General features: G+C 29.1%; 42 protein-coding genes and 1 other annotated feature. Of the genes, 31 read left to right on the top strand and 11 right to left on the bottom strand.

Annotation, left to right across the window (positions count from 1 at the left end; all coding sequences use genetic code 11):
- The first annotated feature begins 234 nt into the window (after positions 1–234).
- Positions 235–1,635, top strand: coding sequence for an asparagine--tRNA ligase (asnS, locus tag ACRDDE_RS06870; RefSeq protein ID WP_438626507.1), 1,401 nt, complete (start codon positions 235–237; stop codon positions 1,633–1,635).
- Between the two features lie 216 nt (positions 1,636–1,851).
- Positions 1,852–2,427: a DUF3867 domain-containing protein gene (locus ACRDDE_RS06865; protein ID WP_021432527.1), complete on the top strand. Its 576-nt coding sequence runs from the start codon at positions 1,852–1,854 to the stop codon at positions 2,425–2,427.
- Positions 2,428–2,458: 31 nt separating this feature from the next.
- On the opposite strand, the gene ACRDDE_RS06860 is transcribed toward ACRDDE_RS06865, so the two are convergent.
- Positions 2,459–4,606, bottom strand: coding sequence for a YhgE/Pip family protein (locus ACRDDE_RS06860; RefSeq protein ID WP_438626504.1), 2,148 nt, complete (start codon positions 4,604–4,606; stop codon positions 2,459–2,461).
- A gap of 233 nt (positions 4,607–4,839) precedes the next feature.
- On the bottom strand, positions 4,840–6,219 hold the full coding sequence (locus tag ACRDDE_RS06855; protein WP_438626502.1) for a YjiH family protein: 1,380 nt from the start codon (positions 6,217–6,219) through the stop codon (positions 4,840–4,842).
- Positions 6,220–6,301: 82 nt separating this feature from the next.
- Positions 6,302–6,518: a binding site (T-box leader), on the bottom strand.
- 175 nt (positions 6,519–6,693) lie between these two features.
- Here ACRDDE_RS06855 and ACRDDE_RS06850 point away from each other — a divergent pair.
- Entirely contained in the window at positions 6,694–7,293 is a 600-nt protein-coding gene (locus tag ACRDDE_RS06850) for a hypothetical protein (protein ID WP_438626500.1), read from the top strand.
- Positions 7,294–7,334: 41 nt separating this feature from the next.
- Here the strand turns inward: ACRDDE_RS06850 and ACRDDE_RS06845 are convergent, their stop codons facing one another.
- Entirely contained in the window at positions 7,335–9,248 is a 1,914-nt protein-coding gene (locus ACRDDE_RS06845; protein WP_438626498.1) for an ABC-F family ATP-binding cassette domain-containing protein, read from the bottom strand.
- Between the two features lie 267 nt (positions 9,249–9,515).
- Between ACRDDE_RS06845 and ACRDDE_RS06840 the strand changes: the two genes are divergently transcribed.
- A complete protein-coding gene (locus ACRDDE_RS06840) occupies positions 9,516–10,397 on the top strand; it encodes a YegS/Rv2252/BmrU family lipid kinase (RefSeq protein WP_438626496.1) in 882 nt (293 codons plus the stop codon).
- A gap of 80 nt (positions 10,398–10,477) precedes the next feature.
- Positions 10,478–11,680, top strand: coding sequence for an alanyl-tRNA editing protein (locus ACRDDE_RS06835; protein WP_438626494.1), 1,203 nt, complete (start codon positions 10,478–10,480; stop codon positions 11,678–11,680).
- Between the two features lie 14 nt (positions 11,681–11,694).
- Here the strand turns inward: ACRDDE_RS06835 and ACRDDE_RS06830 are convergent, their stop codons facing one another.
- Both ACRDDE_RS06830 and ACRDDE_RS06825 read right to left on the bottom strand, forming a co-directional pair.
- Positions 11,695–12,339 (bottom strand): Crp/Fnr family transcriptional regulator, encoded by a 645-nt coding sequence (locus tag ACRDDE_RS06830; RefSeq protein ID WP_021432533.1) that lies wholly within the window; start codon positions 12,337–12,339, stop codon positions 11,695–11,697.
- A gap of 76 nt (positions 12,340–12,415) precedes the next feature.
- A complete protein-coding gene (locus ACRDDE_RS06825) occupies positions 12,416–13,285 on the bottom strand; it encodes a LysR family transcriptional regulator (RefSeq protein WP_438626492.1) in 870 nt (289 codons plus the stop codon).
- A gap of 218 nt (positions 13,286–13,503) precedes the next feature.
- Between ACRDDE_RS06825 and ACRDDE_RS06820 the strand changes: the two genes are divergently transcribed.
- The 10 genes from ACRDDE_RS06820 to ACRDDE_RS06775 all read left to right on the top strand — a co-directional run bounded on the left by ACRDDE_RS06820 (position 13,504) and on the right by ACRDDE_RS06775 (position 23,805).
- Positions 13,504–14,877 carry a hypothetical protein gene (locus ACRDDE_RS06820; RefSeq protein WP_438626490.1) on the top strand — a complete coding sequence of 458 codons (1,374 nt, stop codon included), beginning with the start codon at positions 13,504–13,506 and terminating at the stop codon, positions 14,875–14,877.
- A gap of 40 nt (positions 14,878–14,917) precedes the next feature.
- Positions 14,918–16,411 (top strand): acetyl-CoA hydrolase/transferase family protein, encoded by a 1,494-nt coding sequence (locus ACRDDE_RS06815; RefSeq protein WP_438626488.1) that lies wholly within the window; start codon positions 14,918–14,920, stop codon positions 16,409–16,411.
- 335 nt (positions 16,412–16,746) lie between these two features.
- Positions 16,747–18,417 (top strand): acyl-CoA mutase large subunit family protein, encoded by a 1,671-nt coding sequence (locus ACRDDE_RS06810; protein ID WP_438626486.1) that lies wholly within the window; start codon positions 16,747–16,749, stop codon positions 18,415–18,417.
- A gap of 13 nt (positions 18,418–18,430) precedes the next feature.
- On the top strand, positions 18,431–18,832 hold the full coding sequence (locus ACRDDE_RS06805) for a cobalamin B12-binding domain-containing protein (RefSeq protein ID WP_021429170.1): 402 nt from the start codon (positions 18,431–18,433) through the stop codon (positions 18,830–18,832).
- Positions 18,833–18,845: 13 nt separating this feature from the next.
- The gene (gene meaB / locus ACRDDE_RS06800; RefSeq protein WP_021432538.1) at positions 18,846–19,781 is read left to right on the top strand and encodes a methylmalonyl Co-A mutase-associated GTPase MeaB; all 936 of its coding nucleotides are present in this window, start codon (positions 18,846–18,848) and stop codon (positions 19,779–19,781) included.
- 15 nt (positions 19,782–19,796) lie between these two features.
- Positions 19,797–20,207, top strand: coding sequence for a methylmalonyl-CoA epimerase (gene mce / locus ACRDDE_RS06795; RefSeq protein ID WP_438626484.1), 411 nt, complete (start codon positions 19,797–19,799; stop codon positions 20,205–20,207).
- 27 nt (positions 20,208–20,234) lie between these two features.
- On the top strand, positions 20,235–21,782 hold the full coding sequence (mmdA, locus tag ACRDDE_RS06790; protein ID WP_438626482.1) for a methylmalonyl-CoA decarboxylase subunit alpha: 1,548 nt from the start codon (positions 20,235–20,237) through the stop codon (positions 21,780–21,782).
- Positions 21,783–21,796: 14 nt separating this feature from the next.
- The gene (locus ACRDDE_RS06785) at positions 21,797–22,183 is read left to right on the top strand and encodes an OadG family transporter subunit (RefSeq protein WP_438626480.1); all 387 of its coding nucleotides are present in this window, start codon (positions 21,797–21,799) and stop codon (positions 22,181–22,183) included.
- Positions 22,184–22,200: 17 nt separating this feature from the next.
- Positions 22,201–22,584 carry a biotin/lipoyl-containing protein gene (locus ACRDDE_RS06780; RefSeq protein ID WP_438626478.1) on the top strand — a complete coding sequence of 128 codons (384 nt, stop codon included), beginning with the start codon at positions 22,201–22,203 and terminating at the stop codon, positions 22,582–22,584.
- Positions 22,585–22,617: 33 nt separating this feature from the next.
- Complete coding sequence (locus tag ACRDDE_RS06775; protein ID WP_438626477.1) at positions 22,618–23,805, top strand: sodium ion-translocating decarboxylase subunit beta; 1,188 nt, start codon at positions 22,618–22,620, stop codon at positions 23,803–23,805.
- A 99-nt stretch (positions 23,806–23,904) separates the two neighbouring features.
- Here ACRDDE_RS06775 and ACRDDE_RS06770 read toward each other — a convergent pair whose 3' ends face one another.
- Together ACRDDE_RS06770 and ACRDDE_RS06765 are read right to left on the bottom strand one after the other, a co-directional pair.
- Positions 23,905–24,162 (bottom strand): DUF1294 domain-containing protein, encoded by a 258-nt coding sequence (locus ACRDDE_RS06770; RefSeq protein ID WP_438626475.1) that lies wholly within the window; start codon positions 24,160–24,162, stop codon positions 23,905–23,907.
- 107 nt (positions 24,163–24,269) lie between these two features.
- Positions 24,270–24,458: a hypothetical protein gene (locus ACRDDE_RS06765; protein WP_438626474.1), complete on the bottom strand. Its 189-nt coding sequence runs from the start codon at positions 24,456–24,458 to the stop codon at positions 24,270–24,272.
- A 177-nt stretch (positions 24,459–24,635) separates the two neighbouring features.
- On the opposite strand from ACRDDE_RS06765, the gene ACRDDE_RS06760 reads away from it, so the two are divergent.
- Genes ACRDDE_RS06760 through ACRDDE_RS06745 form a run of 4 tightly spaced genes read left to right on the top strand, consistent with a single transcriptional unit; the run spans position 24,636 to position 28,636 of the window.
- The gene (locus ACRDDE_RS06760; protein WP_438626472.1) at positions 24,636–25,829 is read left to right on the top strand and encodes an SIS domain-containing protein; all 1,194 of its coding nucleotides are present in this window, start codon (positions 24,636–24,638) and stop codon (positions 25,827–25,829) included.
- Between the two features lie 17 nt (positions 25,830–25,846).
- The gene (locus tag ACRDDE_RS06755; RefSeq protein WP_438626471.1) at positions 25,847–26,722 is read left to right on the top strand and encodes a tagatose bisphosphate family class II aldolase; all 876 of its coding nucleotides are present in this window, start codon (positions 25,847–25,849) and stop codon (positions 26,720–26,722) included.
- Positions 26,700–27,638, top strand: coding sequence for a 1-phosphofructokinase (gene pfkB, locus ACRDDE_RS06750; protein ID WP_438626470.1), 939 nt, complete (start codon positions 26,700–26,702; stop codon positions 27,636–27,638). Before ACRDDE_RS06755 ends, pfkB begins: the two co-directional genes overlap by 23 nt.
- A gap of 23 nt (positions 27,639–27,661) precedes the next feature.
- On the top strand, positions 27,662–28,636 hold the full coding sequence (locus ACRDDE_RS06745; protein WP_438626468.1) for an N-acetylglucosamine kinase: 975 nt from the start codon (positions 27,662–27,664) through the stop codon (positions 28,634–28,636).
- A 26-nt stretch (positions 28,637–28,662) separates the two neighbouring features.
- Here the strand turns inward: ACRDDE_RS06745 and ACRDDE_RS06740 are convergent, their stop codons facing one another.
- Positions 28,663–29,811, bottom strand: coding sequence for an AraC family transcriptional regulator (locus ACRDDE_RS06740; RefSeq protein ID WP_438626467.1), 1,149 nt, complete (start codon positions 29,809–29,811; stop codon positions 28,663–28,665).
- 191 nt (positions 29,812–30,002) lie between these two features.
- Between ACRDDE_RS06740 and ACRDDE_RS06735 the strand changes: the two genes are divergently transcribed.
- The 3 genes from ACRDDE_RS06735 to ACRDDE_RS06725 are packed head-to-tail and all read left to right on the top strand — an operon-like array spanning position 30,003 to position 32,613.
- Positions 30,003–31,235 carry a competence/damage-inducible protein A gene (locus ACRDDE_RS06735; protein ID WP_438626465.1) on the top strand — a complete coding sequence of 411 codons (1,233 nt, stop codon included), beginning with the start codon at positions 30,003–30,005 and terminating at the stop codon, positions 31,233–31,235.
- 13 nt (positions 31,236–31,248) lie between these two features.
- The gene (locus tag ACRDDE_RS06730) at positions 31,249–32,037 is read left to right on the top strand and encodes an HAD family hydrolase (protein ID WP_438626464.1); all 789 of its coding nucleotides are present in this window, start codon (positions 31,249–31,251) and stop codon (positions 32,035–32,037) included.
- 9 nt (positions 32,038–32,046) lie between these two features.
- Entirely contained in the window at positions 32,047–32,613 is a 567-nt protein-coding gene (locus ACRDDE_RS06725; protein WP_438626463.1) for a DJ-1 family glyoxalase III, read from the top strand.
- A 72-nt stretch (positions 32,614–32,685) separates the two neighbouring features.
- Here the strand turns inward: ACRDDE_RS06725 and ACRDDE_RS06720 are convergent, their stop codons facing one another.
- Positions 32,686–34,026 (bottom strand): sigma-54 interaction domain-containing protein, encoded by a 1,341-nt coding sequence (locus ACRDDE_RS06720; protein WP_438626461.1) that lies wholly within the window; start codon positions 34,024–34,026, stop codon positions 32,686–32,688.
- A gap of 291 nt (positions 34,027–34,317) precedes the next feature.
- Between ACRDDE_RS06720 and ACRDDE_RS06715 the strand changes: the two genes are divergently transcribed.
- A complete protein-coding gene (locus ACRDDE_RS06715) occupies positions 34,318–35,268 on the top strand; it encodes a DMT family transporter (protein WP_438626460.1) in 951 nt (316 codons plus the stop codon).
- Between the two features lie 34 nt (positions 35,269–35,302).
- Here ACRDDE_RS06715 and ACRDDE_RS06710 read toward each other — a convergent pair whose 3' ends face one another.
- Positions 35,303–36,247, bottom strand: a complete 945-nt coding sequence (locus ACRDDE_RS06710) for a TIGR01212 family radical SAM protein (protein ID WP_438626458.1) — start codon at positions 36,245–36,247, stop codon at positions 35,303–35,305.
- Positions 36,248–36,372: 125 nt separating this feature from the next.
- Positions 36,373–36,915 carry a DUF308 domain-containing protein gene (locus tag ACRDDE_RS06705; RefSeq protein ID WP_438626457.1) on the bottom strand — a complete coding sequence of 181 codons (543 nt, stop codon included), beginning with the start codon at positions 36,913–36,915 and terminating at the stop codon, positions 36,373–36,375.
- A 139-nt stretch (positions 36,916–37,054) separates the two neighbouring features.
- Between ACRDDE_RS06705 and ACRDDE_RS06700 the strand changes: the two genes are divergently transcribed.
- The 8 genes from ACRDDE_RS06700 to ACRDDE_RS06665 form a co-directional block, all read left to right on the top strand.
- Positions 37,055–37,483 (top strand): DMT family transporter, encoded by a 429-nt coding sequence (locus ACRDDE_RS06700; RefSeq protein ID WP_438626455.1) that lies wholly within the window; start codon positions 37,055–37,057, stop codon positions 37,481–37,483.
- A 237-nt stretch (positions 37,484–37,720) separates the two neighbouring features.
- A complete protein-coding gene (locus ACRDDE_RS06695) occupies positions 37,721–38,632 on the top strand; it encodes a LysR family transcriptional regulator (RefSeq protein ID WP_052951954.1) in 912 nt (303 codons plus the stop codon).
- Between the two features lie 228 nt (positions 38,633–38,860).
- Positions 38,861–40,069: an acetyl-CoA C-acetyltransferase gene (locus tag ACRDDE_RS06690; protein ID WP_438626454.1), complete on the top strand. Its 1,209-nt coding sequence runs from the start codon at positions 38,861–38,863 to the stop codon at positions 40,067–40,069.
- Positions 40,070–40,179: 110 nt separating this feature from the next.
- On the top strand, positions 40,180–41,304 hold the full coding sequence (locus tag ACRDDE_RS06685) for an acyl-CoA dehydrogenase (RefSeq protein WP_438626452.1): 1,125 nt from the start codon (positions 40,180–40,182) through the stop codon (positions 41,302–41,304).
- Positions 41,305–41,332: 28 nt separating this feature from the next.
- On the top strand, positions 41,333–42,130 hold the full coding sequence (locus tag ACRDDE_RS06680; protein WP_438626450.1) for an electron transfer flavoprotein subunit beta/FixA family protein: 798 nt from the start codon (positions 41,333–41,335) through the stop codon (positions 42,128–42,130).
- Between the two features lie 54 nt (positions 42,131–42,184).
- On the top strand, positions 42,185–43,159 hold the full coding sequence (locus tag ACRDDE_RS06675) for an electron transfer flavoprotein subunit alpha/FixB family protein (protein WP_438626448.1): 975 nt from the start codon (positions 42,185–42,187) through the stop codon (positions 43,157–43,159).
- A 78-nt stretch (positions 43,160–43,237) separates the two neighbouring features.
- A complete protein-coding gene (locus tag ACRDDE_RS06670) occupies positions 43,238–43,618 on the top strand; it encodes a hotdog domain-containing protein (protein ID WP_438626446.1) in 381 nt (126 codons plus the stop codon).
- 22 nt (positions 43,619–43,640) lie between these two features.
- The coding region (locus ACRDDE_RS06665) for a 3-keto-5-aminohexanoate cleavage protein (protein ID WP_438626444.1) at positions 43,641–44,373 on the top strand (733 nt) is incomplete at its 3' end.

Raw genomic sequence — 44,373 nt, 5'->3', positions numbered from 1 at the left:
GGTGAAAGCTCAATACGAAGTTTATATTGAAGAACATCTCGGAGTCTCTAACCGAAATTTAAGAGAGTAGGCTTAGACGGAAGGTCCCGTTATAGACCGTAAGCAATGCTTAGCTAAGAGGCCATTTTTTTATGGCAATTAGGGTGGTACCGCGAGAACAATAGTCTTTCGTCCCTTTATTTGGGATGAAGGGCTTTTTTTAATATTTAAATTTAATTTTTAGGAGGACATAAAATGCAAAGAGATTTTATAGAAATTAAAGATCTTTACAGAAACAAAGAAGAATATATCGGTAAAAGTGTAAAAGTAGCTGGATGGATAAGAACATCTAGAGCGTCTAAAAATTTCGGATTTATAGAATTAAATGACGGAAGTTTCTTTAAAAACATGCAAGTAGTAGTATCAGATGAGAAATTAGAAAACTTTAAAGAAATAACTAAGCTTCCAATAAGTTCATCAATACTAGTTGAAGGTGAGCTTGTATCAACAGAAGGGGCAAAACAACCCGTAGAAATACATGCAACTAAAATTGAACTAGAAGGAGAATCAGATAGTTCATATCCATTACAAAAGAAGAGACATACTCTAGAGTATTTAAGAACTATAGCTCATTTAAGACCTAGAAGTAATACTTTTTCAGCAGTGTTCAGAGTAAGAAGTTTAGCAGCTTATGCTATACACAAGTTTTTCCAAGATAGAAACTTCGTATATGCACATTCACCAATTATAACAGGAAGTGACTGTGAAGGTGCTGGAGAAATGTTTAGAATAACAACTATGGATTTAAACAGTATACCTAAAACTGAAGAAGGTGCAATAGATTACTCTAACGACTTCTTTGGAAAAGAAGCTAACCTGACAGTTAGTGGACAATTAAATGCTGAAATAATGGCACTTGCATTTAGAAATGTTTATACATTTGGACCAACATTTAGAGCAGAAAATTCATTCACACAAAGACATGCATCAGAGTTTTGGATGATAGAGCCTGAAATAGCATTTGCTGACTTAGAAGATAACATGGAACTTGCAGAAGATATGATCAAATACGTTATAAGCTATGTTATGGAACATGCTCCAGAAGAAATGGAATTCTTCAATAGTTTCATAGATAAAGGATTAATAGAAAGATTAAACAATGTAGTAAACTCTGAATTTACTAGAATAACATATACTAAAGCTGTAGAAATGTTACAAGAATCAGGTCATGAGTTTGAATATCCAGTTCAGTGGGGAGACGACCTTCAAACAGAGCATGAAAGATATTTAACAGAACAAGTATTTAAAGCTCCAGTATTTGTTACAGATTATCCAAAAGACATAAAAGCATTCTACATGAGAATGAATGAAGATGGAAAAACTGTTAGAGCTATGGACCTTTTAGTTCCTGGTGTAGGAGAAATAGTTGGGGGATCTCAAAGAGAAGAGAGACATGATGTATTATTAGATAGAATAAAAGAAATGAATTTAAATGAAGAAGATTACTGGTGGTATTTAGAATTAAGAAAATATGGAACAGCTACTCACTCAGGATTTGGATTAGGATTTGAGAGAATAATAATGTATATGACTGGTATGGCAAACATAAGAGACGTAATACCATTCCCTAGAACTCCAAAAAATGCAGAATTCTAATTTTATGTAATATAACAAAATTTTATTATATAAACAAAAGCCCTTAGATATTATCTAAGGGATTTTAATATTAAAATAAAAATATATGATAATATAGTAGTTTAATAGAAAATATAAATTAAATATAAGCTAAATTTCAATATGTAGACATTAAAACTTTATTAGAATATAATAGTAATAAGGTTAAAAGATAAAGGTTAATCAGGAGGTAAAGATATGTCAGACGATAGAATAATTGATTTCAATGAACTAAAAAATAAAGTAAAAGATTCTGATGTAGATAAGTTTGAACAATATATATATACTCTTTATAACTCAGTAATGAGTGGGAGTATGAGTATGGTCGAGTTTTCTAAAAAAATAATGGAATATATGAATGAAAATAACATATCTCAAGAAAAATTTATAAATATCCAAAAGAAATTTATGGAGAGATATGGAATGGATTCTTCTGAAATTGATGAACAATTAAAAAACCTTGGTATAGATCCTAAAAATATAGACTTAAGCAATATGGAGAATGTCAATTTTGAAGAAATAAAAAAAAGTATAGGGTTTTATGAAAAATATAATTATAAGATAAAACCAAAAGCTTCTGTAGAAACATATATAAAAAATGATCATAATGATATAAGAATTATATTTGACCAAGAACAAGTTACTTTAATAAGTCAAGGAAAGATAAATCTTGTTGATGCAGAGCTTAATGAACTTTTACTATCATATAAAAATTCATTAGACAAAACTATAAATATAACTATGTGTGAAAACATAACGGAATATGATTATTAAAAAAGAGATAGGAATTATCCTATCTCTTTTTTTAATGTTCAGAAAGACCACTCTCACTGAACTTTTCATTAAATTTATGATAAATTTTGTTTATAGGTTTTTTTAGTGGTAATGCAATTATAAGAGAAATTGCTATATAGAATGTTAGAATAGCTAAATCTCTATATAATACAGGAGTATAAACCCCACCAACAGATTCTCTTAACATAGAAATTGAATAAGTAAATGGTAGATATGGATTTACCATTTGGAAAAACTTAGGTGTAACTTCTATTGGGAATGTACCACCTGAACCAGCTACTTGTATAACTAAAAGTATAATTCCCATAGCTTTACCCATATTACCGAATACAGAAAGTAGAGAATAAACAATAGCTGTAAATACTATACTTGTAAATACAGAACCTAATACTAGTATAACTGGATCTACAGGTTTTACACCAAGCACATAAATGTCTCCTAAACTTACTATTAATGCTTGGGTTATTGCAATTGCTACAAATGTAAGCCCTCTACCAAAATAAACTTCATAAGATTTATAACTTCCATGAACTTCAGCAGATAAAAGTGAAGATAATAAAAGTAATCCAACCCATAGTGATAATACTGTATAGAATGGAGTCATAGCTGATCCATAATTTTCTATAGGATATAACTTATTTTCTTTAACAGTAACAGGTTCTTTCAAGAAATTCTTTTTAGATACTATATCATTTTTAAGTAACTTAACTAAATCATTAAGATTCTCTTCATCATTTACCTTTTTAACTGCATCAGTAAGTTCATTAACCATACTTTCAACTTTAGGTAATTTTTCTTTAGCATAGTTAATTCCTTCAAGACCTTTATCTGATAACTTAAGCGTAGTATTTAATATATCTTCAGCCTGAGGAAGCTTATCTTCAGCTTCTTGAAGTGTTTTTATAACATCATCGCTAACAGAATATCCTTTTTCAAATATATCATTTATAGGTCCTGAAACTTTAGCATCAAAATTATTATATAATGAAGATGTAATTGACTGTATGTCAGATCCTATTTTTAAGACATTACCTAAAACATCATCTGAAGGTGTCTGTCCACTTTGAATTTGACTCTTTATTGAACTTAAAGAATTCATACCTTGAGTTAATTTTGAATCTAAATCTTTTAATCTATTTATAGTATCTGTTAAAGGATGGTTTTGAGTAAGATTATTTAATTTAGTTAAAAACTCTAAAACAGAATTATTTATAGTTGCTAAATTATGTAACTTACTTGATAGATTATCTATTAACATTATAGCATCGTCTGAACCATTCTTTATTGCATTGTTAAGTGCATTTGCAGTATCCATAATTGAGTTAGATATATCATTCATTAAGCCTATATCATTCTTTATTATAGGAGAAACTTTGTTTATACTATCTTGGGAGCTCTTTAAAAACTTTTGAACATCAGCTGATAATCCCTGAGCTTGATTTATAGTATTTTTTATTAAAGGTAAATCTTTTTGAATATCTTTAACTAAATCTGTAGCTTTAACAACACCACTAGATGCAAGATTTATTGTTTCGTTTAAATCTCCAAATTTACCTTGTACTTCAACTAAAGAGTTTTCAACATCATTTAGTTTTGGAATTTGACCTTCAAGTTCTATTCCTAATTCATTAGATACTTCAAATAAAACTTGACTTACTGTTTCAACTACAGTTTGATTTATTTGTAATTGTATAGTAGAGGCTCCTTTATCTGTAATCTTTGGAGCGATAGCATTTATCTTCTCATTTACAGTATAAATTAATTCACCTTTTTTTACATCAGATGATATAAGAGAAGTTAAATCTTTTGAGAAATTTGCAGGTATTTCAATAGATGCATAATATTTACCATCTTTAACACCTTTTAAAGCATTGTCTTTATTAACAAATTTCCAACCTAAATCAGAGTTATCTCTTAGGTTTTTTACAAGTTCATCACCGATATTTATTTCTTTGTCTCTTACAGTAGTACCTTTATCGTTGTTTACAATAGCTACGGATATGTTACTAGTGCTACCATATGGATCCCAAGATGCCTTTATATTAAACCATGCATATAAAGAAGGTAAAATACAAAGTGCGATTACAACTATAAGCATAGCATAATTTGTAAATATGTCTTTTAAATCTTTTTTGAATATATTAAGGATGTTTCTCAATATAATATTCACCTCCGAAAGTAAGAATTCTAACAAATTTAAATTATAATGTTTTTAGTCCAAATAGTCAATATTAAAATTAAAATATATTAAAAATTATACTTATATAGTAATTATAACCAAAGTAATCAAGTATATGACAAATAAAAAAAATACTTTGCTTATGTCGACATAATTTTAATTACAATTGAAATTAAAAAAGATGGTCTATTTGACCATCTAAGATTTTACTATTACTTTAATATTAACTTAGCTAATATCGTTATAATTGGTAAAGCTATTAAAGTTCTTGTCAAAAATATAATAAATAAATCTTTTAAATTTAATGGAATATCTGATTTTAATATAACAGCACCTGTTTCTGTTAAGTATAGAAGTTGAGTTATAGATAGAGCTCCTATTATAAATTTCGTTAATATATCAAAGTGAGCACCTGATACCATTATAGAAGGTAAAAACATATCAGCAAATCCAACTAATACAGCTGGTGCAGCTTCTACAGCATTAGGTATTTGAAGTAGCTTAAGTAAAAATACTACAGGGAATGATATCCAAGTAAATATAGGTGTAAATTCAGCTATTATAAGTGCAATTGTTCCCCAGGCCATTACAAGAGGAAGTAAAGCTAAGTACATATCTACAACAGTTTTAAATCCATTTTTTATGATTAGATTTAACGAAGGTGCGTTTTCAGCTCTATATAATGACTTAGACAAAGCAAATGAAAATACATTCTCATCTTCTGGAATAAGTTCTTCCTTTAAATGGTCTACATTGTTATAAGTTTTATCTTTAATATGAGCTAAAGGGTATATACGAGGCATTATAATCGCACAGGCTAAAGAAGCAACACAAACACAACCGTAAAAAGGAACAAATAAACTCATTAATCCTAACTGATCAGCTATAACTGTTGAGAAAGGTAAAGATACCAATGAAAAACAAACAGATATTATGCAAGCTTCTTTTGCAGTATAAAATCCTTGCTTATACTGAGTGTTTGTTATCATAATACCAAGAGTACCATCACCTAACCATGAAGATATTGCATCTACAGCAGAACGCCCAGGAACTTTAAATATATTATACATAAATTTAGAAATTAAAGTTCCTACAAAATCCATAAGACCAAAGTCTACAACTAAAGGTAATAAAAATCCAGAAACTAAGAAAATTGCTAAAAGACTAGGTAAAATTCCTAAAATTGTCTGTCCAGTAACTTCAGACTTAACGAATTCAGGACCAAACCCTAAAACTGTCATAGATACAAATATAGCACCTAATACTCTAAAAGATAACCAAAATAAAGGAACATCTAGTATACTTTTAAGAAAATCATTTTTAATGTTTACAAATTTACTTAATATAGATAAAAGTGCTGACAAAACAATTACTATAAGTGCTATATAATCTAAATAATTAGAAAATGATATTTTTATTAATTCAGCTAAAAATCCAATTCCTATGTTTATTGAAGAAATTCCTTCAATTTGTACCATATTTCCATATGGAAGAGGTATTACAAATAATATTAATCCTAATAATGATGGGATTAAAAACTTAATGAAACTATTCGATTTAGGTTTGTTATAAAAGCTAATGTTGTTCTCCATAATAATATCTCCTTTGAATTTTATATTAAAACGTCTTTATAAATGCATTTATTTTTAAATTAAAAAAGTCCCTTGGCAAAAGCCAAGAGACGAAAATTTCCGCGGTACCACTCTGGTTGATAGAAATAAAAAATTATCCTATCCACTTAATCTCTTAAGGCGAGAAAACCTATAGTCATACTTAGTTTCAAACTATATTCTCAAAAGCTCTCTTCACAATAAACTTCATTACTAGGCTCACACCAACCCTAGTTCGCTGAAAATCCATTTAGAGTTACTCTCTTTTTCACAGAATTTTTAATATTTATTTTATAACTATCGTAATAAAAAAATTGAATGTTGTCAATAAAAAAAATGAATTATTTAAAAATTTCCAAAATAGCAATAATACAATGATAGAATTTTAACAAGGATGAAAGCATAATATATATTAAAATATTATTAAGAAATAAAAAATAGTTTGGGGGGATGTTCTTGTATAATAATTATGAAAAAGCAATAGACTTTTTAGAAAATGATGAATCTACAGAGGCTAAAAAATATTTTTTAAGAGCCTATGAAGAAGGGTTTAAAAAATCTTTATATTACTTGAGAAAAATTAGGAAAGAAGAGCATGAATACAAAAAAATAATAAAAAATTTAACATATGATAAAATAAAAAGTAAATTGGGATATGCAGTAGAAATACCAACTAATTTTACAAAGTTAAATACCATAGATGATAAATGTTTTGACACTATATCTATGGAAAAAGATGAAAATTTTGATTTTTATAATATAAAAACACATGGATTTTTAATAGAAATTCCAGATGGGTGTATTGACTTAGTTTCTGTTGATTCTGTTATAAAAAACATGTCAAATATAGATGAAGTTAGAAATTATAAAAATGAAAAAATAAGTGGAAAAATAATAGTAAGTAAGTCTATTCAAGGTACTATAAACTACACATTAATTACTTCTGGAAATAAGGGAATATATGAGTTTAAAATAGATGTGGATGAATTTTTAGTTGATGAATATAAGGATATAATAGATTATATTTTTGATAGTTTTTATATAATTGAAGATTAAAATATAAACAAAAAAAGTGACCTTTTAAAAAGGTCACTTTTTTAATTTATATTTTTATTGCTTTCTATTTCTTCAGCTAAATTATTTAAATATTCCCATCTCTCATATTTAAACTCAAGCTCTTTTTCTAATTTTGATTTTTCATCAATCATTTCTTGTAATTTAGTAAAGTCAGTTGAATATTTATCTAAATTTTCATCAATAGACTGAATTTTATCTTCAAGAGAAGAAATATCATCGTCTATATTATCAAATTCTCGCTGTTCATTAAATGTGAACTTTAACTTTTTATTATTTTTAGGTTTTTCTTTTTTTACTTCATTTTTAGGTTTTTCTTTAACAATTTCAGCTTCATCAGGCTGGCTTTCTTTAAATATTAAATAATCACTATAGTTACCAGTATAAATGTCTATTTCACCATTTCTGCTATATGCAAATATTTTGTTACATATTCTATCTAGGAAATATCTATCATGAGAAACACATATAACTACACCTGGAAACTCATCTAAATAATCTTCAAGTCTATTTAATGTTTCTATATCTAAGTCATTTGTAGGCTCATCTAAAAGAAGTACATTAGGTGCAGACATTAAGGTTCTTAAAAGATGAAGTCTACGTCTTTCTCCACCTGAAAGTTTTTTAATAAGTGTATATTGCATAGTTCCATCAAATAAAAATCTTTCGCACAGTTGAGATGCAGTTATCTTTTGACCATCAGAGGTTTCTATGTAATCACTTACTTCTTTAACATAGTCTATAGCACGCATTTCTAAGTTCATATGAGCATCATCTTGAGAGAAACAACCTATTTTTACTGTTTCACCAATTTCTATATGACCAGAGTCTGGGTTTAACTTACCATTTAATATATTTATTAAAGTTGACTTACCTATACCGTTTTTACCGATTATTCCAATCCTATCAGTTCTAGAAATTGCATACTCTAAATCATTAATTACTTTTTTTTGTCCAAATGATTTAGATATGTTATGAATTTCTATAATTTTTTTACCAAGTCTACTTGATGCAGTAGTTATTTCAAGGTTTTCATTTCCAGATAATACCTCAGTATTGACAAGGTCACCAAATCGTTGAAGTCTAGCTTTCTGTTTAGTTGTACGAGCACGAGCTCCTCGTCTAACCCAAGCAAGTTCAGTTCTTATTAAACTTTGTCTTTTTTGTTCCATACTAGATTCTAGGGCTAATCTTTCCATTTTTTTCTCAAGAAATGCAGAATAATTTCCGTCATAGCTAAAAAGTCTACCCTTATCAAGTTCAATTATTCTATTTGTTACCCTATCTAAAAAATATCTATCATGAGTTATCATAAGTAATGATAAATTTTTATTATTTAAATATTCTTCTAGCCAATCTATAGTATCATTGTCTAAATGGTTTGTAGGCTCATCTAAAATTAATAGCTCACAAGGTGTTATAAGTGCTGATGCAAGTGATATTCTTTTTCTTTGACCTCCAGATAATTCAGCAATTTTTTGATTGAAATTACTGATACCAAGCTTTGTTAAAACTGATTTTGCTTCACTCTCAAGGTCCCAAAGATTAAGAGCATCAATTTTTTCTTGTAATTTTATTAAATCATTGTTTAAATTCTCATTAAAGTTTTCGTTTAAATTGTCTAATATACTTTGATAATCACGAAGAAGTTTCATTTCATTAGATGTTCCTTTAAAAACTTGCTCAAGAACTGTAGCATTTTCATCATAATATGGATTTTGAGGAAGGTATTCTATTCTGACTTTATTAGGTTTAGTTACAGTACCACCATCAGGTTCTTCTGCGCCTGATATTATTTTAAGTAAAGTAGATTTACCAGTACCATTAACACCTATAAGGCCTATTTTTTCTCCATCATTTATTCCTAATGATATATTGTTAACTAGTACTTTTTCAGAGTAACTCTTTGTTATATTTTCTAATGTAATTAAGTTCATTTTATCACCCTTATAGTTATTTTAATTTACTAAACTATTATAACAGTTTTTGTATTATATAGGAATTATTAAAAAGAAAGATACAGTTTTTACTTACTAGTACCTTTCTTTTTAATAATTCTTTTCTTTTTTCTATGGATATATTATAAAAATGGAACAAAAAATTTAATATAAATATATTTTTATAATATAATTGCTTATAAGTAAACATAATATTAAAATAGATATAGAACTTATTATATACATAATTGAAAAGTGGTGATGTAGATGAAAAAAATTAAGTTTATATACAATCCAAACTCTGGTGATAAAAAAATAGTGTACAAGCTAGATAATATAATATCTAAATTTCAGGATAACGGATATACAGTTGTGCCATATAGAGTATCTAAAAACAATACTATGGAAAAAGGCTTAGAAGATATTAATGATAACTATGAGTATATTTTAGTTGCTGGAGGAGATGGAAGTATAGACAGACTTGTAAACTTCATGAAAAAAAATAATATAGATTTGCCAATTGCAATACTTCCTACTGGAACTGCGAATGATTTTGCAAATGTACTTAAGATACCATTAGACATAAATTTAGCAATAGATAAGATAATTAATTCAAAACCTACAAATATAGATTTAGGAATTATTAATGAAGATTACTTTGTAAATATTGCAAGCTCAGGTATGTTTACAGATGTTTCACAAAGAGTAGATGAAAATCTAAAAAATTCTATAGGAAGGGTATCATATATAATAAAAGGAATAGAAGATGCACTTCACTTAAGAAAATTTAGAGTACATGTTAGATCAAAAGAGTTAGAGTACGAAGGTGATATGTACTTGATTTTAATTTTAAATGGAAGAACTGCAGGAAATATAAATTTAGCACATTATGCTATGTTAGATGATGGATATTTAGATGTAATAATTTTTAAGGCAATGCCAATACCTAAAACTATTCCACTTCTTTTAGATATTATAAAAGGAGCACCTATAGATAAATATAATGAAATTATATATTTCAAAACAGATGATTTGTATATAGATTGTAAAGAAAATATAGTTACAGATATAGATGGAGAAAGAGGTCCTGATTTTCCTCTTCATATAAAATGTGATAAAGAAGGTATTAAGATATTAGGAATTGAATAAGGTAAATTTAAAAAATCCACATTGATAGAAATGTGGATTTTAGTTTATACTTGTATATATCAAATAAAAAGGAGTACAAAATGGAAAAATTATATTATAAAGATCAATATATAAAAGAATTCACAGCAGAAATTATTGATATAAAAGAAAAAGATTCTAATTTTCATATTCAATTAGATAAAACTGCATTTTTCCCTGGAGGAGGAGGTCAGTTTTGTGATACTGGTAAAATTGATAATCACGAAGTAATAGATGTATATGAGGAAGATGGTTTAGTATTTCATGTAACAAAAACTAAGCCTATAAAAGTGCATAAAGTAAAATGTAGTATAGATTGGGAAAAAAGAGAAGATGGCATGAATCAACATTTTGGGCAACATGTCCTATCTGGATGTTTTTTCGAGTTATTTAATGCAAATACAGTAGGGTTTCACTTAGGACAAGATATTAGCACTGTAGATATACAAGGGTTTTTAACTGAAGAACAAATTAAGGAAGCTGAAAACTTTGCAAATGAAATTATAAATAGCGATATATATGCAGAGTTTTTAACTCCAGACAAAAAAGAATTAAAAAAGATGGGATTAAGAAGAGATTTGCCTAAAACTAATGAACAAATAAGAGTTGTAAAAATAGGAGATTTAGATATAAATGCATGTTGCGGTGTACATCCAAGATCAACACTATCTCTTAGAATGATAAAAATAAAAAGATTTGAAAAATGTAGAAATGCTACTAGAATAGAGTATTTAGCGGGTAAAAGAGCAATAGAGTATAGCATGGATAGGGATAATTGTTTAAGTGATATATGTAGATATTTAAAGTGTGGAGATAAAGACGCTATTAATGGAATTAAGAACTTACATAAAAACTTAGAAGATACATTACAGTACAATAAAAAAATAGAAAGTGAAATAGCCAGATATCAAGTTAAAGAAATGATAGATTTAGGAGATAAAATAGGGGATATATCTTTAATTAAAAAAATATATGAAAATGAAAGTATAAAATATGTATCCAAAATTGTTTCGAAGTTAGTTGAAAATGAAAACACAATAGCTTTAATGGCAGTTAAAAATGAAGATAAAGTTAACTTTATATTTGCTACATCAAAGGGAACAGAAAAACTTGACATGAATGAATTATTAAAGGATTGTATAAAGTTAGTAGATGGAAAAGGGGGCGGAAGTAAAGTTTTAGCCCAAGGAGCAGGAAAAAATAATGGAAATATAGATTCAATGTTTGATTATGCATCTATGAAAATATCAAATTTATTAAAATAACAGAGTAGGATTACCTACTCTGTTATTATATTCCTAAGTTTTTCTATATCAAGAAGCTTCACATAATCATTAGTATAATCAATTAGATTATCATTTTTCATATTTATGAATTCTCTAGATAAAGAAGGTCTAGGCACTCCTAAAGTTTCTGCTAATTTAGTTTTAGTTTTAGGCATTTTTATAAAATTACTATTTTGTAAGTTATACTCATCTAATAAGAAACTTACAATTTTTTGCCTGATGCTTACAAAAGAAATAGTTTTAACTGTTTTATTAAGTTCTACAATTTTATTTGTAATATCATTTAAAAACGATATTAATATGTTTTTGTGATTAGAACAAAAGTCTATAAAGTCATATTTATCAATAAACATTACTTCAGTTTTTGAATTAGATACAACTGTAGCTGGATATATATTTATATCTGAAAAAGTTATGACCTCACCAAATAAATTTCCTTTTGAAAAAGATGACATTAAAATAATTTTATCACCAGGTAAAAATCTTTTAATATCAACACCCCCGTCTAAAATCAAACCTATAGAATTACAAGGATGACCTTCAAGGGCTATTATATCTTCTTTATTATAGTTTTTTATTGTGTATTTAGAATCTTTAAACAAATCGAGTATTTCTTTTTTAGTTAAATTTTTAAACATGATTTCACCTTATAAAATAGATTATTTTTAGCCTAATTTAATTAAATCTAAAAAATATAAAATAGGCTTTAATAAATTATAACATAGAGTAATATTCAACTGCAAAGTCTCTAAATTCTTTTGTATGTCGGCTCATATAATTATCAGGATGCCAAGAAATATTTATGTATCTTTTACAAATCGGGTCTATAACTTTAAGGAGTTTTAGAGAATCATCTGCATGAATATTCCAAGATATTTCAGGGATGAAACTTATACCTAGACCAGCAATAATTAATTGTTTAACGATTGAAGGCACATCACTTTCAAAGACTATATTAGGGTTAAAACCTGCATATTTGCAAAGGGAATGAGAAATAGTTCTAAAAGGTTTATTAGATTGAAAACTTATAAAATTTTCATTTGCAATTTCTTGTAAAAATATAGCGTTTTTAGTAGCAAGAGGATGGTTATTAGGTACACCTATAAATAATTCTTCTTCTAATAAAGTTATAGAAAATGGATCGTGTACCTCATCTAATGTAGATGATATACAAAAATCAAAGTCTTTATAATCGACTTCACCATCAGTATGCTGGAGTAGTTTAAATGTGGTATCAGGATAAATTTTTTTGAAGTTTAAAATTAAATTAGGCAAAGTATTAGATCCAGCTAGAACTAAAAGTTTTATTTCAGGTTTCGATTGGTTATTAGTATCTAGAAGTTCCTTAACTCCATTTTCTAAAATTGAAAGAGATTCATTAACAGTTTTTAAAAACATTACTCCATTTGAATTTAAAATTATTTTTTTTCCATTTCTATCAAATAAATCAATACCTATTTCCTTTTCTAATGAGTTAATAATCCTGCTTAAAGCAGGTTGAACAATGTGTAATTTTTTAGCGGCATTAGTCATATGTTGAGTTTTTGCAACTGTTTGAAAATATTTAAGATGAAGGAGCTCCATTTAAAAAAATCACCATCCTAGACTATATAATGAATTTGTTATTAGTATATAACAAACTATGTATTATACATTTATTAAATAGTTATATAGAATATTCTTAAAGGCAACACATTTTCTATCTGATAACAAATTTTTAGACAAATCAAATCAGACCATATAACATCATATCTATTTAACTTTCAGGGATTTAAAATAAAAATTTAATAGGGGGAGTGCATATGAGTTTTAGTTTTGCAGATGTATTTTTAAGCCAGTTTATGCTTATGTTTTTAGCTATTGTCATAGGTCTTATATTTGGAAAACTTAAATTTGGAAAGTTTAGGTTTGGTATATCAGGAGCATTATTTACAGGACTTATAATTGGATGGGGGGCTTTTAAATACGCAGCAAATGTACCTGAAGGTTCTCAAGCATTTAAGTCTGCACAAGAATTATTATCAGTAGGAGTAGTATCCAGTGATTTTTTTGATATATTCTTAATCTTATTTGTTTGTGCAGTAGGACTATTAGCAGCAAAGGATATGGGGATAGTATTAAAAAAATATGGACTGAAATTTGTAATACTTGGGATGATAATAACATTTACGAGTGCTGCAGCAACTTATGGAGCTACATTATTTAGTGATGACTCTAATCCATATGAAGTATCAGGAGTATACACTGGAGCCCTTACAAGTTCACCAGGTTTAGCAGCAGCAATAGAAACAGCTAGAGGTCACGCAACTCAAAGAGTATCAGAGTTTAACGGTATGAGCCTAGTAGAAAAAGAAAAATTTCTTAAAATGGCAGGACTAAAAGAGATACCAAAAGATTTAAATGCCTTTCAATTAACAGATGATATAAAGCAACAGTATATAGTAAATGCAGAAGCTAGTATTGGAGCAGGTCATGCAATAGGATACCCTTTCGGAGTGCTAATAGTTATATTAGCTGTAAACTTCTTCCCAACAATATTTAAGATAGATATAGAAAAAGAAAAATTACAATATAAAAAAGAATTAGAAGATGCGAAGAAATCAAGTAACTCATCAAAAGAAATAAAAGAAAGTAAGTTTGATATTTTAGGATTTGTAATGGCATGTACATTTGGATATATAATTGGAAACATAAATATATATTTGCCATTTATAGGCTATTTTAGCTTAGGCTCAACAGGTGGGGTTTTGATAGGATCATTGATACTAGGATATATAGGTAAGATTGGAAGTATAAGTTTTAGAATGGATTCAAAGGTTCTAGGCGTTATAAGAGATGTTGCATTAGCATTTTTTCTAGCAATTGTAGGATTAAGATATGGATATAAAGCTGTAGATGCATTAGTAGGTGCTGGAGCATATTTAGGAATTGTCTCTGTAGTAGTTGGAACAGTAGGGATGATGGTTGGATTTTTCTTAGGTAAATATGTACTAAAAATCAATTGGCCGATGTTATCGGGTGCTATATGTGGAGGTATGACATCAACACCTGGACTAGGAGCAGCTGTTGAGGCTTTAGGAAGTGATGAACCAGCTGCAGGATATGGGGCAACGTACCCATTTGCACTTTTAGGAATGGTTATTTTCACTATAATACTTCATAAATTACCGATGTAGTTATCTAGATTTTAAATAAATTATGCTAGGAGGGAAACTTATGGATAAAAGATTAAGATGTGACGAATTAAAAAGTAGAGTAATGAGTGCCAAAGAAGCCGCTAAATTATTTGAGGATAATATGGTTGTAGGAACAAGTGGATTTACGCCTGCAGGATATCCCAAAGCAGTACCACTAGCTTTAGCTGATAGAGTGAAAAATGGAGAAGATATAGGTATTACACTTATAACTGGAGCATCTGTAGGACCTGAACTAGATGGGGCTTTAAGTGAACTAGGAATTATAAAAAGAAGATATCCTTATCAAACAAATTCAACTTGCAGAAATTCTATAAATAATTCAGATATAAATTATGCAGATATGCATTTAAGTCATACTCCACAATGGGTCAAATATGGATTTTTTGGGAAAATTGATATAGCTTTAGTAGAAGCAGTTGCAATAACAGAAGAAGGATATATAATTCCTTCAACATCAATAGGAAATTCAAATGTATTTATAGAGTGTGCAGAGAAAGTCATAATAGAAATAAATACATCTCAACCAATGGATTTAGAGGGAATACATGATGTTTATAATTTAGAAGCTCCTCCAAATAGAAAGCCAATCCCATTAGTCAAACCTGATGATAAAATAGGAACTCCATATATTATTTGTAATAAAGATAAAATAGCAGCAATAGTATATACAGATATAAAAGATAAAACAAGACCTGTTGCACCTATTGATTCAGTATCAGAAAAAATGGCTAAAAATCTTATAGATTTTTTAGAAAAAGAAGTAGAAGCTAAGAGACTTCCAAAAAATTTATTACCTCTTCAGTCTGGAGTTGGAAGTGTAGCAAATGCAATTCTTGGAGGCTTAGTTGAATCTAAATTTGAAGATCTAGTAGTATATTCAGAGGTAATACAAGATAGTGTTATCGATTTAATAGAACGTGGTAAGGTTAAATTTGCATCAGGAACATCGATAACTATATCTCCAGAAAGACTAGATAATTTTTATGATAATTTTAGTAAATATAAAGATAAATTAATTCTTAGACCTCAAGAGATAAGTAATAGTCCTGAAGTTGCTAGAAGATTAGGAGTAATAGCTATAAATACTGCAATAGAAGTAGATATATATGGAAATGTTAATTCAACTAATATAATGGGTAGCAGAATGATGAATGGAATTGGAGGATCAGGTGATTTTTCTAGAAATGGTTATTTAACTATTTTTACAACAGAATCAATAGCTAAGGATGGAAAAATATCTAGTATAGTTCCTATGGTATCACACCATGATCATACAGAACATGATGTAATGGTAATTGTAACAGAACAAGGTGTAGCAGATTTAAGGGGGCTATCTCCAAAGGAAAGAGCAGAAGAAATAATAAAAAATTGTGCACATCCTGACTATAAAGATGCTTTATATGATTACTTCAATAGAGCTTGCGAGGGTAAGTATAAACATACACCACATATTTTAGAAGAATCTTTATCGTGGCATAAAAAATTTCTGGATGATGGAAGTATGATTAAATAAAAATTAAAATTTTTTATTATAATAATGAAGAAAAATAAGTAATAGTTGCATTGTAAGTAGATAAATTCAATCAAAACCTATATGAATTGATTGAATTTATCTATATTTTCAAAATTAAAGTTTGACAGTATGAAAGATTAAATTTTGAAAATTTCAAATTTTAAAGTGTAATTCAATGATGAAATAAAACTTGCATAAAAACGATTGCAATCTTAGGTGAAGGTATGTAATAATTTTAGTGAAGGGGTATTTATTAAAAATTTATATTAAAACTTAATATATATAATCTCTAAAAAATCATAATTGCTTAGAGATAAAGAATAGGGGGAGTTCATATGACGAAAAACAAGGAACAAATTCAAGAGAGCTTTAATAAATGGGAGGAAGGAAAAGTTAATAAGTCTATAGCTAGATTCCCAGAAAGAAAAGAAAAATTCGAGTTTGACACAGGTCAAGAGATGAAAAGACTATATACACCATTAGATGCAGAAGTTGATTATGAAAATGATCTAGGATATCCAGGACAGTATCCATATACAAGGGGTGTTCAACCTACAATGTATAGAGGAAAATTCTGGACTATGAGAATGTATGCTGGATTTGCAACAGCAGAAGAATCAAATCAAAGATATAAATATCTAATAGATCAAGGATCTATGGGTCTTTCAGTAGCATTTGACCTTCCGACTCAAATGGGTTATGACTCAGATGATGCAATATCAGAGGGAGAAGTTGGAAAGGTTGGAGTTTGTATAGATTCATTAGCGGATATGGAAATACTATTTGATGGCATACCTTTAGATAAGGTATCAACATCAATGACTATAAATGCACCAGCATCAGTACTTTTAGCAATGTACATAGCAGTTGCTGAAAAGCAAGGAGTTTCAGCTGACAAATTAAGAGGTACGATACAAAATGATATATTAAAAGAATATGTAGCAAGAGGTACTTATATATTCCCAGTAAAACCATCGATGAGATTAATAACTGATATATTTGAATATTGTTCAAAAGAAGTTCCTAAATGGAACACGATAAGTATATCAGGGTATCATATAAGAGAAGCAGGGTCAAATGCAGTTCAAGAAGTAGCCTTTACATTAGCTGATGGTATAGCTTATGTAAACTCAGCTATAGCAGCGGGCTTAAATGTAGATGACTTCGCTCCAAGACTATCATTCTTCTTTAATGCACATAACAATTTATTAGAAGAGGTTGCAAAATTTAGAGCAGCAAGAAGAATATGGGCAAAAGTTATGAAAGAAAGATTCAAAGCGACTAATCCAAAATCATGGGCACTTAAATTCCACACTCAAACAGCAGGTTGTACACTTACAGCACAACAACCTGAAAACAACATAGTCAGAGTTGCAATTCAAACATTAGCAGCAGTACTTGGAGGTACTCAATCATTACACACAAATTCAAAAGACGAAGCACTAGCACTTCCAACAGAAGATTCAGTAAGAGTAGCACTTAGAACACAACAAATCGTAGCACACGAAAGTGGAGTAGCAGATAGTATAGATCCACTAGCGGGTTCTTATTATATAGAAAGTCTAACTAACCAAATAGAAGAAGAAGCATTAAGATTAATAGAAAAAATAGATGAATTAGGTGGAGCACCACAAGCTATAGAAAAAGGATTTATACAACAAGAAATAATGGATAGTGCATATAGATATCAAAAAGAAATTGAAAACAATGATAGAATAATCGTTGGAGTTAATAAATTCCAAATAGAAGAAAAATCACCAAAAGGATTATTAAAAGTTGATCCAATGGTTGGAGAAAGACAAAAAGAAAAGATAAAAGAACTTAAAGAAAGAAGAAATGGTGAAAAAGTTAAACAAGCTCTAGAAGCACTTAGAAAAGCTTGTAACTCTGATGAAAATGTAATGCCATATATATTAGAAGCAGTTAGAGAATATGCTACATTAGGAGAAGTTTGTGGCGTTATGAGAGAAGAGTTTGGTGAATATAAACAAACGGTTATGATATAGGGGGTATATTGATATGAGACCAATAAGAGTATTAGTTGCAAAACCAGGATTAGATGGACATGATAGAGGAGCTAAAGTAATAGCAAGAGCATTAAGAGATGCTGGTATGGAGGTTATATATACAGGGCTTAGACAAACTCCAGAACAAATTGTAGCAGCAGCTATACAAGAAGACGTTGATGTTGTTGCAATGAGTATATTATCAGGAGCTCATAACCACTTACTACCGAAAGTTGTAGAATTGTTAAATGAAGAAGAAGCTGATGATATATTAGTAATAGGTGGAGGAGTAATTCCTGAAGATGATATTCCATACTTAAAAGAAAAAGGAATTGCAGAAATATTTACTCCAGGAACTCCAACTTCAATGACTATAGACTTTATTAGAGAGAATCTTAAAAGAGCATTAGCTTAAAAAGGAGATAAATATGAAAGATATAGTGAATAGGGTACTAGAAGGCAAAAAAAGAGATTGTGCTAGACTTATCACTATTGTAGAAAATGAGCAGCCTGGATATGAAGATGCTTTAAAAGACATATATAAACACACTGGAAGGGCCTATGTTATAGGGATAACAGGTCCTCCTGGTGCTGGAAAATCTACTTTAACTGATAAGTTAGTTAAACTGATAAGAAAAGAGGGTAAAAAAGTAGGAATTATAGCAATAGATCCAACAAGTCCTTTTACAAAAGGAGCTATACTTGGGGATAGAATCAGAATGAATGACTTAAATACAGATAAAGATGTATTTATAAGATCTATGGGAACTAGAGGGAGTCTAGGGGGCCTGTCTAATGCAACTCAAGCTGCTATAAAAGTTTTAGATGCTTATGGATGTGAGTATATATTTATAGAAACTGTAGGGGTTGGCCAATCAGAAATAGATATAGTTAAAACTGCAGATACAACTCTTATTGTCATGGTACCAGGTTTAGGTGATGATATACAGGCAATAAAAGCTGGAGTTATGGAAATTGCGGATGTATTTGCAGTAAATAAGGCAGATAAAGATGGGGCAAAGAGAACATCATTAGAGATAGAAATGATGTTAGACTTTAAGAAAGATTGGGAATTTAGGCCACCTGTAAGTTTAGCTATTGCTGAAACTGGTGATGGAATAGATAAAGTTTATGAAAATATATTGAAACATAGGAAGTTTTTAGAAGAAAGCAATAAATTAAATGAAAAAAGATTAGAAAGAAATAGAATTGAAGTTAAGGAACTAGTCCAAAAGAAAGTATCTAGCTTAGTTAAAAATTTAGAGTATACAAAAGAGGTTGATGATTTATTATTAAAAACTATAAGTAAAGAAATTGACCCATACTCTATAAGTAATATGTTATTTGAAAAAGTTACAAAATAACAAGGGGGAGTAGTTATGGATATATTAAGAGTTGATCATGTAGGAATAGCAGTTAATAACTTAGAGGAAACTTTAAAGTTCTATGAAGATGTATTGGGATTAAAATGCCAAGGAACTGAAATTGTTGAAGATCAAAAGGTAAAAGTAGCTTTTTTACCAGTTGGAGATACAGAACTTGAACTATTAGAATCTACAACAGAAGATGGACCAATAGCTAAATTTATAGCAAAAAATGGTGGACGTGGAGGAATACAACACGTTGCAGTTAGAGTTGACAATATAGAAAAAGCTATAGAAGAAGTTAAGGCTAAGGGATATAAAATGATAGATGAAAGACCAAGATATGGGGCTGGAAATGCTAAAATAGCATTTTGCCACCCAAAAGGAACAGATGGAGTTTTATTAGAACTAAGTGAAAGAAATTAAATATAACAAAAATTTGGGGGTGATTTTGTGTCACAAGAAAAGTTAAATTTACTTTATGAAAAAAGACATAAAATAGAACAAGGTGGGGGACAAAAAAGAATAGATAAACAACATTCATCAGGCAAATTAACTGCAAGAGAAAGATTAAATCAATTATTTGATGAAAATACATTCGTTGAATTAGATGCATTTGTAAAACATAGATGTACAAATTTTGGAATGGAAAATAAGGAAATACCAGGAGAAGGTGTAGTTACAGGATATGGTAAAGTGGAAGGAAGATTAGTTTGCGCATTTGCACAAGACTTTACTGTGCTTGGTGGGTCACTGGGGGAAATGCATGCGAAAAAAATTGGAAAAGTTATGGATACTGCATTAAAGCTAGGAGCACCAGTTGTTGGACTTAATGATTCAGGGGGAGCTAGAATTCAAGAGGCTGTTGATGCACTTGCAGGATATGGAGAAATATTTTATAAAAACACAATTGCATCAGGTGTAGTTCCTCAAATTTCTGCAATAATGGGGCCTTGTGCAGGAGGAGCTGTTTATTCTCCAGCATTAACAGACTTTGTATATATGGTAGATAAGACTAGCCAAATGTTTATAACAGGACCTCAAGTTATAAAAACTGTTACTGGAGAAGAAGTAACAGCTGAAGAATTAGGAGGAGCATCAACTCATAATACAACTTCTGGAGTTGCTCACTTTATGGCTTCAAATGATGAAGATTGTATAGCTCAAATAAGAAAATTATTATCGTTTCTACCTTCCAACAACTCTGAAAAAGCACCTATAGTAGAATGTCAAGATGATCCAAATAGAAAAAATGATGTTTTAAATAGTGTAATACCAGATGGTTCAAATAAACCGTATGATATGAAAGAAATTATATATGAAATAGTAGACGATGGTGATTTTTATGAAGTTCAACCATTCTTTGCTCAAAATATAATAACAGGTTTTGCAAGAGTAAATGGTGAAAGTATCGGAATAATTGCAAATCAACCAAAGATTATGGCTGGATCACTTGATATAAATGCATCAGATAAAGCATCAAGATTTATAAGAACTTGTGATGCATTTAATATACCTATACTTAGTTTAGTTGACGTACCAGGATTTTTACCAGGAACATCTCAAGAATATGGAGGTATAATCCGTCATGGTGCAAAAATGCTTTATGCATATAGTGAGGCTACAGTTCCTAAAATTACATTAATAACTAGAAAAGCTTATGGTGGTTCATACCTTGCAATGTGTTCTAAAGATTTAGGCGCTGATATGGTATTTGCTTGGCCAACAGCAGAAGTTGCAGTTATGGGGCCTAGTGGAGCTGCCAATATAATATTTAAAAATGATATTAAAAATGCTAAAGATCAAAAAGAAATGAGAGAAATAAAGATAAAAGAATATACAGATGAATTTGCAACTCCATATAAGGCGGCTGAAAGAGGATATATAGATGATGTAATAGAACCTTCATTATCTAGAATAAGAATAGCAGATGCTATTGATACATTAGCATCTAAGCGTGAAGAAAGACCTCCTAAAAAACATGGAAATATACCTTTATAGGAAGGTGGTAAATTATGAATATTAGCCAATTATTAGAAGCTTTAAAAGATCCTTCAGCTTCAATTTCAATAGGGGAAAAACTTTTAGCAGGAGTTTTTGTAGCAATTCTTTCAATGGTAGTAGTTTTTATCGTTTTAATTATAATATCTCTTATAATAAAAGTACTGCAAGTAGATAGAAGTGGAAAACAAAAAGTAGTAGCTAATTTAGAACCGCTTCAAGAAGTTTCGATTAACAATAAAAGTAGCAATGAAAATATAGAAGAGTTAGTTTCAGTTATAACTGCATCAATTGCAGCGGCTACAGGAAATAGTACAAATAATATAATAGTTAAAAAAATACAAAGAACTAATAATAATAGATCAAGTTGGGAAAGAATGCCTAAAAATATTACAAAGTAAAACAGGGGGAGTTTACGATGATAAAAAAATATAATATAACTGTAAATGGAAATACATACGAAGTAGAGGTGGAAGAGCTAGGCAGTCAGGCATCTGTGCAAAGACCACAAGCAGCAACTCAACAAGTTCAGCCACAAGCAGCACCAAAAGTACAACCTAAGCAAACTCAAAATGCACCATCTGCTGGAGGAGGAACTATATCAGCACCTATGCCAGGAACAATAAATGATGTACGTGTAAAAGTTGGAGATAGTGTTAAAAAAGGTCAAGTATTACTAATACTTGAAGCTATGAAGATGGAAAATGAAATAATGGCAAGTTCTGATGGTACAGTTAAGTCAGTTGATGTATCAAAAGGAGCATCTGTAAGTGCAGGGGATGCTTTAATAACTATAGGTTAAATAATTACAAATTTTTAAAAGGGGGACTTACCCGTGGGAGAAGTTATTAATAATTTTATTCAATCAATGGGTATTGTTAATATGGACTGGCGACAAATTGTAATGATATTAATCGCCTGTGTGTTATTATATTTAGCAATAGCAAAAGGATTTGAACCGTTATTATTAGTGCCTATAGCTTTTGGTATGTTACTTACAAATCTTCCATTAGCAGGTGCTATGAATACACCAATTTCATCTATAAATGATGTTTCACTTACACAAGAATCAATAAATGGATCAATTGTAACCAAGACTCCAGGAGGATTACTTTACTATCTATATCAAGGATGTAAACTGGGTATATTTCCTCCGTTAATATTCTTAGGAGTTGGGGCAATGACTGATTTTGGTCCAATGATATCCAATCCAAAGAGTATATTATTAGGTGCAGCAGCTCAGTTTGGAATATTTTTCACATTTATAGGAGCATTAGCTTTAGGATTTACAGGCCTAGAAGCATCTTCTATAGGGATCATAGGTGGGGCAGATGGGCCAACTGCAATTTACTTAACAACAAAGTTAGCACCTCACTTATTAGCACCTATAGCAGTTGCAGCATATTCATATATGGCTTTAGTTCCAATAATACAGCCACCTATAATGAAAGCTTTAACAACTAAAGAAGAAAGAAACATAATAATGACACAATCAAAGCCAGTATCAAAAAAAGTTAAAATTATATTCCCTATAGTAGTTACTATAGTAGTATCATTATTACTACCATCAGCAGCTACATTAATAGGTTTACTAATGTTTGGTAATTTACTTAAAGAGTGTACTGTTACTGATAGACTTTCAGATACGGCAACTAATGCTTTAATGAATATAATTACAATATTTTTAGGGCTATCTGTTGGAGCATCAGCAGAAGCTCAAGTTTTCTTAAGTGCACAAACTATAAAAATATTTGCGCTTGGAATAATTGCATTTAGTATAGGAACAGGATCGGGAGTACTTTGTGCTAAGTTTATGAATAGATTTACAAAGGATAAAGTGAATCCACTTATAGGAGCAGCTGGAGTATCTGCAGTACCTATGGCAGCAAGGGTTGCACATAAGGTAGCTCAGGAAGAAAATCCAGGAAACTTTATACTTATGTACGCTATGGGACCTAACGTTGCAGGAGTAATAGGATCTGCTGTAGCAGCAGGTATATTATTAAGTTTATTTGGAGGGTAAAATAAAAAGGATGTCTTAAAATATTTTAAGACATCCTTTTTATAATTAAGGAAATTATATTTACTTAAAAATGTGTATAACCTATGAAACTTAGCTATATCAAACTAAAAAATAATATAAAAATATATTAATTAGTATACAAATAGGAACTCCTATAGTGAATTTAGTGTGTTTTGTTTTATGCCTAAATGTATACATTCCAAGATATGTGCCTATTGCTCCTCCGATTAAAGATAAAGTCATAAGTGTAGATTCAGGAATTCTCCATTCATGTTTAATTGCTCTTTGTTTATCTATGTACATAAGTAAAAATGATATACAGGATATGATTAAAAAATATATGTTGAAAATTTTCATTATAACCTCCTCATAAATTTATTTAAACATTTAAATCATATCATAAAAACAAAAAAATCAAAATAAAAACTAGATTATAAAATATAATCTAGTTTTTATTTTTTGAACTAAAGAATAGTTTTCTTAACTTTATTATTATAGATTTCATTTTCTATATCTGAATCTAAAAAATTTGAATTTAAAACATTAGAATTTTGGCAATCTAAAATTAAATCAACCTTTTTAATTAATTCACATCCAACGGTATAAACATCATTGTTTCTTTCAGATTTGTTTGAAGTTAATAAATAAAACATAATTATCCTCCTAATAACTTGTACTAGAATGATTGACAATTGAATTAATAATTATTCAATAAATATAGAAATTAATAAAAACGTATAAAAGTACAAAACGTAAGTACGAAATTGCAAATACTTATTAAACTTAAATCAATACAATATTAATATAAAGAATAATAAGGAGGGGTACAATTGGAATCTGTATCTAAAAAAATATTGGGGATAGACATAGAAACACTAGAAGCTTGTAAGGGATTAAATACTGCAAAAGAAATATCACAACAATCTAGAGTATGGAGAGATGCTATAAAAAATTTATATGACAATAGAGATGATATAAAAGCGTTTATTGAAGATATTACTAGTAAAAAAAATTGCAGAATTATATTAACAGGCGCTGGAACATCTGCATTTGCAGGAGAAACTTGCGAACCTTACTTAACGAAATTATTAAACAAAAAAGTAGAAGCAATAGCTACAACAGATTTAGTTGCAAGTCCTAGTAATTACTTTATAAAAGATACACCAACTATTTTAATCTCATTTGCAAGATCAGGCAATTCACCAGAGAGTGTACACGCAGTAAAACTAGCAAATGAAATTATAGATGATTTATACCAAATCATAATAACTTGCAATGAAAATGGTAAATTAGCATTAAATACAAAAGATGATGAAAAAAGTTTATTACTTCTTATGCCACCAGAGACTAATGATTTAGGCTTTGCAATGACAAGTAGCTTTACAACTATGGTTTTAAGTTGTGTAGGAGTATTTAATATTGAACAAATTGAAATGTTTATAGAAGATACAAAAAATCTTTCAAAATCTGTAGAAAAATTTATAGAAACAAATTTAGAATCAATAGATAAACTAGCAAAAGAAAAATTTGAAAGAATAATATACTTAGGTTCTGGAACAAGTAAAGGTATAGCTAGGGAGAGTGCACTGAAAGTTTTAGAGCTAACAGCTGGTAAAGTAAATGCAAGTTATGATACGCCTTTAGGTTTTAGACATGGGCCTAAATCGGTTATAAACGATGAAAGTATAACTGTAATTTATATATCAAATGAAAATTACACTAGGCTTTATGATTTAGATTTGGCTAAAGAAATGTTAGTGCATAGAAAAAAAGATAAAGTTGTATTAATAGGTTCAAACATAAATCAAAATTTAAAAGATAAAGCTGATTATGTATTTAATATAGAAAATATTGATTACAACATAGAAAATGAAGCACTACTTCCATTACAGCAAATAATATTTGGGCAGATATTATCATTTTTTAAATCTAAAGAGTTAGGAATTACACCAGATAATCCATGTCCAACAGGAGAGGTAAACAGAGTAGTACAAGGGGTTATACTACATGATTTAAATAAATAAAAATAGGGGGGAATAATATGAGTTTGTTATCGACTAAAGAAATTTTGATTAAAGCTCAAAAAGAGGGATATGCAGTTCCGGCTTTTAATATACACAATTTAGAGACAATACAAGTTGTTTTAGATGCAGCTAGAAACTTGAAATCACCAGTTATTTTAGCTGCAACTCCATCAACTGTAAAGTATGCAGATGAGAACTATCTCTTAGCTATAATTGAAAAAGCAAGTGAACTAAACGATATACCATTAACATTTCATTTAGATCATCATGAAAATGTAGAAGACATAAAAAGAATAATAAAGCTTGGTTGCAAATCAGTTATGATAGATGCATCGAAGCACGAGTTTAGAAAGAATATAGAAATTGTAAAAGATGTAGTTGAGTTTGCTCATTTATATGGAGCTACTGTAGAAGCTGAACTAGGAAAGCTTGGTGGAGTAGAGGATGATTTAAATGTAGATGAAAAGGATGCATTTTTAACAGATCCAAAAGAAGCGTATGAATTTGTAAAAAGCACAGGAGTTGATTCACTAGCAGTTGCAATTGGAACAGCTCATGGACTTTATAAAAGTGAACCTAAATTAGACTTTAACAGATTAGAAAAAATTAAAAATATGGTTGAGGTACCATTAGTACTTCATGGTGCGTCTGGAGTACCTTATGAATCAGTTCAAAAATCAATTGAAAAAGGTATATGTAAAGTAAATATAGCAACAGAACTTAAAATACCTTTTTCAAATGCTATAAAACAATATTTTAATGAAAATCCTAATGCATCTGATCCAAGACAATATCTAGTGCCTGCAAAGAATGCTATGTATGATGTTGTAGTTGAAAAAATAAAGATGTGTAAGAGCGAGAATAAAGCACATGATATCAGTTATAACATTTAATCCATCTATAGATAGATTATATAAGTTAGATAAATTTGAAATTGGTTCTGTTCAAAGAGCTGATTTAGTTAATCCAACTGCAGGCGGAAAAGGGTTAAATGTAGCAAAAGTTTTAAGAAGTCTTGGGGAAGATGTTAAGTGTATAGGATTTTTAGGTGGATTTAATGGGGAGTATATAAAATCCAAATTAAAAGATATAGGAATAGAAAATAAATTTACAAATATACAAGAAGAGACTAGAATTTGTTTAAATATAATAGATTCAAACAATATAAGTACAGAAGTGCTAGAAAAAGGTCCAAATATAAGTGAAGAAGAAATTCATAGATTTGAGAAAGACTTAGAAGAAGTTTTAAAAGATACACATGTTTTAGTTGCTTCAGGTAGTTTAGCAAAGGGCTTGCCAACAGATTATTATTTTAAAATAGGGGAAATATGCAATCAAAGAAATATAAAATTTATTTTAGATAGTAGTGGGGATAGCCTTAGACTAGGTATGAATGCAAGTCCGTATCTTATAAAACCTAATATAGATGAATTAAAAGATTTAAGTGGTGTAGAAATAAAAAATATAGAGGATGTTATAAATGCAGCCGAAAGCATGCTTTCAAGTGGAGTAAAAAATATATGTGTATCAATGGGAAAAGATGGGATGGTATTTGTAAATAAAGATTATATATATAAAGTTGAAATACCTAAAATAGAAGTTATAAATCCTGTTGGAAGTGGAGATTCAAGTATAGCTGGTTTTGCTTTAGGAATATATAAAGGTTATGATTTAGAAAATACTTTAAAATTAGCAAATGCATGTGGAATATCAAATGCAATGAATATATCGACAGGATCTATAAATTTAGATGATATTAATAAATTTATAGATGAAATTAAAGTAAATGAATATGTTAAAAAAACTTAATCTACCAATATAGGAGGGCGTATATGTATTATATAGGGGTAGACGGTGGAGGTACAAAAACTACATTTACCATGATAAATAATATGGGGGAAAAAATTACACAATATACAACGAAAACGATTCATTATGAGCAAGTAGGATTTGATGGATTAGAAGATATATTGAATGAAGGATTAAGTAAAATTATAGAAAAATCAAATGTGGATATTAATAAAATAGATAGTGTTTTTCTTGGAATTCCTGGATATGGAGAAGTTAAAAGCGTTGTAGAAAAAATAAATTGTATATGTGAAAGAGTATTTAACAAAATTGATTTTAGAATTGGAAATGACGTAGAAGCTGGATTTGAAGGTTCCCTAGCAGGTAAACCTGGAATAAATATAGTTAGTGGAACAGGCTCAATTGCACTTGGAAAAGATTTATATGGAAATACAATAAGATGTGGCGGATGGGGAGATTATGTAGGCGATGAAGGATCTGCACATTGGATAGGAAAAAAAACTATTGAAGTATTTTCAAAAGAAGCTGATAAAAGACTAAACAGAGGTATGATTTATGAAAAAGTCAGAGAACACTTAGATATAGATGATGATTTTGAAATAATTGACTATGTTTTAAATAAAATAAATAAAGATAGAACTCAAATTGCACAGTTTTCTAAAATATGTTTTGAAAGTGCTAAATTAAATGATGAAAATGCATTAGATATATTTAATTTAGCTGGATATGAGCTTAGTTTATTAGCAAAGATGATAATAAGTGAATTGGAATTTGAAGATGAAATAACTATATCTTATTCAGGTGGAGTATTTAAAAGTGGAGACTTAATTATTAACCCGATAAAAAATAATTTAAGCGGATATAATGTAAAGCTTATAAAACCTATATTAGAACCAGATATGGGAGCGTGTTTACTAGCTTATAAAATAAAAAATAATCATGTAAGTAATGAAGTTTTAAATAATATGATTAATAAAACTGAATATAGTTTTTCATAAAATAAGGAAGGTAATTTTACCTTCCTTTACTTATATATAGATTTGGAATATTCAGTGGGGGATATTCCAAAATGAGATTTAAATTTACGGGAAAAATAATGAATGGAAGAAAAACCTAATAACTCAGAAATTTGACTAAATGTATAACTAGAACTTTTTATAAGTTCTTTACTTTTCTTTAGTTTTATATCGTTTATATAATTGTTAACTGTTTTATTTGTATTTTTTTTAAATAGAGAATGTAAGGTTGTACTACTTATACAAAATTCATTACATAATGTACTTATGTTTATTTTTTTATTAATGTTTTTATCAATATATTTTAAAATATTATTTAACTGATCGTCTTCATAAGATTGTTGCATATGTGTAGTTGGTTTGTGCTGGCCTTGTAAGTTTTTAAATCTTAAAGTATTTATAATAAGTTGCTTTAAGTAACAAAGTGATAGGTCGTCAGAATATATATCTTGATTTGATAACTCATTAATAAGGTTTTGAATAATATGATGTGAATCGCGGTTTAATGTAAATACTTTATTGCATAGAAACTCATAATCATTAAAATCCATATTAAAATTTATGGTTAGATATGAACACGTATTTTCTTCTATTGTATATTGATTATGAAATTGAAGAGGTGCATAAAATATCAAATCACCTTGATTTAGAGTATAAGAGTTTTTATCTATATCTGTATTTAATACTCCCTTATCTACATAAGTAAGTTCCCAATAAGGATGTGATTCTCCCTGGAAAATATAACTACAACCTTTTTCTTGATAAAATTTAGTATAAATTTCTTTTATATGTAATGAAGGCGATATAGATGAGTATACGTAATCGTGTGTTAAAGGTATTGAATTAAATTTACATGAAGGGTTTGATATATGTATTGAAGACTCATCTGATATCGATATAAAGTTGAAATAAAGTCCTTTTTTTAACTTAAGAGGTCTATTTACTATAAACGAGTTTAAGCTAGAAGAATCAAATGACACTAAAATCATAACAACGCCAGATAAAATTTTTATAAAAACCTCATCGTTTGTTAAAAATTTTAAATCACTAATACTCTTATTTGTAAAATTATGAAGATAAGAGTTATCAATTTCATTATAAGTATTTATTACTTCTCCAAAAAATTTAAACTTAGGAGATGTGATTTTATCAAACATAACAACCTCCAATTATAGGATATAATATATATTATATGAATGTTAAATACTAAATACAATAAATATAGGATTAAAATATTTTGTATATCTAAATTAGATATGAATGTGAATAAGCTAAAAAAGTAGAAAGCAATACTAATTTAAATATGGTAATATTAGGGTATAAATATATTAAGGAAAAAGGTGATAAAATGAGAGCTGAAATTATAACTGTAGGAACAGAAATTTTATTAGGAGATATCGTAAATACAAATTCTCAGTTTTTAGCAAAGGAATTAGCAAACATTGGGATAGATGTATATCATCAAGGTACAGTTGGAGATAATGAAACAAGACTGATGGAGTCTTTAAATGAAGGTTTAAAAAGAAGTGATATAATAATTACCACTGGAGGTCTGGGACCAACAAAAGATGATATGACTAAAGAAGTAGCTGCTAAGTGTTTTGGTCAAGAATTGGTTTTATATATGGATATTTGGGAAGATATTAAATCTTATTTTGATAAGTTAGGGTTTGAGTTAACTGAAAATAATAAAAAGCAAGCATATTTTCCAAAAGACTGCACTATATTAAATAATCCTAATGGAACGGCTCCAGGAGCAATATTAAAAAAAGATAATAAAATGATAATACTATTACCAGGACCGCCAAAAGAAATGATACCTATGTTCAATAATGAGTTAAAGAAACACTTATTATGTTCAACTGATTATAAACTTGTATCAAAAACATTAAGATTCTTTGGAATAGGTGAATCTTCATTAGAAGACAAGTTAATAGATATGATAAATAATCAAAAAAATCCTACGATTGCACCTTATGCTAAAGAGGGTGAAGTAACTATTAGAATAACTGCAAAAGCTGAAAATAATGAAAAAGCAAATGGCCTAATAAAAAATGTAGAAGATGAAATCAATAATAGGGTAGGAAATTACATATATGGTTATGAGGATACTACTTTAGAGGAAGAAGTAGCAAAATTATTGGTTGAAAAAAATATGACTATAGCTGTAAGTGAATCATGCACAGGAGGAATGGTTTCATCAAAACTAATAAACTATCCTGGGATTTCTCAAAGTTTCTTAGAAGGATGTGTTACTTATTCTAATGAAGCTAAAATGAAAAGGCTAGGGGTTAAAAAAGATACTTTAGATAAATTTGGAGCAGTAAGTGAAGAAACAGCTATTGAGATGGCTATGGGAGTTGCTAAGTCTTTAGGTGCTAATATTGGGGTATCTACAACTGGAATAGCAGGTCCTGGAGGCGGAACTGATGAAAAACCGGTTGGGTTAGTTTACATAGGGCTTTATATAAATGGAGAAATTAAAGTTAAAAAATGTAATTTAGCTGGAAGTAGAGAGAAAATAAGATCTAGAGCGACAAGCGAAGCACTAAACTTATTGAGAATAGAACTTATAAAGTAAAAGGAGTAAGCTAATGATAAAATATATATTTTGTGATTTAGATGGAACATTATATCATAATGGAATATCTAAAGAAGATGCAAATGCTATAAATAATATAGAAAAACAAGGAGTTACATTTAATATAGCTACTGGAAGAATTTTTTATCAAGCTGTAAAGATGACTCAAGATGATATTGATATGAATGGATATTATATATGTGAAAATGGATCATATATATATGATTGCAATAAAAATTTAGTTTTTAAAGGAACAATAGATGATAATATAGTAAAAAAAGTGATTGCTTTATATGAATCAGATAACGCAACCTTATACTTTAAGTACAATGGAAAGGTAGTACTACTAGAAGAAAATGATTGTTTTAAGATTTATTCAGATGAATATTTAGTAGATAAAGAATTTGCAAATAAAAATACCTACAATGACCTTGTAGGTAATATAGGTATAGTATCTAAAGATGTAGATGAACTATATAGATTAGAATCTTTTTTAATTGAAGAATTCAATGATGTTTTAGACATATATTTTTCATCTGAATATACTTTAAACTTAGTTCCTAAAGGTGTTTCAAAACATGCAGCTATAAAAAATGTATGCAAAGGTTTAGGAGTTAGTTTAGATGAAGTAGCAACTATAGGAGATTCTCCAAATGATATAAGTATGCTTAAAACTACTAAATATAGTTTTGCAATGAAAAATTCAAGAAAAGAAGTACAAGAAAGTGCAAATTATACTGCTAGTTCTGTAGAAGATGCAATTAGAAAAATAAAAGAAATTAATGAAGATTTAAATTCATAGGAGGAAGTTATGAAGAAGGTATTAGTTTTATTAGCAAATGGATTTGAAGAAATAGAGGCATTAAGTGTAGTTGATGTATTAAGAAGAGCGCAAGTAATTTGTCATATGGGAAGCCTTGACACTGAATATGTAAAAGGCACTCATAATATAGAAGTTAAATCAGATGTAAATATAAATGATATAGATATAAATGAGTATGATGGAATTGTATTACCAGGAGGACTTCCAGGAGCATATAATCTAAGAGATAGTGAAAAAGTTAGAGAAATAGTACAAAAACTTAATGACGATGGGAAAATTATAGCTGCTATATGTGCAGCTCCAGAAGCACTAGAAAGTTTTAATATATTAAATGGGAAAAAATGCACATCATATCCAGAATTTATACAAGATAAGAGCAATCTAAAATATATAGAAAATGAAATAGTTGTAGAGGATGGAAATATAATAACTAGTAGAGGACCAGCAACAGCTATAGAATTTTCATTAGCAATACTGAAGAAACTTGGATACAAAAAAGAATATGAAGAAATAAAAGAAGGTATGTTAGTAAACTTTTATAATAAATTTAAATAAAAATTATTAATTAAAAACCATTAAGTGATAAATATATAAGCTTAGCTTATATATTTATCACTTTTTTTATATTTATAAATATTTTCGTATAAGTCTACTTGCTTTAGATTGAGATATGTTTAATGCTTTAGCTAACTTATATGAACTTGGATTGTTTTTATAGTATTTACAAATTAAAAGCTTCTCATAGTTTTCCATTAAATTATCTAATGAATTATTTTCTTCATCTTTTACAAAATCTACGTGGGTAAGGACTGATTTTGGTAAGTGGTGTAACTCAATATAATCTGAGCTTGAAGTAACTAAAATATTTTGAATTATATTTTCAAGTTCTCTCATATTTCCAGGGTAATTGTAGTTCAAAAGTACGTTTATAACTTCTGTAGACATACTTTTATCTAGATTGAAAATATTTGAGTATTTTTTGAAAAAGTGAAAAATAAGCTCCAACAAATCTTCTTTACGATCTCGAAGAGGTGGGATTTTTAGTTCTACCACGTTTATTCTATAATATAAATCCTCTCTAAATTTTTTCTGATTTATAGAATTTATCAAATCAACATTAGTTGCAGAAATAAATCGTATGTCTACTTTTTTAGTTTTTACCCCTCCAACTGAAGTAAATGTTTTATCTTGAATAAGTTGTAAAAACTTAGATTGAAGTTCTTTGGGTATATCACCAATTTCATCAAGAAATAAAGTCCCTTCATTTGCTAACTCAACTAGTCCTATTTTACCTTTTGAATTAGCACCAGTGAATGCACCACCTTCGTAACCGAATAATTCAGATTCAAGAAGATTTGGAGAAATGGTTGAACAATTTATTGTTATAAATGGTTTGCCTGCTCTCTTACTATTTAAATGTATGTGTTTAGCAAGTGTAGTTTTACCACATCCCGATTCACCAAGCAATAAAACATTTACATTTGTTTTAGCAACATTTTTTGCTATTTCTAAAATCGATTTCATGCTCGAACCTTTTATAGTAGTATCATTATAAATTAATGACTGAGATTTATTAAATGAACTTATTGTATTTTCATATAATTTTATTTTTTCTTTTATACTATTTAACTCACTTATATCTCTAGAATTTTCTACTATAAATTCTATGTCTCCATTTTCATCAAAAACAGGTGTTGCAGTTATTATAAGTGTTTTTCCAGTTATAGTTTTTTGTTCCATAGAAACCTTTTTCTTGTGTTTAACAACAGCAGGAATAGGTGTTTGATTAGAGTACCCAGCTTCATTTAAGAACATTGCTGTTTTTCCTATCATATCCTCTCTATCTATACCATAGTTAGATTCAAATGCTTTATTACAATAAATCATATACCCATCTTTATCACATACAAAAATTTCATCATGAGAAGATTCTACTATTCTTTCGAAAAAATCTTTAGTGTATTGCATTAATATATCCCCCAAAAATAATAAATTATAAACTATGTATTTAAAACTCCTTAATTATAGTATATATATAAGTCAAAATCAACTCATTATAAACGAATACTTAATTGATTTTAACATTATAAGTCTATTTTGACTTGCATGAAAAGTAGAAATAAGTTTGATTTGACTTATATATGATAAGAAAATGTTTCCAAAGTAAGTGATTTCAATTAGAGAAAGCTTGGAATGATTTGGCATAGAAATTGCTAAAATAAATAATTGTAATAGTCGTATAGATAGGAGGGTTTTTTTATGGAACAAAGAAGTAAAGGGTATATATTTGTTGTAACAGCAGGAGTTTTATGGGCTACCATTGGATTATTTGCAAACTCATTATTAAACTTAGGTCTAACTCCAGAACAAGTTGCATTTTTAAGATTATTTTTGGGGTTTTTGATATTATTTATTTATAGTTGTGTAAAAATGCCAAATGCACTTAAGATAAACAGAAAAGGATTGATGTATTGTATTCTTGTAGGTATAATAAGCCAGGCTGGGTTTAATATATGCTATTTTAATGCTATAGATTCTATTGGAGTTTCGGCATCTGCAGTACTTTTATACACATCTCCATTATTTTTAGCAATGTTATCAATGGCAATTTTTAAAGAAAGACTTAATAAGTCTAAAGTCATGTCACTATGTATTTGTTTTTGTGGATCTATACTAGCAGTAACAGGAGGAAGTTTAGATTTAGGTCAACTTAGTACACAAGGTATTTTACTAGGTATAATGTCAGCTATAACATATGCATGTATGTCGATAATAAGTAAAGGGGCTTTAAAAGAATGTGAAGGAATAACATTGTTGATATATGGATTTTTAATAGGATCTATATTAATGATACCTTTAGCAAATCCTATACAAATTATTTCATATGCAAATAATATAGGTACTGTATTTATTATATTAGGTTTAGGGGTAATACCTGCAGCTGGTGCATATATATTTTATCTGAATGGAATTTCAACAGGTATTGATTTATCAATAGCTGGAATATTAGCATCTGCAGAGCTTATAGTATCTGTAATAATAGGGTGGACATTGCTTGGAGAAAACTTTTCTATAGTAAAAGCTATAGGGGTTTTATTTATGGTTATTTCTGCGATTATATCAATTAAAAAGCCTAATAATAAATTTGAAGAAGAAGATAATGATAATCTTAACTCAGGAAATAAAATAAAACTTCATACAGCAAATTAACTGTAATAAAAAATAAGCTATCTAATTATATAGCTTATTTTTTATTACAGTATTTAATTCCTTGATACGAATTTCTTTCTCTCATAGTATCATCTATAGCATTTAGAACTTCCCACTTTTTAAGACTCCACATAGGACCTACTATTTCATCTCTTTTACCGTCTCCAGTAAGTCTATGAACTACCATTTCAGGAGGAATAATTTCTAACTGGTCACACACTAAGTTTATATAATCATCTTTCTCCATTAAGTTAAACATACCTTTTTTTAGCATGTTTTCCATAGGTGTTTCTTTTAAAACATGAAGTAGGTGTATCTTTATTCCATGAACACCAAGATCAGCAACTGCTTTAGCTGTTTCCATCATCATATTATAGTCTTCTCCAGGTAAGCCATTTATGATATGAACAACTGTTTTTATATTATGCTTTTTTAACTTTTCAACACCTTCTAAAAATGTATTATAATCATGACCTCTATTTATAATTTTAGATGTTTCATCATGAATCGTTTGAAGTCCTAGTTCAACCCATAAATTTGTTTTTTTATTAAGCTCAGATAAATATTCTAAAACATCGTCTGGTAAACAATCCGGTCTAGTAGAAACTGAAAGTCCTATTACATCATCTAAATTTAATATAGTTTCATATTTTTCTTTTAATACACTTACTGGAGCATGAGTGTTAGTAAAAGCTTGGAAATATCCAATGTACTTTGCATTATGCCATTTTTTATGCATCATTTCTTTTATATCTTCAAATTGCTTTATTAAATTATCGTTAGGATTTCCTGCAAAATCTCCAGAACCTTGTTTACTACAGTAAGTACATCCACCATAAGCAACAGTTCCATCTATATTAGGGCAAGAAAAACCTGCATTTATAGATACCTTAAAAACTTTTTCTCCAAAATTGCTTCTAAGGTAATAATTCCATGTATGATACCTTTTATTATCAAAGGCATATTTAAAATTTGTCAAATTAATCACCTTTTCTTTATTTGTATTAAATTTACTTATACAATATTAACATAAAAAACAATCTTATACAAACTAAGGATTAATTTAACTATAAAAAATAGTACCTTAATTTAAGGTACTATTTTTTATAGTTTTTTTAACTTATTTCCAGTTGATAAAAGTTGGAACCCGATTAAAACGAAAATTAAAGATAAAAATGTAGCTATAAATCCTGATAAGAATAAAGGTGAAAAGATTAGTATTAATCCACATATTAATAAAAAACCATTAAAACCATTAAACTTTATATAAGGATTTTTTCTGCTATTAAAAAAAGCAATAATTTGTGTTACTAAAAGATATGCACCAAGTATAGATGAAAAGAATCCTTGTATTTGTTGAGGGAAAATAAAAAATAATAGCGCAACAACTATAAGAATAATTTGTCTGCTCTTATAAGGCTTTAGAGTTTCTTTAGACTCATATCTTTTAAGTTCGTTTATAGTTTTTAGATTTAAGTATGCTAAAAATAAACAAACTGCTCCTAATCCAAATGATAGTACTTTAATGCCTAAATTTTTAAATAAAAGGGAAAGAACACCAATGATTAAAAGTAAAATTCCCATCATTATAAAATTATTTGCATTTTCTTTTTGATTAAAATTATTAAAATTAAAATTTATATTCATTTATATCACCTCTTTAAATCATTAAAAAAATTATAACAAAAAAAAAGAAACTATAAAATACTTTCTTTTAAATTTCTATTTAAAGTAATTTTAAAAATGCTTGTATCATAAGATTTTATTATGTAAAGGAGTGAGTCAATTGATAAAATTAGTATCTATAATATTTGCAATACTAGCGGGAGGATCTACAGCTCTTGAGGCTTTTATAAATGGAGAGTTAGGGAAAAGTACATCAGCAGTTACAGCAACTTTTATAAGTTTAGTAGTAGGATCAGTATTTTTTTTAATAAACATGCTAATAACTGGGGAAATTAAAACTTTTTTAGCTACTGAAGGGATAAGTCCTAAACTATTACTTGGAGGTATATTTGGAGGATGTATAATCTATTTTACAGTTAAGGCAATGGATGGAATAGGGCTTTCAAGTACATTAACTATAATCGTAGTTTCACAAATTCTTATAGGTTTTTTTATAGATGTGGTTGTTCTTAAAGAGCAAACTATGTATTTATATAAATATGTAGGTGCAATTTTACTATTTATAGGAACCTTTTTTATAGTAAGTTGAGTTTATTTAATCATTATACATATTTAGATATCTGACTACAACTGTTCTAAAATACAATTGAAAATAAGGTCGATTAAGACAAAATTATACTTGTGATTTTATCAATTCCTGTGTTTTTTTCAGACTATAAGAGTTTTTGTGTTAGTATAATATCATAGACACATCTTATATAACCCTAGATATATATAATTAAATACTAATAAGTGTATAAAAAATAAAAAAAGGAGGTTGCAGAATATGAATATAAAAGAAATAATATATTTCTTAGAGGTAGTAAAAGAAAAAAACTTCACTAAAGCTGCAAATAATTTATATATATCACAACCTGCTCTTAGTAAAGCAATAAAAAACTTAGAAAAAGTAGTACAAACACAACTAATAGAAAGATATACAAAAAACTTTAAATTAACCTATGAAGGTGAAATATTTTATGAAAATTCAAAAAAATCAATTGATATTATAAATACAGAGCTATTCAAACTCCAAGATAGTATAACAAATTTTGGGAAAACGCTAACACTAGGTATACCACCAGTTATAGGCAGCGTGTACTTTACATCTGTCGTAGCTAAATTTAAACAAGAATACCCCGACATAGATATACATATAGTAGAAGAAGGCGCAAATAATATAAAATACAAAGTAGTAGATGAAAGTATAGAGCTTGGAGCAGTAATATTTCCAGTAGAAGAAGACAGTATAATAGCCTCAGAGATAGTAAGTGGGGATGTAGTGTTAGTTATAAGTAAAGATCATCCGTTATCTAATAGAAAAAGCATTGATGTTAAAGAACTAAAAGATGAAAGATTCATTGTATTTAATGAAAACTTTATGATGTACAATAAAACAATAAATGCCTGCAAAGCTTCAGGATTTGAACCTAATATAGTAATGAAAATCTCACAATGGGATTTTATTTTAGAGATGGTAGCTTTGAATGAGGGAATATCAATAATGCCAAAACTAATAGTTCAACGATACAAAATGAATGGAGTAAATATGATACCTATCTCTAAACCTGAAATAAAGTGGAATATTGGTTTTATAGTTAAAAAGAATAAATATATGTCTAAAACACTAAAGTTATTTGCAGAATACGCAACAGATCATATAAGAAAAGAGTATGGAAATCACAAAGAAGATAATTAATCACAAATAGGATAAAATATTGAATGCTTTTAATTAAATGATTAAAAGTATTTTTTTATAAAGGCAATAACTAGAGATTATAACTAAAAGTTATGAACACATAGTTTTTTGGAATTTTACAATAAAGCTTTACCTATATATACTTATCTTAAAGAGAAAACTTAAAAAAAGGATATAAAATTGGGATAAATACAAGTTTCAAAGATTTAAAAAATAGGGGGAAAAAGAATGTCTAAAGTATATATAGTAGATGCAAAAAGAAGTCCAATTGGTAAGTTTTTAGGGGGATTATCTACAGTAGCACCAGCACAACTTGCTGGTCAGGTAATTAAATCAGTAATAGAAACCAATAACGTAAATGCAAGTAACGTAGATGAAGTAATACTAGGGAATGTATTGCCAGCAGGTCAAGGGCAAGGTATAGCAAGGCAAGCCTCAATATATGCTAATATACCATATGAAGTTCCGGCTTATTCAGTAAATATAATATGTGGAAGTGGTATGAAAACAGTTATGACTGCATACTCACAAATAAAATCAGGAAGTGGAGACTTAATAGTAGCAGGTGGAGTAGAAGTGATGTCTCAAGTTCCATATGTAACGGAAACTATAATAAGAACGGGTAGCAAAATGGGTGGTATGAACCTTAAAGATAGTTTAGTAGCAGATGGTCTAACTGATGCATTTAACAATTACCACATGGGAATAACTGCTGAAAATATAGCTCAAAAGTATAGTATAACAAGGTGTATGCAAGATGAATTTGCTTTTAAATCTCAACAAAAAGCAATAAATGCAATAGATAACGGAAGATTTGTGGATGAAATAGTTCCAATAGAAGTAAAAACAAGAAAAGGTTCAGTAATAGTAGATACTGATGAATATCCAAATAGAAATACAAGCTTAGAAGCAATTTCAAAATTAAGGCCGGCATTTAAAAAAGACGGGACTGTGACAGCAGGAAATGCATCTGGTATAAATGATGGAGCTAGTATAGTGCTTGTAGCATCTGAAAAGGCAGTTAAGGAATATGGATTAAAACCAATAGCTGAGTTAGTATCAGTAGGTCAAGGTGGAGTAGATCCATCAGTTATGGGACTTGGACCTGTACCAGCAGTTAAAGATGCATTAGAAAGAGCTAATATGAAATTAGAAGAAATAGATTTAGTTGAATTAAATGAAGCTTTCGCAGCTCAATCTCTTGGAGTAATCGAAGAGTTAAAAGAAAACCATGGTGTGGATGATGATTGGTTTGAAGAGAGAACAAATGTTAATGGTGGAGCAATAGCAATAGGTCATCCATTAGGTGCATCTGGAGCTAGAATAATAACGACACTTTTACATGAAATGAAAAAGAGAAAATTAAAACATGGGTTAGCATCGCTTTGTATAGGAGGGGGAATGGGAACTTGTGTAATAGTTAAATTAATAATATAGGAAACACATACATCTTAAATGGATTGTTAAAATATTATTAAAGATGTATGCTAAGTAACTAGTTTAATTATAAAAAGCTAATCATTTTTAGAAAAGAGGGGATATTTTTAATGGAAAAGTATGAATTATTAAAACAAATGTATAGTGAGTTTACAGAAAATGAGGTAGCTCCTATAGCTCATGAAATAGATGAGGAAGAAAAGTTTCCATATAAAACTGTTGAAAAAATGGGTAAATATGGATTTTTAGGGATACCTTTCCCTAAAGAGTATGGTGGAGAAGGCGGAGACTATTTAGGTTACGCAATAGCTGTTGAAGAATTATCTAAAGCATGCGGAACTACAGGGGTAATAGTTTCAGCTCATACTTCATTATGTGGAAGTCCAATATTTGAGTTTGGTACAAAAGAGCAAAAAGAAAAATTCTTAGTTCCTCTAGCAAAAGGTGAAAAATTAGGTGCATTTGGTTTGACTGAGCCTAATGCAGGTACAGATGCAGCAGGACAACAAACTACAGCTGTATTAGATGGAGATGAATACATATTAAATGGTACAAAGGTATTTATAACTAATGCAGGACCAGCTGATATATATGTAGTAATGGCTATGACTGATAAATCTAAAGGAACTCGCGGAATATCAGCGTTCATAGTTGAAAAAGAAACTGAAGGTTTCTCTATAGGGAAAAAAGAAAAGAAATTAGGAATAAGAGGGTCTGCAACCTGTGAGTTAATATTTGAAAATTGTAGAATACCTAAAGCAAATATATTAGGGAAAGAAGGTCAAGGTTTTAAAATAGCTATGAAGACACTAGATGGTGGGCGCATAGGAATAGCAGCACAAGCTCTTGGGATAGCTCAAGGAGCATTAGATGTTACTGTTAGTTATGTTAAAGAAAGAAAACAATTTGGTAAAAGTATAGCTGCATTCCAAAACACTCAATTTGAGTTAGCTGATATGAAAACTAAGATTGAAGCTGCAAGACATTTAGTATACAATGCTGCAACTAAGAAAGATTCAGGTAAATCATACAGTGTAGAAGCTGCAATGGCAAAACTTTATGCTGCAGAAGTTGCAATGGAGGTTACTACTAAAGCAGTTCAACTTCATGGTGGATATGGATATACCCGTGAATATGAAGTTGAAAGAATGATGAGAGATGCAAAAATAACTGAGATATATGAAGGTACAAGTGAAGTTCAGAAAATGGTAATAAGTGCAGATTTACTTAAATAGTTTTGAGAGAAATTTGGGAGGAAAAAACATGAATATATTAGTTTGTATAAAACAAGTGCCAGACACAACAGAAGTAAAGTTAGATCCTAAAACTGGTACATTAATAAGAGATGGGATTCCAAGCATAATAAATCCTGATGATAAAGCAGGCATAGAAGAAGCAATAAAGATAAAAGAGCAAACAGGAGCTACGATAACTGTATTAACAATGGGACCTCCACAAGCTAAAAATGCACTAAAAGAAGCTTTAGCAATGGGTGTTGATAGAGCTATACTTCTTACAGATAGAGCATTTGCTGGAGCTGATACACTTGCAACTTCAAAAACAATAGCAGGTGCTATAAAGAATATAGAGCATGATTTAATAATAGCAGGAAGACAAGCTATAGATGGAGATACTGCACAAGTTGGTCCTCAAATTGCAAATCATCTTGATATACCTTCAATAACATATGTTGAAAAGATTGAAGTTGAAGGGGATAGCATAACAGTAAATAGAGCATTTGAAGATGGACACCAAGTTATAAAGGCTAAGATGCCAGTACTTATAACTACTTTAAAAGAAATGAATAGCCCAAGATATATGAAAGTATCTAGAATATACGACTGTATGTCAGAAGATAATATAGAAACTTGGGGATTAAAGGATATAGAAGTTAATATAGAAGAAATAGGATTAAAAGGTTCACCAACTAAAGTTAAGAAGTCTTTTACTAAAGGAGTTAAAGGTAAAGGAACACTACATGATGTAGATGAAAAAGAAGCAGCATTATTAATTGTAAACTCTTTAAAAGAAAAGTTTATATTAACTGAAGCAAAAGCTTAAAAAATAATTTGACAAAAATTAATAAATCAGTAGTAATTAATGGGAGGAAAAACAATGAGTGTAATGGTTTTTGTTGAACAAAGAAGTGGAAAAATACAAAATGTTTCTTTGGAATTATTAGGAAAAGGCAGAGAGTTAGCTGACAAGATAAATAGTAAATTAAGTGCTGTATTATTAGGCCATAATATAGAAAATTTAAGTGAAGAACTTATACAATATGGAGCAGATGAAGTAGTTTACGTTGAAGATGAAAATTTAGATGTATACTTAACTAGTACATATACGAAAGCTCTTACAGAAGTAATAAATAAAAAAAATTCAGATATAGTCTTAGTAGGAGCAACTACAATAGGTAGAGACTTAGCTCCAAGAGTAAGTGCTACTATAGGAACAGGACTTACAGCAGACTGTACATCACTTGAAATAGATGAGGAAAACCAAGGATTATTAATGACGAGACCGGCATTTGGTGGGAATATAATGGCTACAATAATATGTCCAAATCATAGACCACAAATGAGTACTGTAAGACCTGGTGTTATGAAAAAATTAGAAAAAGATATAACTAGAACAGGAAATGTAGAAAAGATAGATGTTAAATTTTTAGAGGACTACAAAAATGTACAAGTATTAAAATATGTTAAAGAAAATATAAAAAAGGTTAATATAGAAGATGCAAAAGTTCTTATATCAGCAGGCAGAGGAATTGGATCTAAAGAAAATATGGATGCTTTATATGAACTAGCAGATTTATTAGGAGCTGAAGTAAGTGCTTCTCGTGCTGTAGTTGATGCAGGATGGATTGATAAGTCTCGTCAAGTAGGTCAAACAGGAAAGACCGTAAGACCAGATGTATATATCGCTTGTGGTATATCAGGAGCAATACAACATTTAGCTGGTATGGAAGAGTCTGAATATATAATAGCTATAAATAATAATAGTGATGCAGCAATATTTGAAGTAGCAGACCTTTCTTTAGTAGGAGATGTTAACAAAGTAATTAAAAACTTAATACAAGAGTTAGCATGATAAAAAGATTTTAACTAATTGGTATAGGTAAAAACCTATACCAATTAGCTAATATATATTTATTAAGGGGGATTTCACATGAAAGCAATGATAAGAATTAGAATGGGAAGCCATGATGCTCATTATGGTGGAAACTTAGTAGATGGGGCTAAAATGCTTCAATTATTTGGAGATGTAGCTACTGAGTTACTTATTCAAAATGATGGAGATGAAGGATTATTCAAAGCGTATGATAGTGTTGAATTTTTAGCACCAGTATATTCTGGAGATTATATAGAAGCTGTTGGAGAAATAGTTAATATAGGGAATAGTTCAAGAAAAATGGTATTTGAAGCTAGAAAAGTTATAGTACCAAGATTTGATATAAGTGATTCAGCAGCAGATGTTTTAGAAGAACCAATAGTAGTTTGCAAGGCAAGTGGAACTTGTGTAGTACCTAAAGACAAGCAAAGATATTAGCTTAAAAGGGGGGGAGATTAATATGGAAAAAGTAATAATTACAGCAGCTATATGCGGTGCAGAGGTAACAAAAGAACATAATGAAAATGTTCCATATACTGTAGAAGAAGTAGTAAGAGAAGCAAAAGCTGCTTATGATGCTGGAGCTAGTATAATACATCTTCATGTAAGAAATGATGATGGTACTCCAACTCAAGATATAAATAGATTTAAAGAATGTATGTATGCAATAAAAGAGGCTTGTAAAGATGTGATTATTCAACCTTCAACTGGAGGGGCAGTTGGGATGAGTAATGAAGAAAGAATACAACCTGTAAATTTACTTCCAGAAATGGCAACACTAGATTGTGGTACTTGTAACTTTGGTGGAGATGAGATCTTTATTAATACTGAAAATACCATAAAAGAATTTGGCAAAAAGATGATAGATTTAAGCGTTAAGCCAGAAATAGAAGTATTTGATAAAGGTATGATAGATATGGCGTTAAGGCTTAATAAAAAAGGATTCATAAATGATAATATACATTTTAACTTTGTAATGGGAGTTAATGGTGGTATAAGTGGAACATATAGAGATTTAATGTTTATGAGAGAAAGTATACCAAGTAATGCTACTTTCACTGTAAGTGGTGTAGGAAGATGCCAGTTTGACATGATAGCACTAAGTGTGTTAATGGGAGGGCATATCCGAGTAGGATTTGAGGATAATGTTTATATGGAAAAAGGGATAAAGGCTAAATCTAATGGAGAATTAG

This window comes from Paraclostridium sp., from assembly GCF_051656405.1.
Classification (GTDB): domain Bacteria; phylum Bacillota; class Clostridia; order Peptostreptococcales; family Peptostreptococcaceae; genus Paraclostridium.
This window is presented reverse-complemented; position numbering and strand designations above follow the sequence as displayed.

Coding starts and splice junctions, on each gene's coding strand:
- ACRDDE_RS06815 (WP_438626488.1), top strand. CDS start 14,918: ATGGATAAAAGATTAAGATGTGACGAATTAAAAAGTAGAGTAATGAGT.
- ACRDDE_RS06740 (WP_438626467.1), bottom strand. CDS start 29,811: ATGTTTGATAAAATCACATCTCCTAAGTTTAAATTTTTTGGAGAAGTA.
- ACRDDE_RS06855 (WP_438626502.1), bottom strand. CDS start 6,219: ATGGAGAACAACATTAGCTTTTATAACAAACCTAAATCGAATAGTTTC.
- ACRDDE_RS06735 (WP_438626465.1), top strand. CDS start 30,003: ATGAGAGCTGAAATTATAACTGTAGGAACAGAAATTTTATTAGGAGAT.
- ACRDDE_RS06830 (WP_021432533.1), bottom strand. CDS start 12,339: ATGTTTAAAAATTTAACTAAAAAAGAAATACTCGATTTGTTTAAAGAT.
- ACRDDE_RS06810 (WP_438626486.1), top strand. CDS start 16,747: ATGACGAAAAACAAGGAACAAATTCAAGAGAGCTTTAATAAATGGGAG.
- ACRDDE_RS06670 (WP_438626446.1), top strand. CDS start 43,238: ATGAAAGCAATGATAAGAATTAGAATGGGAAGCCATGATGCTCATTAT.
- ACRDDE_RS06865 (WP_021432527.1), top strand. CDS start 1,852: ATGTCAGACGATAGAATAATTGATTTCAATGAACTAAAAAATAAAGTA.
- ACRDDE_RS06705 (WP_438626457.1), bottom strand. CDS start 36,915: ATGAATATAAATTTTAATTTTAATAATTTTAATCAAAAAGAAAATGCA.
- ACRDDE_RS06765 (WP_438626474.1), bottom strand. CDS start 24,458: ATGTTTTATTTATTAACTTCAAACAAATCTGAAAGAAACAATGATGTT.
- ACRDDE_RS06845 (WP_438626498.1), bottom strand. CDS start 9,248: ATGAACTTAATTACATTAGAAAATATAACAAAGAGTTACTCTGAAAAA.
- ACRDDE_RS06805 (WP_021429170.1), top strand. CDS start 18,431: ATGAGACCAATAAGAGTATTAGTTGCAAAACCAGGATTAGATGGACAT.
- ACRDDE_RS06755 (WP_438626471.1), top strand. CDS start 25,847: ATGAGTTTGTTATCGACTAAAGAAATTTTGATTAAAGCTCAAAAAGAG.
- ACRDDE_RS06835 (WP_438626494.1), top strand. CDS start 10,478: ATGGAAAAATTATATTATAAAGATCAATATATAAAAGAATTCACAGCA.
- ACRDDE_RS06730 (WP_438626464.1), top strand. CDS start 31,249: ATGATAAAATATATATTTTGTGATTTAGATGGAACATTATATCATAAT.
- ACRDDE_RS06685 (WP_438626452.1), top strand. CDS start 40,180: ATGGAAAAGTATGAATTATTAAAACAAATGTATAGTGAGTTTACAGAA.
- ACRDDE_RS06695 (WP_052951954.1), top strand. CDS start 37,721: ATGAATATAAAAGAAATAATATATTTCTTAGAGGTAGTAAAAGAAAAA.
- ACRDDE_RS06675 (WP_438626448.1), top strand. CDS start 42,185: ATGAGTGTAATGGTTTTTGTTGAACAAAGAAGTGGAAAAATACAAAAT.
- ACRDDE_RS06745 (WP_438626468.1), top strand. CDS start 27,662: ATGTATTATATAGGGGTAGACGGTGGAGGTACAAAAACTACATTTACC.
- mce (WP_438626484.1), top strand. CDS start 19,797: ATGGATATATTAAGAGTTGATCATGTAGGAATAGCAGTTAATAACTTA.
- ACRDDE_RS06825 (WP_438626492.1), bottom strand. CDS start 13,285: ATGGAGCTCCTTCATCTTAAATATTTTCAAACAGTTGCAAAAACTCAA.
- ACRDDE_RS06785 (WP_438626480.1), top strand. CDS start 21,797: ATGAATATTAGCCAATTATTAGAAGCTTTAAAAGATCCTTCAGCTTCA.
- ACRDDE_RS06820 (WP_438626490.1), top strand. CDS start 13,504: ATGAGTTTTAGTTTTGCAGATGTATTTTTAAGCCAGTTTATGCTTATG.
- ACRDDE_RS06840 (WP_438626496.1), top strand. CDS start 9,516: ATGAAAAAAATTAAGTTTATATACAATCCAAACTCTGGTGATAAAAAA.
- ACRDDE_RS06720 (WP_438626461.1), bottom strand. CDS start 34,026: ATGCAATACACTAAAGATTTTTTCGAAAGAATAGTAGAATCTTCTCAT.
- pfkB (WP_438626470.1), top strand. CDS start 26,700: ATGATATCAGTTATAACATTTAATCCATCTATAGATAGATTATATAAG.
- ACRDDE_RS06690 (WP_438626454.1), top strand. CDS start 38,861: ATGTCTAAAGTATATATAGTAGATGCAAAAAGAAGTCCAATTGGTAAG.
- ACRDDE_RS06725 (WP_438626463.1), top strand. CDS start 32,047: ATGAAGAAGGTATTAGTTTTATTAGCAAATGGATTTGAAGAAATAGAG.
- meaB (WP_021432538.1), top strand. CDS start 18,846: ATGAAAGATATAGTGAATAGGGTACTAGAAGGCAAAAAAAGAGATTGT.
- ACRDDE_RS06770 (WP_438626475.1), bottom strand. CDS start 24,162: ATGAAAATTTTCAACATATATTTTTTAATCATATCCTGTATATCATTT.
- ACRDDE_RS06715 (WP_438626460.1), top strand. CDS start 34,318: ATGGAACAAAGAAGTAAAGGGTATATATTTGTTGTAACAGCAGGAGTT.
- ACRDDE_RS06680 (WP_438626450.1), top strand. CDS start 41,333: ATGAATATATTAGTTTGTATAAAACAAGTGCCAGACACAACAGAAGTA.
- asnS (WP_438626507.1), top strand. CDS start 235: ATGCAAAGAGATTTTATAGAAATTAAAGATCTTTACAGAAACAAAGAA.
- ACRDDE_RS06780 (WP_438626478.1), top strand. CDS start 22,201: ATGATAAAAAAATATAATATAACTGTAAATGGAAATACATACGAAGTA.